This is a genomic window from Bacillus silvicola, assembly GCF_050524305.1.
Lineage (GTDB): Bacteria > Bacillota > Bacilli > Bacillales > Bacillaceae_G > Bacillus_A > Bacillus_A cereus_AT.
The window spans coordinates 590,515-640,000 of sequence record NZ_JBNGVC010000013.1 but is presented as its reverse complement, the minus strand read 5'-3'; the positions used below and the strand labels follow the sequence as shown (position 1 = coordinate 640,000).

The window sequence follows — 49,486 nt, the reverse complement described above, 5'->3', positions numbered from 1 at the left end:
CCGCATGGAAGGGCCATCGCTCAACGGATAAAAGCTACCCCGGGGATAACAGGCTTATCTCCCCCAAGAGTCCACATCGACGGGGAGGTTTGGCACCTCGATGTCGGCTCATCGCATCCTGGGGCTGTAGTCGGTCCCAAGGGTTGGGCTGTTCGCCCATTAAAGCGGTACGCGAGCTGGGTTCAGAACGTCGTGAGACAGTTCGGTCCCTATCCGTCGTGGGCGTAGGAAATTTGAGAGGAGCTGTCCTTAGTACGAGAGGACCGGGATGGACGCACCGCTGGTGTACCAGTTGTTCTGCCAAGGGCATAGCTGGGTAGCTATGTGCGGAAGGGATAAGTGCTGAAAGCATCTAAGCATGAAGCCCCCCTCAAGATGAGATTTCCCATAGCGTAAGCTAGTAAGATCCCTGAAAGATGATCAGGTTGATAGGTTCGAGGTGGAAGCATGGTGACATGTGGAGCTGACGAATACTAATAGATCGAGGACTTAACCATATAATATGTAGCAATGTTATCTAGTTTTGAGAGAACATAAAAAAACTTGTTGACTTTTAAAGTGGATAAGTTATAATAATGATTGTCTCAAAAGAATAATGTCTGGTAATGATGGCAGAGAGGTCACACCCGTTCCCATACCGAACACGGAAGTTAAGCTCTCTAGCGCCGATGGTAGTTGGGACCTTGTCCCTGTGAGAGTAGGACGTTGCCAGGCAATATTATTCCGCAGTAGCTCAGCGGTAGAGCTATCGGCTGTTAACCGATCGGTCGTAGGTTCGATTCCTACCTGCGGAGCCATTGGAGAGCTGTCCGAGTTGGCCGAAGGAGCACGATTGGAAATCGTGTATACGTCACAAGCGTATCAAGGGTTCGAATCCCTTGCTCTCCGCCATAAGGATTTATAATATTTGGCCCGTTGGTCAAGTGGTTAAGACACCGCCCTTTCACGGCGGTAACACGGGTTCGAATCCCGTACGGGTCACCACTTTGGAGGATTAGCTCAGCTGGGAGAGCACCTGCCTTACAAGCAGGGGGTCGGCGGTTCGATCCCGTCATCCTCCACCATATAAATTTTATATGAATAGTATTATCGCGGGGTGGAGCAGCACGGTAGCTCGTCGGGCTCATAACCCGAAGGTCGCAGGTTCAAATCCTGTCCCCGCAACCAAATGGTCCCGTGGTGTAGTGGTTAACATGCCTGCCTGTCACGCAGGAGATCGCCGGTTCGACCCCGGTCGGGACCGCCATTTTAATAAGGCTCGGTAGCTCAGTCGGTAGAGCAGAGGACTGAAAATCCTCGTGTCGGCGGTTCGATTCCGTCCCGAGCCACCATTTATCTTAATAAAATACGCCGGCTTAGCTCAATTGGTAGAGCAACTGACTTGTAATCAGTAGGTTGGGGGTTCAAGTCCTCTAGCCGGCACCATGTAAGTTTCGGAGGGGTAGCGAAGTGGCTAAACGCGGCGGACTGTAAATCCGCTCCTTCGGGTTCGGCAGTTCGAATCTGCCCCCCTCCACCATTTACATAGGGGCATAGTTTAAAGGTAGAACTGAGGTCTCCAAAACCTCCAGTGTGGGTTCGATTCCTACTGCCCCTGCCAAATATATTTACACAACATGGCGGTTGTGGCGAAGTGGTTAACGCACCGGATTGTGGCTCCGGCATTCGTGGGTTCGATTCCCATCAGTCGCCCCATTTTTATTTTAAAAATTACAAATAATCTAATTGATACTTACATATAATTAAGTAAGAAATCGATGGGCTATAGCCAAGCGGTAAGGCAACGGACTTTGACTCCGTCATGCGCTGGTTCGAATCCAGCTAGCCCAGCCATTTTTGCGGAAGTAGTTCAGTGGTAGAATACAACCTTGCCAAGGTTGGGGTCGCGGGTTCGAATCCCGTCTTCCGCTCCATTAAAATTTCATATGGCGGCATAGCCAAGTGGTAAGGCAGAGGTCTGCAAAACCTTTATCACCGGTTCAAATCCGGTTGCCGCCTTTATTATTGTGCCGATGTGGCGGAATTGGCAGACGCGCACGACTCAAAATCGTGTTCCTTCGGGAGTGTCGGTTCGACCCCGACCATCGGTATCATGTAAACGTTGATTTAAACGGTTCTTACGTTCAGTAAGAGCCGTTTTTTTGTGTTCTTAATGGTTTATTACATACGATTATCTCCTTGTTAAATAAGCGTACTGAATCATGTACCAAAGGGAGGTAAAAGGTTGTTATGAAAAGACGTAATAATGATTTAGATGTTAAAGAATTAGCGGTTATTCACGATTCTGTACAATTAGACGTACTCAACTTTAAAACCGCTCTACACTTATTCCTTAATGATTGTGAGTTGCGTAATTTACGTGACCATACTATTCGATATTATAGGAGTGAGTTGACCACGTTTTACAAACTTCTCATGGAGCAATCTGTCTCCACAAATCCAACTGAAATAACTAGTGAAATAATTAAGAAGAACGTCATTTTCTATATGAAAGAGGTTCTACAAAGAAAACCTATCACTATTAATACACGCTTACGAGCAATTAGGGCGTTTTTTAACTTTCTTCATACTGAAAAATACATTAAGTCGAATCCAATGAAAGGTGTTAAATTCTTACGTGTGAGGAGACAAGCCATTCCTACATTCAGTAAAGAACAAATAAAAGGTTTATTAAAACAACCTAATTTAACTACTTTTATAGGTTTTCGTGATTATACAGTGATGTTACTTCTATTAGAAACAGGTGTGCGAGCAAATGAACTTGTTGGAATAACTATTACTGATATTAAGTGGGAAGATTCGTTTGTTCATATTCGTAATACAAAGGGATATAAAGAACGGTTAGTGCCAGTTCAATCATATATGAAAGAGGTACTAAGGAAATATGTAACTATTCGTGGGTCTGTAGAAACAGATTCGTTGTTTATTTCAATTGATAATCGACCTATGACAAAAAGACAGTTACAAAATCGAATTAGAAAGTATGGAGAGATGGCGAAGATAAAGAGCGTTCGTTGTAGTCCTCATACATTTAGGCATACATTTGCCAAATTAAGCGTTCAAAATGGGGCAGGAATATTTGAACTGCAACAAATACTTGGACATACCACAATGGATATGGTTAGAACATATGTAAACTTGTTTAGCAATGATGTGAAGGAGAAACATAAAGAATTTTCTCCTTTAAAAATGCTTAATAAATATAAATAAAAGAAAAAAGCCACCTACTGCAATAGGTGACTAAAATTCAAAAAATCGACTCAAAACCAAATAACGGACAAGCCGTACATTTAGCACCTTAATTTTATCGAAAAAATTCGAGGAATGCAAGGTTTCTTTAGTAATGCCTTTTTAGGTGAAGTGTACGGTAGTTTCCGAACGTGGGAATGACCTAACACCACGATAAACACTTGAGCAGGTTTGCTAAGCCAATGTCATAAAATTAAGCGTATACTCTCAAAAGCGTTTCCTTGTTTACGTTGAGTATAGTCTAGGAGAGAACGTCCATAAACGGTTTGGTATAGGTTGCTTGGTGTACTACGGTACAGGTAGCAACGAATATGAAAGATAATATTAGGTTACGAATAATTAAGGATATGTCAGTAGTACAATTCCTTCCCTAAATCTTTCAGCATGTTGGACAAGCATAACATGTAAAAAGTTCGTTGTAGGTGAAAATCTAACGTTCAAACAAGGTGTTACTATACGGAAACCTTAACCCGATATACAATGTTGGAGTGACAATGAACGTCTGCTTTATATCGTATTAACTTTTTCGTTTTTACGATATAAGGTAGTCATTCTCTGCCCTAGCCGTTGTCCTTTCCACTCAACCAATGTTGAAGGGCGGATACCACATGTCAATAGAAAAATACGTAATTGCTTAAAAATAGTAACAAGAAAAATAAAAATCACAAAAAAGTTAAAAAGTCAACAAATAACGTAACGTATTTTTTGACAAGTGTAACAAAAAATGTTATACTTTAGTTAAGGGTTTGGGAGAACCTATGTATAGATATAAGGGGAATGAAGTATGAAAGAATTAATTAGAAAGTATCAAGAAACTGGAGAATCCACAGAGATTATAGATACATTAGTGAATTATGTGGATGAGGATTTAACGGCATTAAAATACAATGATAAAGCACCAGAAGTAAAAGAGGGTTTAAAATATGTGGCTTATCGTATTAAAGCGTTTATGATGAAAAGTTGTTTTGCGAGAAGAAATGCTAGAAATTTAACTGAAAGAAGCAATCAAGCAGAGGATTTTGAAGGGTTGCGGGAATTTTTAGATTGTTTATATGAAGCAGATTGGATTGAGTTAGATTGGAGAGCATTGCATAATTATGATTTTTCTTCAATTTACGTTAATGAAAGGGAAGTAAGAGATTATTTACTAGATTCACAATATGACTTCTTTAACCTTTTAAACCAATTTGAAGGATTAAGTCAAAATAGTGATGAGTTTAAAACAGATTTTAAACAAACTAAAGATAATTTATTACCATTGTTTGAAGAGGCATTTCTTTACGCAATTAAGAAAGTGGATTGTGAGAGAGAAACAAAAGAAATGGTTAAATATGTAAACAAAGCAATGTTGACGAAATTCATTGAATTACAAATGAAGAGAGATAATGTTAAGCGTATCCGTAAAGGAAATAAATCTACATATGTAAAAGCAGAAACAAAAGCAGAAGAAACAGATATTTGGATGATGATGTTTGGAAAAACATTGAAGCATGTTGGAGGATTGGAAGCGTTTAGTTTATGGCTTACACCAAAACAAACTAAATTTGTGCAAGATGTTTACAATATCATTGAAAGAGATTTAAAAGAAAATAACACAGGTGCTTTCAGATGGAAAGAAGACGGTACACCTGTTTTGAAGAAACGTCATATAGCGAAACAGATGACAATATTAACAAATCAAGAAATAACTGAAACAAACTTCAAACAAACATTAAAGCGTTGTGAGAAGAAAATCTTTGATAACTGGAAAGAAGTTATCTCAAATAGATTCTAAACCACTCATTTCAACTGTATGAGTGGTTTTTTATCTCTTCTAATTATTTCACCTCAAACACTATTAAAACCTCACAAGAGAAAATATGAAGGTTTCAGCGATATAATAATATTTATTCTTTAATAATTTCATATAACGTATTAAAAATGTTACACTTTTCCATATATTTATTTATGTATGAAGGCACTAAATTAACAATATTTTTTGCCTACGGATTAAAAAAATTCAATATATATGCAATCCCTTTTGCATATCATTTCCCCTTAAAAGGATTACCCTAAAATTAGTTGCAATGGACTGCTAACCGTTGTAACCTGCTAAGATTTTATCTTAGTGATAGTCAACTTGGGAAACAGTATTAGCCATGCTGTTTCCTATTTTTTTTGAATTAAAAGGAAGTGTTAAATAAAAATGGATGAAATCAATAATCAAGAACAGGTGCAAGATGTTAAGGAAACAGAAATTGAAGAAACTCAACAAAGTGAAGAAGTAGTTGAAGAAAAAACTTATTCGCAAGAAGAAGTAGATGTACTACAAGAAAAGATTGATGAGTTATCACAATACAAGCCAAAAGAATTAACAGATGATGAAATTAAAATTCAGCAAAAGTTAGAATCAATTTGGCAAAGAGAGGTTGCACAAACCTTAAAAGAAGAAGGCGTTGAAGTTTTCGCCGACTTCATTAACGTTTCTGTAGATGATACAGAAACATTAAATAATCAAATCATAAAGTTAAAAGAGATTGTTGGTCAACTAGAGTTGGCTAATGGTTATCAACCGACAAATCATAAGCAAGTAGATGGTTATTCAATTGCAAAAAAGAATAAAGATGTTAAAAGCATGATTGGTCAAAAATTAAATTTTTAATAAAAGAAAAGAGGAATTAGAATGTTAGATTCTAAAAAATTAACTACACAAGAAAATATTCATCTTACAGATGAAATCGCTTTAGTTTCTCCAAAAGCAACTCCATTAATGTCATTACTAATTAGCAAAGGTCAATTTGTTGATTCACTTGCTAAATTCCACACTTGGAGAGAAAGAGTATTAGACGCTACTGCTGATATCACAATCGCAGAGGGTGCAGATGCTACAGCATTCGTTGAATCAGTACGTGCTGAACTTAACAACGTACAAGAAATCTTCATGAAAGCGACACAAGTATCTGGTACTGCACAAGCAACAGGTAAAGTTGGAGATTTATTCAATCAAGAAATTCAAGACCGTTTAGTTGAATTAGCAATCGGTATTGAGAAAAAATTAATCGGTGGTACTAAAAACGATGGTACTTCTGGAAAACGTCAAATGGATGGTCTTTTAAAATTCGTTGATGCAGGTAACGTTGTAAACGGTGCTACATTAAACGTTGTAACTGAAAAAGAAATCAAATCATTAGCACGTAAATTATTTGAAGCAGGTAACGAAAACGGTGAGTTTTACGCATTAGTTGGTCAAGACATCAAAGACCAAATTGATGACCTTTACAAAGGTTCTTACAACTACAACCACGTTACAAATGACTTCGGTATCGTAGTTAATTCTATTGAAACTGCTTACGGTACAATGAACTTTGTATTAGACCGTTTCATGCCAGCAGATAAAATCGTGGCTTTCGATGTAAACGCTCTTAAAATTGCTTTCTTACGTCAACCAAAATTCGAAGAATTAGGTAAAACAGGCGATTCTATCAAAGGTCAAGTAGTAGCAGAAGCAACACTTGAAGTTGGTAGTAAGAAATCAGTTGCAGTTTACAACTTAAAAACTTCTTAATCAATAGATTAAGTGTAACAAATAATAGTATATGGTAGAGGGTTCGCCCTCTCCTATATTATTTTAAATCTTATTTAAAAATTTCAATGATGGAGGTAAATCAAAGTGAACACTAAAGATGAATATGTTTTAAAGCGTAGAAAGAAACGCATTAGATTAAGACAGATTGCAGAATACATTGGTTGCTCACAATCATTAATTAGTCAATATGAAACTGGTAATTGCGAAATGGATAGAGCAAAAATTGTTAAGTACAAAGAATTTATAGATAACTTCTAAAAAATACTTGACAATTGGATTTTATGTAACACATAAAATTGAGATGTGTAACAAAAAATATTATACTATATACAGGGTGAGGAAATCATCCAAATAAATAAAAAAAGATAAATTAAAGGAGTGAAATATGTGGAAGTAGTAGAAACTTAACTCTTTTACTCAATCAGCACGTGAGTAAAAGGGAATAAAGGAATAACATTTATAAAATTTGATAATTAAATATAAAGATAAAATTAAGGTTTTATCAAACATTAAAAACATAAATTAGTGCAAAAGTTTTAAGAGTGAAAGTTACACTTTCGCTAATTTATGAAGCAAGATTTAAAAAACAAATTTCCTCAATGGGTATTTGAGGAAAACGATTTTACAGTATGTATGAGTGATGATATTGATAGTTTGGCAGGTGCAACAATCCTCAAAAACGTCAAAGGTTGGGAAGTGGAACATTTCTATGACTTCCATAATCTTTACTCCACAAATAAGAAAGACCCACGCAAAGCAGTTGGTGTTGATATTGCCCTTGTAAATGGCAGAACATTCGACAACCACGTGACAATGCTTTCTTCAAGCAGTCAACCAAACATTATGAGTGCAAATCTAAACGTAATTGGAAGAATTTCAAGAGATAACTACACAGACAAATATGCAATGAGTACAACATTATTATTGTGGTCACTATACGACTTACCATTACCTTCAACAGAAGATGGAAAGTTAATGCTCATGTCAATTGATTCTAGTTTTTTAGGATACTACAAAGGATTTAAAAAGGTGCAATGTGAATGGCTAGAAAAAATGGGATTGGAAGAAATGATTTATTTACAAGAAAGACATAAATCAATGGATTTCGTAGAGGTCAAAAGAAGATATGATTCTTCTAAAAAAATATTCTTAAATGACAGCGGTTTCTTAAAAACCAAAATGGATTTAGATGGTATTAGTAAATTGTTAGAATTGGATATCCTTCTTCCAAATAAACAATTTGAAATTAGAAGAGAATTTACTCGCAAATCGTATGATTTAAACGGTGAAAGTAAATATAACAATGGTGTTATTGAAATCAATTACAATCCATTTTCATATGCTTTGACAGGCAAAAATGAATTAAATATGACGTTGATGTAATCAACAGTTAAATCAAAGAGAGGAAGATATATATGGACATGAACAAATATTTTTTCTGTTATTCAACTAACTTACATGAGTTTTTGAGATACGAGAAAGGAATTAAATATATTTGCACAGCATTCCACGATACAACTAATAAGCGTTTTTGGTTATTCGAACGTGATGAGCAGTTGCTAAACGCTTTAAATGAATACAATGAGCGTAGCGAAAAATTAGGTTTTAAAAACAAATAATATATAAATGTTAATTAAATTAAAGGGGTAATTAAAATGAAAATGACAACAGATAATTATATTCAAATTCCAAACGTGGCGTTTGGGTTTGGTACAGAGTACAAATTAAACGACGATGAGTTAAAGGTGTTTGCTTATCTTCAATTTGCAAAGCAAGTTGGAACGATGGTTGTAAGAACAAATATTGAAATCATCATTGAGGATTTAAATTGGGAAACAACAAGTGCAAGTCGTGATAAGAAAAAAGTGGCAAAAGCATTAAGCAATCTATCAGAAAAAGGATACATCACAATTACATTCAAAGATGGTGCAAAGAATGATGTTAAGAAAGAGAATTTTACGGTCACTATCAATGATGTAATGAAAAGTGTTGAAGTAAAAAGCGAAGTTGATTGGAAGCAGAAACCATTTACATTTAAAGGTTATACGGAAATTAAAGCAAGTGAATACAATCTAGCAGAAAAAAATGATTATCACTTAATAGTTATGGCTTACCATAATTGGAGAAATAACGCACAATTCGAATACGCTATTTGCGATAAAGAATGGTGTGAAGTATTGGAATTAGGTAATACAAGAACAAGAGAAATTATTAACGATTGTACATTTCTAACAAAGGTTTCTGGTAAGAAGTATCAAGATGAAAATGGGCAATGGAAACAAGAAACAAATCAATATGTAAAAAGTACGTCTGTTAAGACAGATTTAAAAGAAATTGAAGAAACAAATAAAAACTTATCTTTCCTTGAAAGAGAGAAAGAAAAGGTAACCGACTTATCGGTTAAATTTGATGATGTTGTTTTTGGAGAAATCTTTGACAAAACAGTCAAATTTGATTGGAAAGGTTACAGAGCATGGAAAGAAACTGAATGTGACGTTGTAAAACAAGCAGGCACTAAGAAATTCGAAATTCTTGAAAAGGCAGGTCAAGGTTGGATTAAAGAGAAACTTGAAACAGAATATCAAGATTATCTATCTAATCAAAAACAAGTAGAAGCACATTTTAAGTGTATGGAAGCACAGATGGAACAAGAAGAGTGTGTTGACATGGAAGAATGGCAAAAACATCAAGCAAAGAGGCGTGCAGAGAAAAAAGCGAAGGAACCAAAATGGGATTTCTTTGATGAATGTATGTAAGAAAGAGGTTTAAGTAAAATGACATTAAAGGAAGCATTAAAGAAAGTTACAAAAGAGAATCGAATGTATTTTAATTATAAATTCCCAGATACACGATTCAATCAAACTATTCAGCCAAAAAATGAAGAAGAATTTCTTATTTCAGTTGGTAGAAAAACTATGAATGGTTTTACAAATTGGGAAAAGACACCAGAGTATGCAAATTTGGTGGCACTATATTTACAATCTAAAATGATTGATGATATACATACTATTTACAAAGTTGTGAGAGAAAAAGCATTAACAGGTGATGAGAAACAGGTTAAGTTGCTATTAACTCTTAACAAAGAAATCAGCGGTATTATTAAAGCGAGTGCGGAATTATCTAAAGTAGATGAAGAACCAGAAGACGATGGGCTGATTGTATAATGGCAAGAAAACCTACTACAGCAGAAAAACTAAAATTAATTAATGAAGACCCTGTATTATGGCTACAAAATTTCGTCAAAATCACTACCAATACAGGTGATTACATACCATTTAAGGTTAATGACCAACAAAAACAATTCATTGAAGAAATGGAACGCTTTAACGTAATTGCAAAGGCAAGACAAATTGGATTTAGTACAATGTCACTGGCTTTATGTTTATGGATGGCAATGAACAGACCACGTACAAACTATATGATAGTTTCCTATAAACAGGAATCGTCAACATCATTATTTGACAAATTAAAAATGATGTACGATGACCTGCCACATGACAGATTTAAGTTTCCAAAAGACGTACAAAACAACAGGGGACAAATGAAATTTGATAATGGCTCATCTATTACGCTTGCAACAGCAGGAGGAAAAGATGTTGGTCGTGGTACAACATATGAATACATTCTTTTATCAGAGTTTGCATTCTATGAAAATCAAGATTCAATTTTATTATCAGCAGAACAATCACTGGCAAAGAGTAAAACATCAAAATTAGTAATTGAAACAACCTCAAACGGTTTCAACTCCTATCAAAAACTCTTCATGAACGCATATGAGGGAAAGTCAAAGTACAAACCATTTTTCTTCCCCTTTTATTCTTCTTCATACGCAAAACAATTCAAAGATGATTATGATGAAGCGGAAACATGGTACAAAACAAATAATAAAGGAAATCGCCTTACTAAAGAGGATTTAGAGCCAGAAGAAATTTATCTTCATGAGCAGGGTGCAACATTAAAACAATTGATGTGGCGTAGATGGAAACTACTTGATATGAGTTTACAACAATTCTATCAAGAATTTCCTGCAACACCTATGGAATCCTTTATTAGTAGTGGTTTCAGCGTATTTGACCAACAAATGATTGTTAATAGATTAAAATATGTTGCCAAACCTTTAGAATATAAAAACATTAAATCAGAAATTCCAGAAATACTTGCAAAATATGTTGGCAAATCGTTAATGATTTATGAATTACCGAAAAAAGGTGTCAAATATTATGCAGGCGTAGATACTGCAAGCGGTAGCGGAAATGATAATAGTACGCTGGCACTCCTAAATGAAGAAGGTGAACAGGTATTAAGTTTTTATGATAATAAAGTATCTGTTTGGGATTTTGCTAGGGTTATAGATTGTATTGGAAAATGGTATAACTATGCTTTTGTAACTGTTGAAAGAAACTCATTTGGAACTCCAATCTTAGAAAGATTGTGGAAGGAATATGAATATCTAAATTTATATAAGCAAAGAATTTTTGACCAACAACAAGGTAGAAAAATATCTAAAAAAGGTTTCCTAACAAATCAATTAAACAAAACGATTATGATTACAGATTTAAAAGAACAATTCGAGTGCGAAGTGATTCTGATTAACTGTGACAAGACATTGAAAGAAATGCAAATATTCGTTGAAGTGGATGGGAAACAAGGAAATAAAAAAGGTGCAAATAATCATGATGACCTAGTAATTGCAATTGGACTGGCAATTCAAGGTATCAAACAAAATAAATGGTATGTAGAAATCCCTCAATAAAGAGGGGTTTTTCATTATTAAAATAAGAAAGAGGAAAGAAAAAATGAATTTACAGGATTATATTAAAACAATCCATAATGGAAATCCATTTTGGTTTGTTGATGAGGTATCCCATTTTGAAAATCAAAAAAGAATTTTGGATACAATCGAAAAGAAAAAATATCTAGATGGTAGACATGCGATTTCAAATCGTGTCGTGGAAAATTACAATGGTAAAATATATGAACCACGTACAGTTGTATTACAATATGCAAAATTAATTGTGAACCTTGAAACAACTTACCTATTAAAAAAACCGCTAACTTTTACAGGTGAAGAAAATATTGTTGGCGACATGCAAAGAGTATACAAGAAAGGAAATTATGACAAGATTGATTTCGACCTGTTGAATAACTTAGTGAAGTATGGAAATGCATATGAGTATGTGTATATCAAAGATAATGGGAACGTGAGTAGTAAGGTAATCCCTACTGAATGTGGATACCCTATCTATAACGATGAGAACGACATGATTGCATTCGTTGAGTATTATACTTCATTAGAGAGTGATTTCTATGTTGTCTATACACCAGAGGAAGTAGTGAAGTATTCAACAATTGGAGGTGTTGAACTACTTGTTGTGGGTTCTTATAAAAATGTTAGCGGTCTGCCAATTCACTATAAAACAGATAATGAATTAAGCACGACATTTGGAAAGAGTGATTTAGATGACTTCATTAACATCATTGATTCAATGGAGGATTTGTTATCTAAGTTTAGCGATTCATTCTACAAACACCATAATCCAATTCCAGTTGTTATTGGACAACAATTAAAAGGAGAAGGATTAAACCCACATATTGTTGGTGGTGGAATAACTTTAGACAACGATGCAGATTTCAAGATGGTAAGTAACGGTGTCAATCATAAGGCATTCGAGGTCATCTTCAATACTCTTATGCAACAACTGATTAACATTGCCAGCGTTCCTGCTGTGGCATTGAATGCTTCTGATGTAAGTAATCTAAGTGAGATGAGTATGAGAATGCTGTATCAACTTGCTGATATGAAAGCAGGTATCAACGAACGGTACTTGAGAGAGGGACTAGAGCAACGCAATGACATGGTAGTGGGGCTGTTAGGTAAGCAAGGCAAGGCACACAATGAAGATGCTATTGAGTCATTAGACATGGTATTCCACTATGCAAGACCAGTCAATGAGACAGAGGTCATTGATAACTTAGTTAAGTTGTATCAAGTTGGTGCAATGAGTATCGAGTCATTAGTTGAGATTAGTCCATACGTTAGCAATGAACACCTAGAGTTGAAGCGTATACTTGAACGTGAGCAAGTGAATCAAGTGGATAAGCAAGTCAGTGAACAAGTGTAAACGAAGGTTGCAAATGAAGATGTTATGACTAATCAAGAGGATATAGTTAAGTAGTAAGCAGGTGTGATGGTTGTGAGGGATACAGAGTGGTGCAGTTGGTGGAAACCGCACTATAACAGTATTTTCTGATAAAGGTAATCGCTTTGACACCACACACTTTTAAGTTATACGCCTGTATATACAACCTAGCGGTGGCAAAAAACATAGAAAAATCTGGGGAGGAGTGTTGTCGAATGTGTGTTCGATTCACTCCTTTTTGTGTGGTTTTTAATGAGTAGATGAGTGAGTTTTGAATGAAATGGATACAAACGGAAATAAAACAAAACACGAACAATCAGACGTAATAGTCAATAAATGTTCGTGCGATAGGACTTCCTATAACCTTAATTATGTAAACTACCCTATAATTAGTATTATAGGGGTACTTATTTATTCGTGTATTGTTCATTTTTCGTCCTGTTGAGTGAGTAAAACGAACAAACCATTTACCCCATGTTAGCCCAATGCTCCTATAGCCAACCTCTCAACACACACCCTAAAAAATTTCAGAAAGGAGAATCCATGATGTTTGATTCTATCCTAAATTTACCTAGTCAATCTCTATTATATCTCGAAAACAAAATCAAATCAATGTACCCAACATTAAATCCAGTCAAACAACGTCCATTAATGACAACAGAACAATATGAAGCAATTTATCCATATGTTGCAGACATGTTGTATCAAGAATTGTCATTTACTCCATGTGATACAACTCTTGTTCATTTTGAAGATGATGAGAACATGGAATATGAAGTTAATGGAATCAAACTGAATGGATTCTACATTGCAGAACACTACAACGCTAAAACACATATATTCGTATTCACATATGAAGGAATCTGGCTTTATAACAATGAGCCATTAGAAATACCCACTCACATTCAAGAGTACATCAATCAATTAGTTTGCAACTCTCACGAATGTTTAATATATAACAAACCAATTACAAAGGAGAATATAGATATGGATAATATCGAAAGATTACAAATGGAAATAGGTGGTATTGAATTACCGTATGAAGAATTACTTGTGTACTTAGAAGAAGAAGGAATTAACGGTGATGCAACTTACAATGCGTCGTCAAAAGCCAATAAGAAAGCGATTTATGCGACTGCACTATCAATCTTAAATTCAATTGCAAACCAACCACATTTAATCAAAAATTACCGACAAGACGACATGACAATTGACAGTTTTGCTAAGTATTTGCAGTCACGAATTGACCAACTGGAAAAAACGATTCGTCAAATGCCAAATGAAGATTCTGCACCTAGCAATTTCTTCAATTTATTCCAATAAGAAAGGAGGATAACAATGGATAAGTTTAATATTTTTAAGACACAATACAATGACTTCAACAACATGTTGTCTTTAGCAGGTGAAGAAGTATTTGTGAATGGTGAAAAGAATCATGGAATCATTACAAATACAGACACTACAGAGTTTAATGATAAATATCTTTCAACTGATTTCCCTATGATGCGTGGCGATTACATCTATTACGATAGTATGTATTGGATGATTTGGAATCAAGTAACTGTACCACGAACAGAATCGTATAAAGGAATTATGAGACAGTGTGAGCATGATGTTATCTTTAACTTGTATTATGCAGATGTAACAAGCAAATATCTTTTAAAATGTCCTGCAATCATTCAACGTACAAGTGATTATACAACACATTATCAAAGTACAGTATCAATGGTTACAGTTGATTCAGAGATTCATATATTTGTAAGAGATACACCTAGCACAAGAAGAATTATTAAGGTTGTTGGTAAAGGTGATGGTCAAATTGTTTTAGGAGAGCGAAACTACGACATTATTGGTGTATCTATCGAAAAGAAAGGATACCTTAACATTACTTGTCGTTTAGGAAATAGAAATTCTGCATCTGACTACGTTAATAATATTTATTGGTCATCAAGCACAACAAAACCTTCTGATTGGGCAAGCCAAATTGATTATACTTTCTATCAACGTGGAAGCATTCCACCAGAGCCAAAAGGGACAATAACCGTTAAACATGTTAATGAATCAAACGTTGAAATTGCACCATCAGATTCATTAACTGGCAATGTAGGTTTAACATATACAACGTCAGCAAAAACAATAGATGGATATATATTAAAAACAACACCTGCAAATGCATCTGGAACATATATTGAAGGCAATATTGATGTTATATATGTTTATAAGGAAAATATTGCAAGCAATCTTCCAACAGGAGCAGAACCAACAGAAGTGACAGCAAAATCATATAATGATTCATCTTCTGGAAACGGTCTTTTAACATGGTCGGAAGAATTAAAGAAAACTAATTGGGATGGTTTTAGTGGTTATCGTATACAAGTTGGTATAGATAATTGGGGTGAAGATGTTATTGAAAAAACATACATTGAAGAAGATGAATCTTGCATTCTTGGTAAGGATAAATTTGGTGAGTGGTTTGTAATAATTGAATCTATCTATACAGACGGTACAACAACAGTTTATTTACAGCCAAAACGATACTCTGGCGACCAATTAAAAGCATTACCAGATGAACCTTCACCTTGGTAATAGAAATATGGGCATATCTTATGATGTGCTCTTTTTTTTCGTTCTATGACGTTTTGATTAATTCATGATGTTTCGTATGAAGTTGATTCTTAAAATCTAGTACAAGCGAATTTGAGAGGTCGTTTTTTTGAGTAATGAATCTTTTTGATTTTCGTTTTCGTGATTGGGTTTAATATATATAAAGTTAGCAAATAATCGAACAAACTAAAATGTAGCAACCATATGGTGTCTTCATGGTCCCAAAAGTACCTAATTGCAATTTGGATACTCTCTTGGACATTTTGGAGTGTTAAATGGATTTTTTTAAATGCAACGGGGTATCAGAAAGTGTCCTATTTTTGGACATAAACTGATATTAATTTATCAGAAAGTGTCCATTTTTAGGACATAAACTGACAAACCTATATCAAAAAGTGTCTCAAAAATGGACAAAAAGTGATAGGTATAGAAAATAGATAGTAAAAAGAATAGATAGTATAAAAGGAAGGTCGCTAACGCTCCCCTATCTTCTTTCGCTAACGCTCTTTGATTCGCCTTCGGCTCATTACCTCACTTCGTTCGGTGGGGCTTTGCCCCTTCTTTTACATAATAAAAAAATGTTTTAAATGAACTTTAAAAGATATTTTAAGCGAAATAAATTATTTAATTAAAGATTTTAAAGAAGTATGAAAATAAAAAAGGGTGGTTATCTATTTTATAACCACCCTTTTAATTCAACTTATTAACCACCAGTATGACCATCTGACATTTGTTTTACAATATTGGTAGTTTGATATGGCTCTTTAGAATCCAGTACGCCAAACGTTAATGTTAGTGCGGTCATAATCCCCATTAAACTAATTATTACTTTTTTCATTTTAATGCCCCCTTATCATGAATTTTTTCTCTTGCATTTGAACTTAGATAAAAATATTTACTTGCCTTTAAATGATTATCTTCATGATAAAATTTCACTGCTAATTTTTCATTATATTCATTAATGTATTCGTATAGGTTTTCTTTTTCGAAATAAAGCATTCCTGCTAATATTATTGATTCTAATTGTTCTCCAGTAACTTCATTGTTTATTGCTAGTAAGATGTTAAAGCGATGTTGATATTCTTCATTTTTTAATTCTAAACTAATTTCTAAACCTGTTTTTAAAAGTTCTAATGCTTTTTCTTTATTACCGATTTTTGCATGTTCACATGCTTCAATTAAAATTGCTCTATAGTTTGTCGGCATTTTTTCAGTTACTTCGGATAAATAGCGAATTGCCAATTCTGAAAGGTTTTGATTTGCATACATAAAACCTAAGTTGTGGCGGACATATAAGGTTGCTTGTTCTTCTTGTTGTTTTTGGAATATGTCCATTGCAGAGATAAGACATTCTTCTGCTAATTCATATTCTTTCAAATGTATACATGCTAATCCATAAAGGTTATTACAGTAACCAATATTTAATTCATAACCGTTGTATTTAGAAAAAATTTCTTTTGCCTTAGATACTTGTTTAAGTGCCAAAACATATTGTTGGTTATGACAACTAAATGTAGAAAGTTTAAAATAAAATTCTGCATGTTCAAGTTGGTCTGGAATTTGTTTTAATTTAATTTCGGCTTTTTCATAATGTTCTTTTGCTAAATTGTAATCTCCAGTTATGTTTGAGTGCATTGCTTTGAAAAAATGGTAATAATATAATAAAAATTCATCTGTTGGCATATCAAAAGATTCTATTTCTTTAAAACTATCTTTGCCAATACTTAAACTGTCCATCAAGTATTGATAACGGAAATTTAATAAGGTATGGTATAAAAGTACGTTTTTATCATCTTCTACACTAGAAATCTTTTCATCAATTTCCTTTTTTAGTTGCTTTGCATTTTCTAAATTTCTTTTACGAATTTCTATATACCAATTATCTAATAACTTTGTAATCTGCTCATTCCCCTTTGTTTGAACGTCCATGATATCCTCCTTCTTTCCTTATAGATTCTTATAAATAATGATAGCAAGAAAAGAATATAATAGATATTGTGTCTAATTGTTTTTCAATAAAAGATTGAAAATTCAGTTTTTTATAAAGGGATTTAAGGAAAAACATAAATTTATCTTAAATATTACATAATAGGAAGTTTATGTGTATGGTAAAATATGATATTTTTAGTAGTAAAGTGCGAAATTTATAAAAGGGAAGTGGGCGTAAGTATGGGGAAATTAGAACCATTTACAGGGGTGACGGTAACAGGACAGATACTAAAAGAAGGGTATACATTAAATTGGCGTAATCAAGAATTAATTGTTGGACAAAAAGTGAAAAGTGAATTGATAAATATTGACACTAGAAAATGGAAACAGAATATTTCAATGGTTGAAATTGTGAGTGAAGATAGTGTGAAAAACGTACAAAGTGCTGTAGTTCGAGGGGTTATTGGTAACATTGCATTAGGTGGTGCAGGAGCATTAGCAGGGGCTTTGTCTGCAAAAAATGATTCTACGTTTCATGTAATAGTTAAATATCATAATGGATATGTAGATTTAATAGAATGTGATATTAAATTATACACAAAACTTTTGCAACAAGTAGAAGAAAATAAACGGTCTGGGAACAGTGAATTTATTAATATGGAATATGGAGCAGAAGAGTATAAAAGGAGGAAAGAACAATTTGATAAAGGGCAAACCATGGATATGGTTGGCTGTGGCGTGATTTTAATTATAATTATTGTTATGGTTTTTGTTTTTATTGGTATTTTGGCAGATTAATAAAGATAATAAGAACGAAAATATAATAAATAATATATTCACTTATATAATAGGAAGAAACTCGTTTCGTGTCGAACTACTCAACTTGACTAACCCCTTTAAACGAAATATACTTATTTACAAGATAGTCGTATGTGGTAATTTGGTTTAAATTAAAATTGAACGTTCAAGAACGTATATATATCAACATTTTCGATGGTTTGAGGGAAGGATTAAATTCTATAACCGACTCAAAATCGTGTTCCTTCGGGAGTGTCGGTTCGACCCCGACCATCGGTATCATGAACGGCGTAATAAAAAGACTCTACACCAAATGTGTAGAGTCTTTTTATGTTTTCATCGCACTACAAAATAGGCACTAATAGTATGTACGAGCTAGTGTGTTGGTGAAATAGTTATAAATGAATAAGATAAGTATAAAATTTTTCTCTATCAAAGCCCATGTTATACAGTTGAAGCAGACTGTGAAACACTAAAGGGATAAAAATGAACATTCATTTTTATCTCTTTATATAATTCCATTTTATAGAGAATCTCTCCATCCTGGTGACATGAAGTTAAATCCGACACCACCAGTAGATATTAGCACATTATCAACTGTTAATTTTGTAATTTCTAAAAACCTCTTTTCAAACTCTTCTCTGTTGTACTTGTACATAGTTGAGTGGCACGACCACATTGGCGTTGAAGTACTCAACCAGTCCCCTAATCCCTTTAATTCAGGAAACGACTCAAATTGAATTGGTTCATCTAATTTCATGAATCTCACTTGATAGATAGTTGGGTTTAGTTTTTCTCCTATCCCTTTAAGACCATGTGCTTTTTTTTCATTTGAATGTGTCATAATAACTCTCCCCATCCCTCTTTCAAATTTTTGAATTCCTAAAAAAAATTTCCTATTTTAATTATACAGCAATAGGAAGTAATCAGGGGAAGTTATGGTAACTTTTCCCTTTTCCTTATTGTTTAGCGAGAAATAAAGTAATAAATGAAATATAATAAATTTAATCAAGGGAGAAATGAAAGTAAAAAGTATCAGTTATTTATTGTGATTCCATTTTGGCTCCGTTTCATTTTAATTTATCATGTTTAAAGAAGCTCAAAATTTTTAAAATGCTTTAAAATAAAGGATTTTAAGGGGAGCACTCTATATAACTATATAAATGTCACCTAAAAAGGCTCAAAATCGTGTTCCTTTGAGAGTGTCGGTTCGACCCCGACCAACGGGGTATCGACGATGTAAAAAGACTCTAACAGAAATGTTAGAGTCTTTTTTGTTAAATTATGCTATGTGATTATAAAATTCGTAATAAACTTAGGAATTCATGTATAATATAACTTGTCGAAAGAACAAAATGATAGTGATTTATATTATGTCTGTAATATGAATCAAAAATGAACTTTTTATATTTCTTTTAAAAATGTGTTGAATACACATTATATTTTATATTAATATTTTTATGTAGATTTAAAACGGGAAAGAGAGTGGAAAGTATGGGCCGTAAATGGAACAATATTAAAGATAAAAAAGCATCAAAAGATGCAAATACAAGCCGTATATACGCGAAATTTGGACGTGAAATTTATGTGGCAGCAAAACAAGGTGAGCCAGATCCAGAATCAAATCAAACACTAAGAGTCGTATTAGAGCGTGCGAAAACATACAACGTGCCAAGAACAATTATTGATCGTGCGATTGAAAAGGCAAAAGGCGGTTCAGAAGAAAATTATGACGAGCTTCGTTATGAAGGCTTTGGACCAAATGGATCTATGGTAATTGTAGATACACTGACAAATAACGTAAACCGTACTGCAGCAGATGTACGAGCTGCATTTAGCAAAAACAGTGGTAACATGGGCGTAAACGGTTCTGTAGCTTACATGTTTGATGCGACAGCTGTTATTGGTCTTGAAGGTAAAACATCAGATGAAGTTCTTGAAATTTTAATGGAAGCAGATGTAGATGCACGTGACATTCTAGAAGAAGAAGATTCTGTTATCGTTTATGCTGAACCTGATCAATTCCATTCAGTGCAATCTGCACTTAAAGATGCTGGTGTTGAAGAATTTACAGTTGCAGAATTAACAATGCTTGCACAAAATGATGTAGAACTTCCTGAAGATGCTCAAGCACAATTTGAAAAAATGGTTGATGCATTAGAAGATTTAGAAGATGTACAGCAAGTTTACCACAACGTAGACTTAGGAGAATAATAAGACAGAAGATCCTTTCGTTTAACGAATAGGGTCTTTTTTTTGTGAAGTTAATTAAGATGATGAATTATTAAAGGTGTATTGTTGTAGGTAGGGAATATGGTTATAGATTGTACATGAAATAATTGTATTTCTAGGAGGCATTTCTATGGAGCATAAAACACCAAAGCATATTGTTGCTGTATCAGGTTATTTAACAAATGAGAAGAATGAAGTACTTTTAACAAAGGTGCACTGGCGAGCTGATACGTGGGAAATGCCTGGAGGCCAGGTAGAAGAAGGAGAAGCCCTCGATCAAGCTGTTTGTAGAGAGATAATGGAGGAAACGGGCTTAACGGTGAAGCCAATTGGAATTACAGGAGTGTATTATAACGCTTCTATGCATATTTTAGCTGTTGTCTTTAAAGTAGCATATGTTAGTGGTGAAATAAAAATTCAACCTGAAGAAATAAAAGAAGCCAAATTTGTTGCTTTAAACGAAGAAAATATTGATGAGTATATAACGCGTCCGCATATGAAATCAAGGACACTCGATGCGATGAAAGCAACGCAGTTCATTCCATACGAAACATGGGAAGTGCAGCCATATAATCTTATAGGAAGATTGTAACGTTTAGGTTAGTTATTTGAGGACACCTCAAATTGCTAACCTTTTCTTTATGTATACTGTTTCAGAAAAAGGTCACAATAATAAAGTGTGGGCTATTAATGAGTGGGAGAAGTTGTATTGTCAGCCAATAGTGAGACAGTATGATAGCTAGTATTGATTTTAGGAACGTTTGTTCTGTATAATAGTGATATATCGTATATACTTAGATTGCTAGATGTTTAAAAGTATAAATTTATAAATGATATAATAAAAGAATAAAGTTAAATTAAGCTTTTTTATGAAGATAGTTATGGAGGTCTTAATTCTTTTTCTGTTACTAATTATTAAGGAGAGTCCTACTGCCTGCCTATAAATAATGTATATTCAACATTTCATATGAATAGTAGATAAAAAAGGACTGTGATACAATACATTTTTACACCTTACAATGTTGTAAGGTACGTGTAAGAGAAATCGATGGGATATTCTTTTACAACAATGTATTCTTAAGTTAAGAGTTATATATGCTGTGTGGAAAAGAGGTGTTCGAGATGAAAGAACGAGTATTATCTAGAGTGAACTATCATCAAAAAGTTGCATTAAATCCATTAACTAAATTTCTTTATAAAGCCATTATATTATTATTATTGTTAAGTTTTGCATTATTATTCGTTGGAAATGTAATGATTGAGCGAAGTGATATTAGTAAATTACATGTACCTGCTAATTTAGAGGTGCCAGAATCATTAACACACGCATTTATTGCGACAGAAGATAAAAGATTTTATCATCATAACGGTTTAGACTATATAGCGATTATCAGGGCGTCTATTGAGAATATAAAAGCTGGTGGTGTTGTGCAAGGAGGAAGCACGATTACACAGCAGTTATCTAAAAATGCTTTCTTATCTAATGAACGTACATTTTCTCGGAAGTGGAAAGAAATTTTTTATACGAAAAAGATTGAACGTACATTCACAAAGGATGAGATATTAAAATTGTATGTAAGTAATATTTACTACGGAGAAGGCGCATGGGGGATTGAAAAAGCAGCAAACCTTTACTTCGGTAAAAAAGTGAATCAATTAACACTGGCTGAAAGTGCAATGATGGCTGCTGTAGTAAAAGCACCGGCTTATTACTCACCTGCACAAAATTATGATAAAGCAGTTGAGAGACGGAATGTAGTTTTAAGGTTAATGGAGAAAGAAGGGTATATAAATCATGATGAATATGTGCAAGCAGTTAGCGAGAAACTAGTAATTCGTCATGATATAAAAATAGAGCAATCAATGTTAAATAGTGCGCGTAAAAAAGCAGTAAGTTAAGAGAAGTTCCTACAGAGGAGCTTCTTTTTTTGAATAAATTGTGACAAATTGTGACACAATATCGTCACAATTATTGTGTTTTTGTAATTTATGTGAGCGTGTTCATTGCGTGACGTATATAAGTGTTGATATTATGTGTATTGTGTACAATGCTGTATACAGAATATGAATTTAAAGAGGAATGTATATGAAATCAAATAAACTCATGGTTCTTGGTGTAGTTTTTTCTATCGCAGTATTGATTGTAATTGGAACAATTGCGTATAGCATCATAAATGACAAGAAAGATAAAGGGAATGAGATGTTTGCTTATTCTACGCAACAATCTCTAGGGAAAGATGATGCCCCAGTTAAGGTAGTTGAGTTTGGAGACTTTAAATGTCCAGCTTGTCGTACTTGGGATGTAACAGCATTACCACGATTAAAAGAAGAGTATATTGATAAAGGTAAAGTGCAGTTATATTTTATTAACTTCCCGTTTATCGGAAAAGACTCTGATTTAGGTGCAGCCGCTGGTGAAGCGATTTATAAACAAGATCAAGATTCATTCTGGATTTTCTATGATGAGATTTATCAAAATCAAAAGAAAGATACGGAAGAATGGATTACAGAAGAATTACTTCTTAATATTGTGAAAGAAAAGCTTCCGAAAATTAATGTAGAACAGTTTAAAAAAGATTTACACAGTAAAGAAATGAAAGACAAAGTACGTAAAGATTCAGATCGTGCTCAAAAATTAAAAGTTCAAGGTGCTCCTTCAGTATATGTAAATGGAAATCTTGCAAACCCTGATTTCGATAGTATGAAGAAGGCAATTGATAAAGAATTGAAAAAGTGATGAGTTATCTCATCACTTTTTCGACTTTTTTCGATAAAATTCTTGCTTCGTATTTTTTTACATGCTATACTACTTTACATAAGTTATTTTAATATCTTATATTTATTTCATATTTGCGGGTGTAGTTTAGTGGTAAAACAAGAGCCTTCCAAGCTCTGGTCGAGAGTTCGATTCTCTTCACCCGCTCCAAATTTTATTTAATGTTTTTCTAATAAATTGTGATCAACGCAGTGTTTCGTTTCTAAGATAAACGAGGCATTGCGTTTTTTAATGTTTGAAAAGCGTAATTGTATGCGAAAATAGAAGTAAAGAATAGTATTCCAAAAGTGAATTACTAACCAATATAGTCGTTACATAAGGGATGGATTCATCGGAGGAGGCGATAAAGAATGGATTTTGAACAATTAAAGCAAGAAGTAATTGCGTATAGTAAAACGATTGGTATAGATAAAATAGGGTTTGCTAGTGCATCACCATTTGAGGAATTAAAGCAACGATTAATCCAGCAGCAACAATTAAATTATCAGTCTGGATTCGAAGAGCCTGATATAGAGAAGAGAACGAATCCACAGCTTTTACTACCTGGTGCAAAATCAATCATTGCGATTGCTTTAGCGTACCCTTCAAAATTAAAAAATGCACCATTAAGTAAGCGTGGAGAGCGCCGAGGGATTTTTTGTCGTGCTTCGTGGGGACAAGATTATCATCTCGTTTTACGAGATCGTTTGCAAAAGTTAGAGGCGTATTTAATCGAGAAACTTCCGGATATAGAAGTGAAATCAATGGTCGATACAGGTGAACTAAGTGATCGAGCTGTATCAGAGCGTGCCGGTATTGGATGGAGTGGTAAGAACTGCGCTATTATTACGCCGGAATTTGGTTCGTATGTATACTTAGGAGAAATGATTACGAACATCCCATTCCCTCCGGATCAGCCAATAGAAGATCAATGTGGAAGTTGTACGAAATGTATTGATATTTGTCCTACAGGTGCTTTAGTACAGGGAGGACAGTTAGACTCGAAGAAATGTATCGCATTTTTAACACAGACAAAAGGGTTTCTGCCTGAAGAATATCGCGATAAAATAGGAAACCGTATATATGGATGTGATACATGTCAGACGGTTTGTCCAAAAAATAAAGGAATGGATTTCCACAATCATCCTGAAATGGAGCCTGACCCTGAGTTAGTTAAACCGTTATTAACACCACTTTTAACAATTAGTAATCGTGATTTTAAAGAGAAGTATGGAATTATGTCTGGTTCATGGAGAGGTAAAAAGCCATTGCAACGAAATGCTATTTTAGCACTTGCACATTTTAAAGAAACAGCAGCAATTCCTGATTTAATCGGTGTTATGAAAGATGACCCAAGGCCAGTACTTCGCGGAACAGCAGCATGGGCACTTGGGAAAATTGGCGGAGATGGAGTAGGCGAAGCAATTGAAAAAGCGATGGAACGTGAGAAAGATGAAGAGGCTCTTCATGAAATGAATCGTGGACTTGAATTGTTAGCGCAGAAAAAAGAGTAGATAATATTTCCCTTTTTCATATTGTAATATGGGAGGGAGACGAAATGATTGTAAAAGCGAATATTGAAAAGCAAGTACAACAGTTTTTAGCATATATCACAGAGAAACGAACTGATGTGGATGGTATTGCTGAAGATTTATTACGAATGGTACAGAGAAAGAAACAATTGTTTCAAAAACGTAGTGCAGATATAGTGAAAGCAACTGCGGATATTTCTTTCATTAGACAATTAAATAGTAGTGAGCATCAAGAAATTGATTATCAAGTACACTTGAAATATTTAATTAAGCATAAAGAATTATTTTATATCGAAGAGGAACAATTAAAACGGCGAGTTTGTTTAAAAAATAGTCGTATAATAGATGATTATGCTCTTGAGGTGTCAGAAGAAATAGGGATAGGTGAAAAGTTAGAACGAGAAGTCACGAAAGAAAAATACGGTTCATATCAATATAATCGTTTAGAGGCAGTGAAATATGCAGAGCGTTGGTGGGATGATCGCAATCCTGCATACCGTAATTTCCCTGATAATTGTACAAATTTCATTTCACAATGTCTGCACACTGGAGAAGTGCCAATGAACGGACATCCTAATATTCGTAAAGGGTGGTGGCAAAGGGGAAACCAATGGAGTTGGAGCTGGGCTGTAGCACACTCTTTTTATTGGTATTTGTCAGGTGCTACAACAGGGCTTCGGGCAGAAGCGGTAGAAAAGCCAGAAGACCTAATTCTTGGCGATGTAATTGCGTATGATTTTGAGGATGATGGTAGGTGGAATCATACGACAATTGTAGTAGCAAAAGACGCAGATGGTATGCCGCTTGTAAATGCACATTCAGCGAATAGCCGTCGGCGTTATTGGAATTATGAAGACTCTAGTAAATATACACCGCAAATGAAATATAAATTCTTTCATATCATTAATGGGTAGAGATTTTTCATTCAAGTGGTATAATACGTAGTAGACAAAAAATAGAGGTGAATATCGCGTGGGAGTACATGTTGTTTTATATCAACCAGAAATTCCAGCAAATACAGGAAATATTGCACGTACTTGTGCAGCAACTGGAACAGAATTACATTTGATTAGACCGCTTGGATTTTCAACGGATGACAAAATGTTAAAGCGTGCAGGATTAGATTATTGGCAGCACGTAAAAGTTACGTATTATGATTCAATCGAAGAATTTTATGAGAAAAATAAAGATGGTGAATTCTTCTATTTAACAAAGTATGGCGAGAAAGCTCATACAGCATTTGATTATAGCAAACGTGAGAAGGATTACTATTTCGTGTTTGGAAGAGAAACAAATGGATTACCAGCTAATGTAATTGAAGAAAACTTCGATCATTGTTTACGTATTCCAATGACGGATAAAGTACGTTCATTAAATTTATCTAATACAGCAGCAATTTTAATTTATGAAGCGTTCCGTCAACAAAATTATCCAGGATTAGATTTAGAAATCGTTTATTAAAAGTCGCCATTTGGCGACTTTTTTATTTTTTTTAGAAAATATGTAATCATACATTTTAAAAAAGGTACATATTCATATAGAATGAGGTATATGAATAAAAATAGATAAGACGGGTTGAGATAAATATGAAGGAACAATATAATAATCAAAATACCTTTTTAAGTATGATAGATATGGATTTAGTAAGACAGGGACTGCTACATGCTATTCAAGATTTAGTTTTTATTGTGAAAGTTATTGATGATGAAACTTTTAAATATATTTATGTAAATAAAATAGGGATGGATCATGCCAGGCTAGGAACAGAATGTTATGGGAAAACTTTTGCAGAAGTATTACCAGAAGATACGGCAAGGGTATTACAAAGGCAATATGCAAAAGTAATGAGAGAAGCGAGAGCAAATACATTTTGTGATGTAATTAGTTTGCCAACTGGTAATATACATTATGAATCTTTACTTAATCCAGTATGTGATGTAAATGGAATATGTCAGTTTATTATTTGTATTACTAGGGATATTACAGCACAGGTTAAGGAAAAAGTGGAAATAGAAGAAAAACAAATGTTATTTAAGTCATTATTAGAATATAATAATGACTCCATTGTATCTGTAAATTCTATTGGTAGAATTACATATGCAAATCCAGCAACATATGAAATATTTGGATATCGATATGAAGAACTAAGTAATCAATTTGTTTTTCAGTTTATAAATAAGGAATATGAACAAGCTTTTCAAACTATATTTAAGGAGGCTTTACAGGGAAGAGCAAAACAAATTGTTGCAAAGAAATATATTCATAAAGAAGGATATGAACTTTATATTTCCGTTAGGACAATCCCCATTATTGTGAATAGTGAAATCGTCGGGGTGTACATAGTTACGAGGGATGTTACAAGGCAAGTATTAAATGAGATGAAAACAGAATATTTGGCTTACTTCGATCAGTTAACGGGGTTAATGAATAGAATATCATGTACAAATAAACTAAATGAATTTTTAGCTGAGAATAAAAAATTCGCATTGGTTTTTATAGATTTGGATGAATTTCACCTTATTAATGATACATTTGGTCATAAAGAAGGAGATCAAGTCTTAAAAAAAGTTACTGAATGCTTACGGGACGTAAAAATAGAAGATATGCATTTATTTAGAGAACATGATGATCAATTTGTTATGTTAATAGAAAATATAACGAGAGAATGCGTAGAGGAAGTTGCACAAACAATACTAAAAAAAATTAGTGGGCATTTTGTACTAGAAGAAGAGGATGTTTATTTGAGTGCATCAATTGGGATTGTAATGGCCCCAGAAGATGGAATGGATGAAAAAATACTTTTCCAAAGAGTCGACTCAGCTTTGGAAAAAGCCAAGGAAAAAGGAAAAGGGTATTATCATTTCTATTGTAGTGGATTAGATTGTGAACGTGAACAAAGGTTTATAATAGAAAATCAGTTACATCGTGCTATAGAGAAAGATGAATTTTTCCTATATTATCAACCTCAAATTAATATTGAAACGGGAAAGATATCCAGTATGGAAGCATTAATAAGGTGGGAGAATAAGGAGCTAGGATTGGTCTCGCCAAATCAATTTATCCCACTTGCTGAAAGAACAGGATTTATTATTAAACTTGATGAATGGGTAGTACATCAAGTGTGTAAACAAATACGTGAATGGTTAAATAAAGGATATGAAGTTGTACCAATTGCAGTTAATATTTCAGCTAGACATTTTCGTTCTATTACATTGATAGAGATGATTACACGCGCTTTAAACAAGTACAATGTACCCCCTCATTTATTAGCAATAGAAGTTACAGAAGGGGCTCTTATACATAAAGATGTATCGAAAAGAGTGCTATTGCAGTTAAAAGAACAAAATTTAAAGATTCATTTAGATGACTTTGGAACGGGATATTCATCTTTAAGTTATTTAAAAACATATCCGATTGATACGTTAAAAATTGATCGTTCTTTTATGGAAGGTATACATATAGATGAAAGAGATACGAATATTACGGCTGCAATTATTCATTTAGCACATACTCTAGGATTAAATGTAATTGCAGAAGGAGTAGAAAAAGCGGAACAAATACAATTTTTAAAGGAAAAGAATGTGAAACTCGTACAAGGTTATTTTTATAATCGTCCTTTATCGATATGCGATGTGGAAAATATTTATTTTAAATAGTTTATAAAAACAAGAAAAAAAGTGATGTGCTAAAAAGCACATCACTTTTTATGTGTACCTGGTTTATCGTTATAACCAGATGTGAAAATAGCTGTAAGAAATGTGAGTGATACACCTAAAATTAATAATAACTTCATACTAATTTCCTCCTTACTTTTTCGGTTTACGAATCCTATTTGTGAATCGAAATGTATGTAAGGTTCCTAGAAGAAAAGAATTTATTTACAATGAATAGTAGCATGAAAACGTTAATACCCTTATTATACAGAATTTTCTTTGAATTTTGGAGAGAATTTTATAGAGCTATTATATATTTCGTTTTGATTTAAAGAATGTTTAAGGACATCCTAGCATACCTTTTATAATAATCCGATTGAACAAGGAGATGGGGGAGGAGCTATAATGGATATTCTAAAAAAGATTGAACAGCATCGAGCAGCAGAAGAACGTTTACAATGGGAAGGTACGTTTGCGGAGTATTTGGAGCTTGTGAAAGAAAGACCATGGGTGGCTCAAACAGCACACTCTCGCATTTACAATATGATAAAAGATGCCGGAATTGAAGAAGTTGATGGTAGAAGGAAATATAATTTCTTTAGTAATCAGCTGTTTGGATTAGAGGATGCATTAGAACGCCTTGTAGAAGAATATTTTCATCCATCTGCAAAACGATTAGATGTTAGAAAACGTATTTTATTATTAATGGGTCCTGTTAGTGGTGGTAAATCAACTTTAGTTACGATGTTGAAACGAGGATTAGAAACATATTCACGTACAGATCGTGGAGCTATTTTTGCGATTAAAGGCTGCCCAATGCATGAAGATCCATTGCATTTAATTCCGCACCATTTACGTGATGACTTCTTTGATGAGTATGGAGTAAGAATTGAAGGGAATTTATCACCATTAAATGTGATGCGTTTAGAGCAAGAATATGGATCAAGAATTGAGGATGTAGTTGTAGAGCGTATTTTCTTCTCTGAAGATCGCCGTACAGGGATTGGTACATTTAGTCCGTCAGATCCAAAATCACAAGATATTGCCGATTTAACAGGTAGTCTAGATTTTTCAACAATTGCAGAATATGGTTCAGAATCAGATCCACGTGCGTATCGATTTGATGGAGAATTAAATAAGGCGAACCGCGGTATGATGGAATTCCAAGAGATGTTAAAATGTGATGAGAAATTTTTATGGCATTTATTATCGCTTACACAAGAAGGGAATTTCAAAGCAGGAAGATTTGCGCTTATTTCAGCAGATGAATTAATTGTAGCTCATACGAATGAAACAGAGTATCGCTCATTTATAGCGAATAAGAAAAATGAAGCATTGCATTCAAGGATTATTGTAATGCCAGTACCATACAATTTACGAGTTAGTGAAGAAGAACATATTTATGAGAAAATGATTCGTGAAAGTGACGTGTCCAATGTTCATATTGCACCGCATACACTTCGTGTTGCAGCAATGTTCACTATTTTAACTCGTTTAAAAGATCCGAAGCGTCCGGATATTGATTTAATTAAGAAGATGCGTTTATATGATGGAGAAACGGTAGAAGGTTATAATGCGATTGATGTAGAAGAATTGCAACGCGAATATCAAGATGAAGGTATGAAGGGTATTGATCCTCGTTATGTTATTAACCGAATCTCTTCTACAATTATTCGAAAAGAGGTACCATCTATTAACGCACTAGATGTACTTAGATCGTTAAAAGATGGATTGGATCAGCATCCATCGATTAGTAATGAAGACCGAGAGCGTTATATGAATTTCATCTCATTAGCGAGAAAAGAGTACGATGAAATTGCTAAGAAAGAAGTACAAAAAGCGTTTGTTTATTCATACGAGGAATCAGCTAAGACACTCATGGATAACTACTTAGATAACGTTGAAGCGTATTGTAATAAATCAAAATTACGTGATCCGTTAACGGGAGAGGAAATGAGCCCGGATGAAAAACTTATGCGTTCGATTGAAGAGCAAATTGGAATTTCAGAAAATGCTAAGAAAGCATTCCGTGAAGAAATTTTAATTCGAATTTCTGCTTATGCCCGTAAAGGAAAGCGCTTTGATTATAATTCACATGAACGTCTTCGTGAAGCGATTCAGAAAAAACTATTTGCTGATTTAAAAGATATAGTGAAAATTACAACATCAACGAAAACGCCAGACGAAAATCAGCTTAAGAAAATCAATGATGTTGTTGCACGCTTAATTGATGAGCATGGATATAATTCTTCATCTGCGAATGAATTATTACGCTATGTAGGTAGTTTGTTAAATCGATAGTTTGATAACAAAACGCTGTCTCTTGTTCTTGGGACGGCGTTTTGTTATCTATTGATACTTGTAAAAAGTGTCATAGCTTGTCCAAATATAATAAATTAAGATGCGATTTTATGAATTTATTGTCAATTATTTTTACAATATGCATATGATAGAGTAACCAACCATTCATACGAAAAAAGCCAACACAATACAATATGTTGCAATACGAAAATGTGTGCAACAGTGCATTGTGTTTCTTTCTTATCAACGGCTGAATGTTTCTTTCTATTATGTGAGTGGCAAAATTTTGTTTAGGGTGCTCGGAGTATTGTATGAAAAACGCTATATATGTTTATGGGATGATTTTCAATGGGCAGTTACCTTTCAAATATTCTAGTTTGGCATATTACAGAACAAAATTTATAGATTGCTGTTCATAGAGGAAGACAATTACAGTAAGGAGGGAAAGGAATGGGCGAAGAAAACCAACCAAATTATACAATTTCACAGGAAAACTGGTCCCTCCATCGCAAAGGATATGACGACCAACAACGCCATCAAGAAAAAGTGCAGGAGGCAATTAAGAATAATTTACCCGATCTTGTAACAGAAGAAAGTATTGTTATGTCTAATGGCAAGGATGTTGTGAAAATACCGATTCGTTCTTTAGATGAATATAAGATTAGATATAATTATGATAAAAATAAACATGTCGGGCAAGGAAACGGTGACAGCAAAGTTGGTGATGTCGTTGCGAGAGATGGATCAGGTGGTCAAAAACAAAAAGGCCCAGGAAAAGGGCAAGGTGCAGGAGATGCAGCTGGGGAAGATTATTATGAAGCAGAAGTCTCAATTTTAGAATTGGAGCAAGCGTTTTTCAAAGAATTAGAGTTACCTAATTTAAAGAGAAAAGAAATGGATGAAAATCGGATTGAACATATTGAATTTAATGACATTAGAAAAACAGGATTGTGGGGAAATATTGATAAGAAACGAACGATGATATCAGCGTATAAACGAAATGCGATGCGTGGTAAAGCATCCTTCCATCCAATTCACCAAGAAGATTTAAAGTTCCGTACTTGGAATGAAGTGTTAAAGCCAGATTCAAAGGCTGTTGTATTAGCGATGATGGATACGAGTGGATCGATGGGAATATGGGAGAAGTATATGGCACGTAGCTTCTTTTTCTGGATGACGAGATTTTTACGTACAAAATATGAAACAGTTGATATTGAATTTATTGCTCATCATACAGAAGCGAAAGTCGTTACAGAAGAAGAGTTTTTCTCAAAAGGAGAAAGTGGGGGAACAATATGTTCTTCTGTATACAAAAAAGCACTTGAGTTAATCGATAATAAATATTCGCCAGACCGCTATAATATTTATCCATTCCACTTTTCAGATGGTGATAATTTAACTTCGGATAATGCGAGATGTGTAAAGCTTGTGGAAGAGTTGATGAAAAAATGTAATATGTTTGGATATGGGGAAGTGAATCAGTACAACCGCCATAGTACGCTAATGTCAGCTTATAAAAATATTAAAGATGAGAATTTCAGATATTATATTTTAAAGCAAAAAGCAGATGTATTCCATGCGATGAAAAGCTTCTTTAAAGAAGAATCGGGTGAAAAGATGGCATAATCCCTTTTAAAGGGATTATTTTTTTGTGAAGTTTTTGCGAAATATTTATATTGTTAGTTGACAATGAAAATGAAAATCATTATCATTTATTCGAGAAATGATTACATTTTGATTTATATATTTTGGAGGAGATGTAAAGTTGAAAAAAAATAAAAGAAAACGTATAAATGCAATGATTATAGCGGCGGCGTTATCACTCCCGTTTGCTGTGTATTCAACACCTGCTTTAGCAGCAGTAGCAATTGAGGCGAATAAAGCTGGACATGCTTTAGAAGATGGTACATATGATGCTGTTATTAAAGCGTATAAAGATAAAACAAATGAAGAGTCCATGGCAGCTGTTTATATAAAGGATCCGAATTTAACAATTGAGAATGGAAAGAAAATTATAACGGCAACGTTAAGTGATAGTGATTTCTTTCAATACTTGAAAACAGAGGATATTCATACTCCTGGTGTGTTTCATGATGTGAAAGTAATATCTGAGGATAAAAAGAAAAATGGGACGAAAGTGATTCAATTTGAAGTTGGAGAATTAGGGAAAAGATACAATATGCAGATGCACATTTATATTCCGACAATGGCCTATGATAATAAGTATCAAGTGCAGTTTGAAGTAAATACATTAAATTTAGAAAACAATGTTCCAGAAGAACAAAAGGAAAATAAAGAGGATAAAGTGGAACAACAAGATGAAGGTGCGAATGTAATATTAGATAAGCAATTACAAATGCATATTAATAAATATAATTTAAATAGAGAGAATCTAAATACTCCAATAACTAAGGAAGATTTATTAAAAGTTAAATCTTTAATAGTTGTTGAGGCAAAAAATAAAGGAATACAAGACGTAAGCGGTCTAGAATATATGACGAACTTAGAAAACTTAACGTTGGAAGAAGTTAAGTTAGAAAATACACAGTTTATCTCGAAGTTGAGACAATTAAAATCATTAAGTATAACCTATGGTGAAATTGAAGATATTGGACCTTTGGATGAGTTAGAGCATATTGAGAATTTAAGTTTAAGAAACAATAAAATTTCAGATTTAAGCCCATTGAGCCAAATGAAGAAGATTAAAATGTTAGATTTAAATAGTAATTATATAAAAGATATAACACCACTGTTTACAGTAACTTCTTTAAGGACTCTAACTTTGGCAAATAATCAAATTAGTAATGCTAATCTTGCTGGGATTGAGCAATTGAAAAATGTAAAAAATTTATCTTTAAGTAACAATGGACTTACTAATATCGAGCATATTACCTCAATGAAAAAGTTAGTGGAGTTAGACCTTTCTAAAAATGAATTAAAAAACATCGAACCTTTATTAAGATTATCTACTGTACAATCACTTAATTTAGAGGAAAACTATATTTCAGATATAACGCCACTTAGTCAATTAACAGGTTTATATGATTTAAAGCTGGGCTCGAATGAAATTCGTGATGTTAGACCTGTTCAAGAATTAGGAAAAAGAATGTACATCGATATTCAAAGACAAAAAATCTTTTTAGATGAAGCAAGTGTAGATGAGGAAATAAAAATTCCAATATACAATCTTAAAGGAGAACCACTTCAAAATATTAATTTGAAAAATGAGGGTGCTACTCTGAATAACGGATTTATAAAATGGAATAGTCCTGGAGAAAAAATATATGAATTTAAACTAGATACGAATTCTGCTGAAAGTAAAATAAGATTTAATGGGATGGTTATACAGAATATAGTTGAAAAACAAAAAGACAGTAAAAATGTAATTCTTGATAAAACTCTACAACAACATATTAATAAAGAAAATTTAGGTAGAGAGAATCTCAATGCCCCTATAACAAAAGAAGATTTATTACAGATTAAAGAATTAGAGATACTTAAAGAAAAAGGAAAAGAGATAAAAGATGTAACAGGTTTAGAGTACATGACGAACTTAGAAAACCTCACTTTAGAAGGAGTAGGCTTGAAAAATATTGAGTTTATCTCAAACTTAAAACAATTGAACGCTATGAATGTATCTCATAATCAAATTGAAGATATAACACCGTTATCTTCATTGAAAAATCTACAGTGGTTAAATCTTGCAGACAATCGTATAAAAGATGTATCGGTTCTTGGCTCAATGTTAGACTTACTTAGTTTAAAATTAGCTGGAAATGAGATTCGTGATATAAGGCCGTTAATACAATTAGGTCAGTGGTTTACAATTGATGTCGGAAGACAAAATATCGTTTTAAATGATGCAAAAGTAAATGAAGAAATTCAAGTTCCTGTATATGATTTAGAAGGAGAAATCATTGAAAATATAAAACTGACAAGTGAGGGTGGAACGCTTAATAACGGAGTAATAAAATGGAGTACTCCAGGCGAAAAGGTATATAAATTTGAATTAGATTCTGATGAAATTAGTATAAGATTTAACGGAACAGTTATCCAGAATATAGTTGAAAAAGAAGAAGTTGAAGAACCCAAAGAAGAAGTGAAAGAACCAACAAAAGAAGTTGAAGAATCAAAAGAAGAAGTGAAAGAGCCAACAAAAGAAGTTGAAGAAACGGAAGAAGAAGTAAAAGAGCCAACAAAAGAAGTTGAAGAAACGAAGGAAGAAGTAAAAGAACCAACAAAAGAAATTGAAGGATCAAAAGAAGAAGTAAAAGAACCAACAAAAGAAATTGAAGGATCAAAAGAAGAAGTAAAAGAACCAGCAACAGAAGTTGAAGGGCAAAAAGAAGAAGTGAAAGAACCAGCAACAGAAGTTGAAGGGCAAAAAGAAGAAGTGAAAGAACCAGCAACAGAAGTTGAAGGGCAAAAAGAAGAAGTAAAAGAAACACCAAAAGAAGTTGAAGAAACGAAAGAAGAAGTAAAAGAACCAACAACAGAAGTTGAAGAAGCGAAAAAAGAAGTGAAAGAACCAGCAACAAAAGTTGAAGGGCTGAAAGAAGAAGTGAAAGAATCAGCAACAGAAGTTGAAGGGCCGAAAGAAGAGGTAAAAGAATCAGCAACTGGTTTGGATCAAGAGACAAAAGAGGATAATCAAGTTGGGCCAGTGACAATCGTAGGACAAGAGAGTGCGAAAGAAAAAGATTCAAATAAACAACATGCTAATAAGCAAGAGGAAAATAAGAAGTCTTTAGCAGCAACTGGTGGTCAAGCTAACACATCGACTTTATTTTCTGGATTAGCACTTGTTCTTTCAGCACTAAGTATGTTTGTATTTAGAAAGAGATTATTTAAGAAATAAAAAACGTTTTATCTTATTATTATATAAAATGATTATATGAGTTTCTGAGAAGACCTTGTCATAGCAATTTCATGTTGAAATATGCTTATGATAAGGTCTTTTTGAATAGGGGAAGGATATTGATACGAGGATGTTTCGATCGCTTAAATAATGGAGCGATTGTAGCAAAAATTGTAAGTCCTTTTCGTTCACTATATGTTCAAAATGTATGAAGAAATAATATGAAATATTGCATTTTATATTATTTTATCTGGATAATATGTTAAGTTCGTGAATGGAATATTTACATAGGGGGAAATGATATGAACAAGAAATCAAAGATCAATAAAGTCATGCTTAGTATTAGTACAATGGCTCTATCGTTAGGTGCAATTCAAACTCATGTGTCAGCGGAAGAAAAAGTTCCATATAATGTATTGCATTCGAAACCAGTTGGAATTGAAAAACCGGTAGATGAGATTGGACACAATTCTAAGGTTGATGAAACATTATCTTTTCAAGAACGTTTAAAAGTAGGAGACTTTTCACAGCGACCAGCAGCTATTATGAAGAGTTCAGAAGTAAAGCAAGTTAAAGAAAGCTATTCGATGGCTGATTTAAACAAAATGAATGATCAAGAATTAATTGAAACGTTAGGAAGTATTAAGTGGAATCAAATTACAGACTTGTTCCAGTTTAATGAAGACGCGAAAACTTTTTATCAGGACAAAGGAAAAATGCAAGTAATTATAGACGAATTAGCTCATAGAGGTAGTACATTTACGAAAGATGACTCGAAAGGGATTCAAACGTTTACTGAAGTATTACGTTCGGCGTTTTACCTTGCATTTTATAATAAAGAATTAAGCGCTTTAAATGAAAGAAGCTTCCAGGACAAATGTTTACCAGCGTTAAAAGCTATTGCAAAAAATCCAAACTTTAAGCTTGGAACAAATGAGCAAGATACAGTCGTATCTGCATACGGTAAATTAATTAGTAATGCATCAAGTGATGTTGAACCGGTGCAATACGCATCGAATATTTTAAAACAATATAATGATAATTTTAATACATATGTAGACGATCGTATGAAAGGACAAGCTGTGTACGATATGATGCAAGGCATTGATTATGATATACAGTCTTACTTAAATGAGGCTCGTAAAGAAGCGAATGAAACGATGTGGTATGGAAAAGTAGATGGGTTTATTAATGAAATAAATCGTATTGCTCTTCTAAATGAAGTAACGCCAGAAAATAAATGGCTCGTTAATAATGGAATTTATTTTGCTAGCCGTTTAGGAAAGTTTCATAGCAATCCAAATAAAGGATTAGAGGTTGTTACACAAGCAATGCATATGTATCCACGTTTAAGCGAACCGTATTTTGTTGCGGTAGAACAAATTACAACAAACTATAATGGGAAAGATTATAGCGGGAATACGGTAGATTTAGAGAAGATACGTAAAGAAGGCAAAGAGCAATACTTACCAAAAACGTATACATTCGACGATGGATCTATTGTGTTTAAAACTGGGGATAAAGTGTCAGAAGAAAAAATTAAGAGATTATATTGGGCTGCGAAGGAAGTAAAAGCGCAATATCACCGCGTAATCGGAAATGACAAAGCTTTAGAACAAGGTAATGCAGACGACGTATTAACGATAGTAATCTATAATACTCCAGATGAATATCAGTTAAATAGACAATTGTATGGATATGAAACAAACAACGGTGGAATTTATATTGAAGAGACAGGTACATTCTTTACATATGAGCGTACGCCAGAGCAAAGTATTTATAGTTTAGAAGAGTTATTCCGTCATGAGTTCACTCATTATCTTCAAGGGAGATATGAAGTTCCCGGTTTATTTGGAAGAGGAGATATGTATCAAAATGAAAGATTAACTTGGTTCCAAGAAGGGAATGCAGAATTTTTCGCAGGATCTACTCGTACAAATAATGTAGTACCGAGAAAGAGCATCATTAGCGGATTATCATCTGATCCTGCAAGCCGTTATACAGCAGAGCGTACACTATTTGCTAAATATGGTTCTTGGGATTTCTATAACTACTCGTTCGCATTGCAGTCTTACTTATATACGCATCAGTTTGAAACATTTGATAAAATTCAAGATTTAATTCGCGCGAATGACGTGACAAGTTATGATGCATATCGTGAAAATCTAAGTAAAGACTCTAAGCTAAATAAAGAGTATCAAGAGTATATGCAGCAGCTAATTGATAATCAAGATAAGTATAATGTACCGGAAGTAGCAGATGATTATTTAGCTGAACATGCACCAAAATCGTTAACAGAAGTGAAGAAAGAAATTAGTGAGACGTTGTCTATGAAAGATGCAAAAATGACAAAACATGAGTCTCAATTCTTTAATACATTTACATTAGAAGGTACGTTTACAGGTGATGTAACAAAAGATGAATCAGAAGACTGGAACGCAATGGGTAAAAGAGTAAATGAAGCTTTAGAACAATTGGCGCAAAAAGAATGGAGCGGCTACAAAACGGTTACAGCATATTTCGTCAATTACCGTGTGAATAATTCCAATCAATTTGAATATGATGTAGTCTTCCATGGTATCGCAAAAGATGACGGAGAGAATAAAGCTCCGACAGTTCATATAAACGGTCCTTATAATGGGCTTGTAAAAGAAGGAATTCAATTCAAAAGTGATGGATCAAACGACGAAGATGGAAAAATCGTTTCTTATTCATGGGAGTTTGGAGACGGAAGAACAAGTACGGAAGTTAATCCAGTACATGCATATGAAAAAGAAGGAACTTATAAAGTAGCGTTAAGAGTAAAAGATGATAAAGGAAAAGAGAGTAGAAGTGAAACAACTGTTACGGTTAAAGATGGAAGTTTAACAGAATCTGAACCAAATAATCGTCCAGAGGAAGCAAATCGTATCGGACTAAACACTACTATAAAAGGTAGCCTTATCGGCGGGGATCACACCGATGTTTATACATTTAATGTAGCATCAGCGAAAGATATCGATATTTCTGTTTTAAATGAGTATGGAATTGGGATGACGTGGGTACTTCACCATGAATCAGATATGCAAAATTATGCTGCTTACGGTCAAGCTAATGGAAATCATATAGAAGCAAAATTAAATGCAAAACCAGGTAAGTATTACTTGTATGTATATAAATATGATAATGGCGATGGAACGTACTCATTATCACTAAAATAAGTACTCTTCCAATGTATGTTTAACTTTACTTTTTGTGGAAAATAGTATATTATATAGATATACAATATATCGGTTATTTACTAGGAGGAGCCTGTCACAATGGGTTTCTCCTGTTCTTTTTTAGAGACCTGTCTTACAGGTTTTTCTTTAAAAATTAAATAACTGAAAATTAAGATTAATAATCTTTGAAAGAGGTGAGGCATACACATAACAAAAAAGGGATTGTTTAAGAAAGGGGGATAAAAATGATGTTGTTCGGTTATCCACTTGAAACAATTTATTTATACGGATTTATAATTGCAACTATACTTACTGTTATTTATATCTTTTTTGGAGATATTTTTGAATCAATATTTAGTGTTGGGGGCGGATCTGTATCCGTTGTAACGTTGCTACTTAGTTTTTTCGCCATGTTATGTGGACTTAGTTATATAGGAGAATATTTATACTCCTATAACAGTCTCGTTATTTTCGGGGCCTCATTTGCTATATCTTTTATCGGTGTTTTCATAATGAAAATACTAATTTTAAAACCAATTGCAGAAGCAGAACAAAATACTGTCCAACGCATGGATGAATTTATAGGATGCAAGGGAGAAGTCATTACTACAATCCCTAGAGAAGGATTTGGAGAAGTGTTAATCTCCTCTCAATTTGGAAGTAATGCAATACCAGCGAAAACAATTGGAAAGAAAGATATTTCACAAGGAACCGAGGTCATTATTGAGGGAGTTCAAGATGGTGTTTTACTTGTACAAAACATCGCTTATTCTTTAAAAAAACCAAAATTATAAGGGGGAATTTACATGACGATTCCATTAATTATCGGTGGAGTTTTACTCGCAATTTTAATTCTACTTATTTTAGTATTCATTACGAAGTATCGAACAGTTGGCCCGGATGAAGCATTAATTGTGACAGGGAACTGGCTTGGTGGTGGAAAGAATGTTGTTACTACTGATGACGGAAAGAAGATTAAGATTATCCGCGGTGGTGGTACTTTCGTAGTTCCAATTATGCAAAGAGGAGAGCCTCTTAGCTTATTAAACTACAAATTAGAAGTTGGAACACGTGATACGTATACGAAACAAGGTGTACCGATTACAGTAAACGGTGTTTCTATTATTAAAGTAGGATCGACAATTGAAGAAGTATCTACAGCAGCTGAACAATATTTAGGAAAAGAAACGGAAGAGTTAAAAATAGAAGCAAAAGAAGTGTTAGAAGGGCATCTACGTGCTATTTTATCTTCTATGACAGTAGAAGATGCTTATAGTAATAGAGAGCAATTCGCACAAAAGGTACATGAAGTAGCTTCTACTGATTTGAAGAAGATGGGTCTTCGCATCGTCTCCTTTACAATTAAAGAAATAATGGATAAAAATGGATACTTAGATGCGCTTGGTCAGCCACAAATTGCAATGGTTAAGCGTGATGCAACAGTTGCGAATGCAGAGCGTGAAAAAGAGGCACGAATTGAAAAAGCTCGTGCTGAGAAAGAAGCAAAAGAAGCAGAATATCAACGTGATGCACAAATCGCTGAAGCTGAAAAACATAAGGAATTAAAAGTACAATCCTATAAGAGGGACCAAGAACAAGCTCGTGCAGATGCGGACCTTTCTTACGAATTACAACAGGCGAAAGCGCAACAAGGTGTTACAGAAGAGCAAATGCGAGTTAAAATCATTGAGCGTGAGAAACAAATTGAATTAGAAGAAAAAGAGATTGCGCGTCGTGAAAAGCAATATGATGCAGAAGTGAAGAAAAAGGCAGATGCAGATCGCTATGCTGTTGAACAATCAGCAGAGGCTGAAAAAGTAAAACAAATGAAAAAGGCAGATGCAGATCAATATAAAATTGAAGCAGAAGCAAGAGCGCGTGCAGAAGAGGTACGTGTGGAAGGTTTAGCGAAAGCAGAAATTGAAAAAGCGCAAGGTCAAGCGAAAGCGGAAGTACAAAAGGCACAAGGTACAGCGGAAGCAGATGTTATCAGGTTAAAAGGTTTAGCAGAAGCAGAAGCGAAACAAAAAATTGCAGAGGCATTTGAATTATATGGTCAAGCGGCAATTATGGATATGGTTCTTAAAATGCTTCCAAGTTACGCGAAAGAAATTGCAAGTCCACTTAGCAATATTGATAAAATTACAGTTGTTGATACAGGCGGCGGTGGTAAGAATAGCGGTGCCGGGAAGGTTGCAGGATATGCGACTGATTTAATGGCAACAATGCAAGAAACATTAAAAGCTTCTTCTGGTATTGACTTAAAAGAACTATTAGAAGGATTTGCAGGGAAAGGTGCCGTGCAACAACTATCAAATGATAAACCTGTAGTATCAGTAGTAGAAGATGAGAAAAAAGCGGTAGAAAAAGATAAAGAATAGTAAGACGGAAAGAACCTCTAGTAAATGGCAGTAGAACTACAAGAAATGATTGATAAATTTAAAGTGTAATAACAATTATTAAGAAACGAGGTAGTAATTTTACTTCGTTTCTTTTTTTATGCAGATAAAGATAAAGAAATATATAGTAACCGTGTTATGATTAAACGTGATAATAAAAAAACTGTATTTTCTTTAAATTCTATCTTTATTCATGTTAGGGGAATGGTTTTGACATTTAAAAAATTAAAGCTACAACCGAGAATTACATTAACTATTAGTACACTTATTCTTGTTGTACTGCTGTTAACAAGTTATTTATTTTACTATATATTATCTGAAACGGTAGAGGAACAAATTGGAAAAAGGGCGTTGCATGTTGCAAAAACAGTTGCTGCTATACCGGAAATCGGGGAAGCTTTTCAAAAAGAAAATCCAGCTTCTATTATTCAGCCAATTGCAGAAAAAATTCGAATCGAAACAGATGCCGACTTTATTGTAGTTGGAAATAAAGATGGTATTCGTTACGCACATCCTATGCGGGATAAAATAGGAGAGAGAATGGTTGGTGGAGATAACAAAGGGGTTCTATTAGAGGGGAAGTCTTACGTTTCGGAAGCAACGGGATCATTAGGGCCTTCATTACGAGGAAAAGCCCCAATTCGTAATCAGGATAATGAAATTATTGGCGTAGTTTCTGTTGGATTTTCAATGGATGATATTCATGGAGCGATAGAAGTATATGGAAAGCGTGTGTTTTGGATTACAATAATAGGTCTGTTAATTGGGATAATTGGCTCTATATATTTAGCAAGAAGTATAAAACGAATGATGTTTGGAATGGAGCCAGAGGAAATTTCATCTTTATATGAGGAGCATAGTACAGTTATTCAATCCGTACGTGAAGGGATTGTAGTAATCGATAAAAATGGAATGGTTAGTTTAGTAAATCAAGCAGCACATGACATTCTTTCTTTAGATAAACAACAAAATATAATGGGAGAATTTATTTTAAATGTTATTCCTAACTCATCGATACTGGATGTACTTCAAACTGGCGAAGAACAATTTGATCGTCAATTAAATATAAAGGGACAGGATGTTATTGCCAATCGCCTACCTATTAAAGTTAATAATAAAGTAACTGGTGTAGTATCCAGCTTGCGCTTGAAATCTGAGATGGATCAATTAACAGCGGAATTATCTCAAACACGGCAGTATACAGAGGCATTACGGGCGCAAACGCACGAATATAACAATTTATTGTATACGCTTTCGGGTCTTATTCAATTAGAGTCTTATGAAGATGCTTTAGAGCTTATTCATAAGGAAACGGCAGTATATCAAGAGTTCGTTCAATTTATTATGAAAAGAATTCGAAATCCGTGGTTAGGTGGGATTTTAATTGGATTTTATAATAGGGCACGAGAGTTGAAGATTGATTTTACGCTAGATCGAGAAAGTAGTTTAGAAAATTTAAGTCCACATATTGAGAGTAATTACGTTGTTTCTATTTTAGGGAATTTGATCACGAATGCATTTGAAGCAATTGAAAGAAATCAAGATTATGATAAGAAAGTAAGAATGTTTGTAACAGACATTGGGGAAGAAATATTAATTGAAGTAGAAGATTCAGGACAAGGTGTTCATGATGAAATAATTACAAGCATATTCTATAAAGGTTTTTCGACGAAAGTGGGCGGAAAACGTGGATATGGATTAGCAAAAGTGAAAGAGTTAGTAGAAGATTTAAATGGGAGTATTGCGATTGAAAAAGGGGATTTAGGTGGTGCTTTATTTATCATTGCATTACCGAAAGAGAGAGGCGAATTGTAATGAATGAGGGGATTGAAGTATTGATTGTAGAAGATGATATTCGGATTGCGGAAATTCATCGTCGCTTTACTGAAAAAATTGAGGGATTTAAAGTAATTGGAACAGCAACGACTGGAGAACAGGCGAAGGAATGGTTAGAATTTGTAAAGCCGCAGCTCGTTTTATTAGATGTATATTTACCTGATATGCAAGGGACTGAACTCGTCACATATATTAGGCATAATTTGCATGATACAGACATTATTATGATTACAGCTGCGTCAGAAACAGATGTCGTACGTCATGCTTTACGAGGAGGAGTAACAGATTATATCGTAAAGCCACTTATGTTTGATCGATTTAAAACAAGTTTAGAAAATTATCAAAAGAAGATTATGCAGTTAAAGAGAAATGACCAATTATCACCAGAACAAATTGAACATCTCTGGTCCCAAAGAGGGGTGAAGGGCAACTCAATCGAATACGCCCCAAAAGGAATAGATCCTTTAACTTTAGCAAAAATAAAAAAGCATATGTTAACAGTTAATGAAGAAGGTATTACCGCAGAAGTGTTAAGTTCAATGGTCGGAGTGAGCCGATCAACAGCGAGGCGATATTTAGAGTATTTAATATCTGGAAAGAAAGTACATGCAGAGCTTATATATGGAAGTGTAGGGAGACCGGAGAGAAGGTATTTTCTTGTTTCTTCATAACAAAAAAACAGTAGAGGATTTTATTTTCTCTACTGTTTTTTACGTCTTATATTGGAATAATCCCAATTACAATTCCGGTAATTAGCATTACCATTGTCGTTCCAACAGCCCAAAGTAAAGTAAAGCGTTGATGTTCACCAAAATCAACTTTTGCCATACCAACTAATAAATAAGTAGAAGCAACGAGTGGGCTTAGCAAGTGAACAGGTTGCCCGAGTAATGAAGCGCGTCCCATTTCAGCTGCACTAATTCCGTAAGCAGCGGCAGCTTTTGTTAAAATAGGTAGTACACCGAAGTAAAAAGCATCATTGGACATGAAAAATGTGAACGGCATACTGAGAAGAGCTGTAATAATTGGTAGTTGTGGTCCAAGAGCATCTGGTATAAGAGTCACTACACTTTGAGCCATTGCATCTACCATTTTTGTCCCTGATAAAATACCAGTGAAAATTCCAGCGGCAAATACGAGAGAAACAACCGCTAATACGTTTCCAGCGTGAGAAGCAATACGTTCTTTTTGTTGTTCCAAGTTTGGATAATTAATCATAACCGCAATAGCAAAAGCGACTGTAAATAAAACAGGTAACGGCATAACTTCTAGTATGAGACAGACGAGTAGGGAAACAGTTAATAAAAAGTTAATCCATAGCAGTTTCGGGCGTTTATGTATTTCTGCTTCGACTGTCGCAGCTTGCTCATCCATTGTTTTCATGTGTTTTAAATATTGTACATCCATAATTCCTAAACGTTTTCTTTCTTTTTTTCCAAGATAGTAGGCAACGAAAACTACCCAAATTGCACCAGCAATCATTCCTGGTATAAGTGGTGTGAAGAGCTCTGATGCATCAAGTCCAAGAGCACTCATAACCCGAGCAGTTGGTCCACCCCAAGGTGTAAGATTTGTAACACCTGCCCCTAACATAACAACCCCAGCTAATATAAGCGGATTCATCCCAAGACGTTTATATAGTGGATACATTGCGGAAACTGTAATCATATACGTTGTTGTTCCGTCACCATCTAATGAAACGATAATAGTAAGAATAGCTGTACCAACAACAATTTTTAAAGGATCTCCTTTTACAAATTTTAAAATTTTACTAATGACAGGATCGAATAAACCGCTATCAATCATAATTCCGAAATATAAAATGGCGAACATAAGCATAATACCAGTAGGTGCTAGCTTTTGAATTCCTTCTAACATCATAGGGCCCATATTGGCATAAAAGCCACCAATTAATGCGAATATAATTGGAACTAGTATTAATGCTACTAGTGCAGACATACGTTTCGTCATAATCAAAAACATAAAGACAAATACCATTGTAAATCCGAGTAATGCTAACATGTAATCTCCCCCTCTAAAAAATGATTGCGCTTTCAGAATAAAATAAAAATTCAGATAAAAGGTTTTTTATTTATAATAAAAGGTTCAATTTGAATGGTAAATAATTTGAAAAATAACATCATTAGAAGCATAATCTTTATTTTGATCATTTTGTTCACAGGGTAATTTTGAATTTTTAAAAAGATAAATGCCTTCGTACAAGAATGGTAGAATAAGATGGAAATAGCGAAGCGTGAAGTAGGGAGTAGATTTTGCATGCAAACAAGAATAGAAGAAATTTATAGTTCGTGTAAAGGAAAAGTAGAAGAGATTTTTATTAATGAATCCTCTTACGTATATGAATGGGAAAAGTTAATGATGATCCGAAAAAATGACGGTGAGATTGAAAAAGTCGCAGTAGGGATCAGTGGGAATATAAGATTAGTAAATGTAGAAGTTGGACAAAACATTGATACGGATACATTATTAGTTAAGTTAGAAGATGATTTATTAATTACTGGTTGTGAATGATGAGAGATGTGTAGAAGTAACTGCACATCTCTTTTTTGTTCCATATATTACAAAAAGAACATTGTTTTTTCACAAATCTCACACAGTTTCTTGATATTCTTCTAGTTGAGTATAAATGTAACGAAGAGATTTTTTAGAATAATGTATTCTCGTTGAGGGGGATTATATTTTTTAGGGAGGAAATAGGGATGAGAGTAAAGTATGCTGCACTTGCTATATGTTTATGCTTCGTGTTTACAGTAGTAGGGTGTGGAAAAAAGGAAATAGAAGCTGTTGCAGTTGATGAGAAAAATGATAAGTGTGATATTTGTCAAATAGGGGTAATGGATAATCAATTCGCAACAGAAATTATTTTGGAGAATGGAAAGGCGTTAAAGTTTGATGATATCGGTTGTATGTATAAATGGATGGAGATCAATTCAGGTGAAAAGACGAAAGAAAAATTTGTTCGAGATTATGATTCGAAAGATTGGGTTTCGTTAGAAGATGCTACTTACGTATATGATAAAACAATAACGACACCGATGGCTTATAATGTCATTTCATTTAAAAATAAAAAAAATGCAGAGAGTTTTGTATCTAACTATAAGGGGAAAGTTCTTTCATATAAAGAGCTATCAGAGCATAAATGGGAAATGAATAAAGAGATGATGGGGAAATCGAAAACAGGGAATCACGGTGGGCATCATTAATAATAAAAAAAGACAACTATATAGTTGTCTTTTTCTATTATTGCTCAGGTGCAAATATAGAAAAGGTGTAAAATTTTTAGAAGAACGGTTACAATGGAATGTAGTAACCTAAAGCAATCATTTATCCCTCTATTAGTGGGCAGTAAGACCCTGTCTCAAAATGCTGCGAAAGCAAAGGAGTTAGGTGGGGATCAACTGCCCGTAAAAGCCCGATTGGTGTGGGCTAATAATCAGTGGGGGATGAACAAAACCCCCACTGATTAAAGTTTCACTTTATGTACTTTTTAGAAATGTATACAAATGCGGTAAAAACGTGCTAAACTAATTGCTTCATAATGTTAATGATGAGGCCATCAGGCGTATCATTCCAATAGGTTGAGAAACATAGTATAAGTTTAAGATAATCCGATTAAAGAAGGAATCTAAAGGGCTTATGGATAAATGTACTCAAGAAGAGTTATTGTATGTGATGGAGGAATGGTTAAGAAAACATTATCTTTCATAGGAGCTGTAGTTGTGAGAAAACAAAAAATTTTATTATGTATGTTATTAGGACTTTTAATGACGGTAGTGGCTTGCGATAAGCAAGAAGAACCAGAATCGAAACCGGTTCATGTGAAAAACGAAAAGAAAAAGGAAAAGCATAAAGAACAAGAAGAAGTTAAAGAAGAAAAAAGTATAAATTTAATGGACAAACAGTTGTTACTTTCAGCGACTCTTGGAGACACAGAGACAGCTATGAAGTTGATTCAGGATGGAGCGAATATAAACGTAGAAGGTGACAACGGAGAAACGCCTGTCCTTGCAGCAACGTATCAAAATCATGTAGAGACAGTTAAAGCATTAATTGGTGCAGGTGCTAATATTGAAAGTAAAGATGAGAAACAAAGTAATCCATTTCTTTATGCAAGTAGAGAAGGATATACAGACATTGTAAAGCTACTAATTAATGCAGGGGTTAATACAAAAGAGACTACTAAATCAGGCGGAACAGCACTCATTTCAGCATCTGAACGTGGCCATGTAGAGGTCGTAAAAGAATTATTAGAGCATACAGATATTGATGTGAATTATAGAAATGCTCGTGGTGGAACAGCTTTAGTAGAAGCAATCGTATTAGGAAATGGTAGTGAAAATCATAAGAAAGTAATTCAAATGCTTATTGACCACGGGGCAGATGTAAATATGGCCAATAAGGAAAATATTACGCCGCTGCAATGTGCTGAAAAAAGAGGTTTTAAAGATATTGCGAATATGTTGAGGATGGCTGGAGCGAATGAAGTAGTACAGCCGCAACCACAACTGGTGGAATAACAAGCTGAAAAAATAAAAAGTACGAAATAATCCCATTTAGATAGACAGAATGAAGAAATCAGTTAGTATGATGGATTCAGTAATGTGTATTTGAATGGGATTTTTGTTTTGAAAAAATTATTTAAAAAGAGGAATAGATAAGGAATTCTTATGTACGTATTCTATAAAGCTTTGCTAGATGGTATTTATATACATAGTAACTAAGGAGGCTACAAATGAAATTTTCAGAACTTGAGTTAATGGCAATTCAAGCAGAGGTTTTATTTGTTCATAATCAAGTAGGAAGAATAAAGTGTGTAAATGAAAATGGAGATCTGAAAGCACCACGTTTTTTTCTTAGCAGAACTCGTGAAGGGAATATAACGAGATATCATTATAACCTGGATAGTGAAATGATAAGTAAGATTGAGAAATTAATTCGAGAACACTCAAATCACATAGAGATAGCGAAGGTCATTAAAGTATTAAATGAAGAGAGAACGGTGGAGAATATTTGGATGGGTCCTGCTTTCATGTTCCCTAATAATTTACATAAGCCAACTAGAACAATACAAATAATAGAGAAGAATAAAGAGCTTTTGCGAGAAAATTTTCCTAATTTAATAGAGCAGATGGAATGGAGGCAACCTTATTTTGCAATTGTAAAAAATGAAAAGGTAGTTTCTATATGTTGCAGTGCAAGAAGTACTCCCGCAGCTGCTGAGGCAAGTGTGGAAACTTTAAAAGAGTTCCAAGGAAATGGATACGGTGCTGATGTTGTTACAGCTTGGGCAATATCAATACAAGAGGAAAACCGCATTCCGCTTTATAGTACTTCTTGGGATAACTGTGCCTCGCAAGCAGTGGCGAGAAAACTAAAACTCATTAACTATGGAATGAATTTGCATATCGATTGAATTTTAAACATTGCTGTGTTCTGTTGAAGTTTATTCGTATATTTAGATTATTGTAAAAGGAATATGTTGAATATTAACATTCGGTTAACACCTAATTAACAATTTATCAAAACTGACTTAATAAATGCGTAATATAGTAAAGGTAACAAAATAACTAGGGTAGAGAACATTTGAGAACACCCGCTTACATATAACGTGCCACTTTCTTAAGTGTGCTCTATTCCCTAGAGTTCAAATAAGGAGAAAGGTGTTCTATGTAAGTAGGTGTTTTTAGTTTGGATAAAAATAGAAAAGCTAGGTGGAATCAATGTTTAAAGAACCTTATATTGCGATGATAAAGGATTGGAAAGGGTATAAAACATACAAAAAATTACCGAAAACAGTTTTTCTTATGACTGGTTCAATGCTGGAGTTACCAGAGCGTGTATATGAATTACAGAAACATGGACATGATGTATTTCTTCATTGTGATTTTATACAAGGATTAAATACGAACACAGAGGAAGCACTTTTATATATTCAAGATGTTATCGGAGCACAAGGTATTATTTCGACAAAGGGATCGACAATTCGAAATGCCAATAAAATTGGATTGAAAACGATTCAACGTATTTTTATCGTTGATACTTTATCTCTTACAAAATCAATTGAAAATTGTAAAACGACTAAACCGAATGCAGTAGAGATTATGCCTGGTATTATGCCTTCTATCATTAAACAGCTAGCAGAGGAAATAGAATTTCCTATTATTGCAGGCGGACTAATTCAAACGAGAGAAGACGCGGAAATTGCAATTCGTGCAGGAGCAAGTGCAATTTCAACGAGTCATTATGAAGTGTGGATACAAGAAGAAAAAAGGAGTGCAACCTTGTGATTGAATTGAAAAATGTTTCAAAGGTATATAAAAATGCGGAAGAGACAGCGGTTAAAGGTGTATCGGTTCAAATTAAGAGGGGAGAATTTTTTGTTTTAGTTGGCCCTTCGGGATGTGGAAAAAGTAC

40 protein-coding genes, 16 tRNA genes and 2 rRNA genes (2 of these 58 running past the window's edge) are annotated in these 49,486 nt (G+C 34.0%); 54 read left to right on the top strand and 4 right to left on the bottom strand.

What is annotated here, in order from left to right; all coding sequences use genetic code 11:
- The 30 genes from ACP6L7_RS25450 to ACP6L7_RS25305 form a co-directional block, all read left to right on the top strand.
- A 23S ribosomal RNA gene (locus tag ACP6L7_RS25450) occupies positions 1-497 on the top strand (it extends 2,425 nt beyond the left edge of the window).
- Between the two features lie 101 nt (positions 498-598).
- Positions 599-714 (top strand): 5S ribosomal RNA (rrf, locus tag ACP6L7_RS25445).
- 8 nt (positions 715-722) lie between these two features.
- Positions 723-797, top strand: a tRNA-Asn gene (locus tag ACP6L7_RS25440).
- Between the two features lie 2 nt (positions 798-799).
- Positions 800-891: transfer RNA gene (locus tag ACP6L7_RS25435), tRNA-Ser, on the top strand.
- An 18-nt stretch (positions 892-909) separates the two neighbouring features.
- Positions 910-984, top strand: a tRNA-Glu gene (locus ACP6L7_RS25430).
- A gap of 4 nt (positions 985-988) precedes the next feature.
- A tRNA-Val gene (locus ACP6L7_RS25425) sits at positions 989-1,064 on the top strand.
- 26 nt (positions 1,065-1,090) lie between these two features.
- Positions 1,091-1,167: transfer RNA gene (locus ACP6L7_RS25420), tRNA-Met, on the top strand.
- Positions 1,168-1,170: 3 nt separating this feature from the next.
- Positions 1,171-1,246: transfer RNA gene (locus ACP6L7_RS25415), tRNA-Asp, on the top strand.
- A gap of 9 nt (positions 1,247-1,255) precedes the next feature.
- Positions 1,256-1,331 (top strand) — tRNA-Phe (locus ACP6L7_RS25410).
- A gap of 18 nt (positions 1,332-1,349) precedes the next feature.
- Positions 1,350-1,425: transfer RNA gene (locus ACP6L7_RS25405), tRNA-Thr, on the top strand.
- 10 nt (positions 1,426-1,435) lie between these two features.
- Positions 1,436-1,519: transfer RNA gene (locus ACP6L7_RS25400), tRNA-Tyr, on the top strand.
- A gap of 7 nt (positions 1,520-1,526) precedes the next feature.
- Positions 1,527-1,600 (top strand) — tRNA-Trp (locus tag ACP6L7_RS25395).
- Between the two features lie 19 nt (positions 1,601-1,619).
- Positions 1,620-1,695: transfer RNA gene (locus ACP6L7_RS25390), tRNA-His, on the top strand.
- A gap of 63 nt (positions 1,696-1,758) precedes the next feature.
- Positions 1,759-1,833: transfer RNA gene (locus ACP6L7_RS25385), tRNA-Gln, on the top strand.
- A gap of 5 nt (positions 1,834-1,838) precedes the next feature.
- Positions 1,839-1,913, top strand: a tRNA-Gly gene (locus ACP6L7_RS25380).
- Between the two features lie 14 nt (positions 1,914-1,927).
- Positions 1,928-1,998: transfer RNA gene (locus ACP6L7_RS25375), tRNA-Cys, on the top strand.
- Positions 1,999-2,008: 10 nt separating this feature from the next.
- Positions 2,009-2,090: transfer RNA gene (locus tag ACP6L7_RS25370), tRNA-Leu, on the top strand.
- 139 nt (positions 2,091-2,229) lie between these two features.
- The gene (locus tag ACP6L7_RS25365) at positions 2,230-3,210 is read left to right on the top strand and encodes a tyrosine-type recombinase/integrase (protein WP_430529478.1); all 981 of its coding nucleotides are present in this window, start codon (positions 2,230-2,232) and stop codon (positions 3,208-3,210) included.
- Positions 3,211-4,033: 823 nt separating this feature from the next.
- Positions 4,034-5,023, top strand: a complete 990-nt coding sequence (locus ACP6L7_RS25360) for a hypothetical protein (protein WP_430529477.1) — start codon at positions 4,034-4,036, stop codon at positions 5,021-5,023.
- A 411-nt stretch (positions 5,024-5,434) separates the two neighbouring features.
- On the top strand, positions 5,435-5,890 hold the full coding sequence (locus tag ACP6L7_RS25355) for a xanthine phosphoribosyltransferase (protein WP_430529476.1): 456 nt from the start codon (positions 5,435-5,437) through the stop codon (positions 5,888-5,890).
- Between the two features lie 21 nt (positions 5,891-5,911).
- A complete protein-coding gene (locus tag ACP6L7_RS25350) occupies positions 5,912-6,793 on the top strand; it encodes an SU10 major capsid protein (RefSeq protein ID WP_430529475.1) in 882 nt (293 codons plus the stop codon).
- A 105-nt stretch (positions 6,794-6,898) separates the two neighbouring features.
- Positions 6,899-7,072 carry a helix-turn-helix domain-containing protein gene (locus tag ACP6L7_RS25345; protein ID WP_430529474.1) on the top strand — a complete coding sequence of 58 codons (174 nt, stop codon included), beginning with the start codon at positions 6,899-6,901 and terminating at the stop codon, positions 7,070-7,072.
- Between the two features lie 309 nt (positions 7,073-7,381).
- On the top strand, positions 7,382-8,197 hold the full coding sequence (locus ACP6L7_RS25340) for a hypothetical protein (RefSeq protein WP_098835906.1): 816 nt from the start codon (positions 7,382-7,384) through the stop codon (positions 8,195-8,197).
- A 32-nt stretch (positions 8,198-8,229) separates the two neighbouring features.
- Positions 8,230-8,433, top strand: a complete 204-nt coding sequence (locus tag ACP6L7_RS25335) for a hypothetical protein (protein WP_098163828.1) — start codon at positions 8,230-8,232, stop codon at positions 8,431-8,433.
- 36 nt (positions 8,434-8,469) lie between these two features.
- A complete protein-coding gene (locus tag ACP6L7_RS25330) occupies positions 8,470-9,570 on the top strand; it encodes a hypothetical protein (protein WP_430529473.1) in 1,101 nt (366 codons plus the stop codon).
- Positions 9,571-9,588: 18 nt separating this feature from the next.
- Positions 9,589-9,978: a hypothetical protein gene (locus ACP6L7_RS25325; RefSeq protein WP_430529472.1), complete on the top strand. Its 390-nt coding sequence runs from the start codon at positions 9,589-9,591 to the stop codon at positions 9,976-9,978.
- On the top strand, positions 9,978-11,567 hold the full coding sequence (locus tag ACP6L7_RS25320; RefSeq protein ID WP_430529471.1) for a terminase large subunit domain-containing protein: 1,590 nt from the start codon (positions 9,978-9,980) through the stop codon (positions 11,565-11,567). Before ACP6L7_RS25325 ends, ACP6L7_RS25320 begins: the two co-directional genes overlap by 1 nt.
- Before the next feature lie 43 nt (positions 11,568-11,610).
- On the top strand, positions 11,611-12,936 hold the full coding sequence (locus tag ACP6L7_RS25315) for a phage portal protein (protein ID WP_430529470.1): 1,326 nt from the start codon (positions 11,611-11,613) through the stop codon (positions 12,934-12,936).
- 564 nt (positions 12,937-13,500) lie between these two features.
- Entirely contained in the window at positions 13,501-14,277 is a 777-nt protein-coding gene (locus ACP6L7_RS25310) for a glutathionylspermidine synthase (protein WP_430529469.1), read from the top strand.
- Positions 14,278-14,292: 15 nt separating this feature from the next.
- On the top strand, positions 14,293-15,540 hold the full coding sequence (locus ACP6L7_RS25305) for a MucBP domain-containing protein (protein ID WP_430529468.1): 1,248 nt from the start codon (positions 14,293-14,295) through the stop codon (positions 15,538-15,540).
- A 721-nt stretch (positions 15,541-16,261) separates the two neighbouring features.
- Here the strand turns inward: ACP6L7_RS25305 and ACP6L7_RS25300 are convergent.
- The gene (locus ACP6L7_RS25300; protein WP_430529467.1) at positions 16,262-16,396 is read right to left on the bottom strand and encodes a hypothetical protein; all 135 of its coding nucleotides are present in this window, start codon (positions 16,394-16,396) and stop codon (positions 16,262-16,264) included.
- On the bottom strand, positions 16,393-17,487 hold the full coding sequence (locus ACP6L7_RS25295) for a response regulator aspartate phosphatase (RefSeq protein WP_430529466.1): 1,095 nt from the start codon (positions 17,485-17,487) through the stop codon (positions 16,393-16,395). The genes ACP6L7_RS25300 and ACP6L7_RS25295 overlap by 4 nt, the downstream gene beginning before the upstream one ends.
- A 240-nt stretch (positions 17,488-17,727) precedes the next feature.
- Here ACP6L7_RS25295 and ACP6L7_RS25290 point away from each other — a divergent pair, with 240 nt between their 5' ends.
- Complete coding sequence (locus ACP6L7_RS25290; protein ID WP_430529465.1) at positions 17,728-18,285, top strand: hypothetical protein; 558 nt, start codon at positions 17,728-17,730, stop codon at positions 18,283-18,285.
- A 523-nt stretch (positions 18,286-18,808) separates the two neighbouring features.
- On the opposite strand, the gene ACP6L7_RS25285 is transcribed toward ACP6L7_RS25290, so the two are convergent.
- A complete protein-coding gene (locus ACP6L7_RS25285; RefSeq protein ID WP_097832528.1) occupies positions 18,809-19,129 on the bottom strand; it encodes a DUF3884 family protein in 321 nt (106 codons plus the stop codon).
- A gap of 650 nt (positions 19,130-19,779) precedes the next feature.
- Here ACP6L7_RS25285 and ACP6L7_RS25280 point away from each other — a divergent pair.
- From ACP6L7_RS25280 to ACP6L7_RS25200, 17 genes are all read left to right on the top strand, one after another.
- On the top strand, positions 19,780-20,499 hold the full coding sequence (locus ACP6L7_RS25280; RefSeq protein ID WP_071743856.1) for a YebC/PmpR family DNA-binding transcriptional regulator: 720 nt from the start codon (positions 19,780-19,782) through the stop codon (positions 20,497-20,499).
- A 148-nt stretch (positions 20,500-20,647) separates the two neighbouring features.
- A complete protein-coding gene (locus ACP6L7_RS25275) occupies positions 20,648-21,109 on the top strand; it encodes an NUDIX hydrolase (RefSeq protein ID WP_097832527.1) in 462 nt (153 codons plus the stop codon).
- Positions 21,110-21,639: 530 nt separating this feature from the next.
- On the top strand, positions 21,640-22,416 hold the full coding sequence (locus ACP6L7_RS25270; protein ID WP_097832526.1) for a transglycosylase domain-containing protein: 777 nt from the start codon (positions 21,640-21,642) through the stop codon (positions 22,414-22,416).
- A gap of 187 nt (positions 22,417-22,603) precedes the next feature.
- Positions 22,604-23,254 (top strand): DsbA family protein, encoded by a 651-nt coding sequence (locus ACP6L7_RS25265; RefSeq protein ID WP_071743853.1) that lies wholly within the window; start codon positions 22,604-22,606, stop codon positions 23,252-23,254.
- A 115-nt stretch (positions 23,255-23,369) separates the two neighbouring features.
- Positions 23,370-23,443 (top strand) — tRNA-Gly (locus ACP6L7_RS25260).
- Positions 23,444-23,643: 200 nt separating this feature from the next.
- On the top strand, positions 23,644-24,786 hold the full coding sequence (queG, locus tag ACP6L7_RS25255; protein ID WP_097832525.1) for a tRNA epoxyqueuosine(34) reductase QueG: 1,143 nt from the start codon (positions 23,644-23,646) through the stop codon (positions 24,784-24,786).
- A gap of 44 nt (positions 24,787-24,830) precedes the next feature.
- Positions 24,831-25,718, top strand: a complete 888-nt coding sequence (locus ACP6L7_RS25250; RefSeq protein ID WP_097832524.1) for an amidase domain-containing protein — start codon at positions 24,831-24,833, stop codon at positions 25,716-25,718.
- Positions 25,719-25,776: 58 nt separating this feature from the next.
- Positions 25,777-26,265, top strand: coding sequence for a tRNA (uridine(34)/cytosine(34)/5-carboxymethylaminomethyluridine(34)-2'-O)-methyltransferase TrmL (trmL, locus tag ACP6L7_RS25245; RefSeq protein WP_000538149.1), 489 nt, complete (start codon positions 25,777-25,779; stop codon positions 26,263-26,265).
- Positions 26,266-26,390: 125 nt separating this feature from the next.
- Positions 26,391-28,460 carry a sensor domain-containing protein gene (locus ACP6L7_RS25240; protein ID WP_097832523.1) on the top strand — a complete coding sequence of 690 codons (2,070 nt, stop codon included), beginning with the start codon at positions 26,391-26,393 and terminating at the stop codon, positions 28,458-28,460.
- A 402-nt stretch (positions 28,461-28,862) separates the two neighbouring features.
- Positions 28,863-30,758 carry a PrkA family serine protein kinase gene (locus tag ACP6L7_RS25235; protein ID WP_000353273.1) on the top strand — a complete coding sequence of 632 codons (1,896 nt, stop codon included), beginning with the start codon at positions 28,863-28,865 and terminating at the stop codon, positions 30,756-30,758.
- Positions 30,759-31,208: 450 nt separating this feature from the next.
- A complete protein-coding gene (gene yhbH / locus ACP6L7_RS25230) occupies positions 31,209-32,384 on the top strand; it encodes a sporulation protein YhbH (RefSeq protein WP_016089393.1) in 1,176 nt (391 codons plus the stop codon).
- 139 nt (positions 32,385-32,523) lie between these two features.
- Positions 32,524-35,616, top strand: a complete 3,093-nt coding sequence (locus ACP6L7_RS25225) for an NEAT domain-containing protein (RefSeq protein WP_264448594.1) — start codon at positions 32,524-32,526, stop codon at positions 35,614-35,616.
- Between the two features lie 302 nt (positions 35,617-35,918).
- Entirely contained in the window at positions 35,919-38,816 is a 2,898-nt protein-coding gene (colA, locus tag ACP6L7_RS25220) for a collagenase ColA (RefSeq protein ID WP_430529464.1), read from the top strand.
- 245 nt (positions 38,817-39,061) lie between these two features.
- A complete protein-coding gene (locus tag ACP6L7_RS25215; RefSeq protein ID WP_097832252.1) occupies positions 39,062-39,610 on the top strand; it encodes an NfeD family protein in 549 nt (182 codons plus the stop codon).
- A gap of 12 nt (positions 39,611-39,622) precedes the next feature.
- The gene (gene floT, locus ACP6L7_RS25210; RefSeq protein ID WP_097832253.1) at positions 39,623-41,197 is read left to right on the top strand and encodes a flotillin lipid rafts scaffold protein FloT; all 1,575 of its coding nucleotides are present in this window, start codon (positions 39,623-39,625) and stop codon (positions 41,195-41,197) included.
- Between the two features lie 222 nt (positions 41,198-41,419).
- Positions 41,420-43,030 (top strand): ATP-binding protein, encoded by a 1,611-nt coding sequence (locus ACP6L7_RS25205; RefSeq protein WP_071772137.1) that lies wholly within the window; start codon positions 41,420-41,422, stop codon positions 43,028-43,030.
- Entirely contained in the window at positions 43,030-43,722 is a 693-nt protein-coding gene (locus tag ACP6L7_RS25200) for a response regulator (RefSeq protein ID WP_097832254.1), read from the top strand. The genes ACP6L7_RS25205 and ACP6L7_RS25200 overlap by 1 nt, the downstream gene beginning before the upstream one ends.
- Before the next feature lie 46 nt (positions 43,723-43,768).
- On the opposite strand, the gene ACP6L7_RS25195 is transcribed toward ACP6L7_RS25200, so the two are convergent.
- Positions 43,769-45,073 (bottom strand): CitMHS family transporter, encoded by a 1,305-nt coding sequence (locus tag ACP6L7_RS25195; protein WP_097832255.1) that lies wholly within the window; start codon positions 45,071-45,073, stop codon positions 43,769-43,771.
- Between the two features lie 255 nt (positions 45,074-45,328).
- Between ACP6L7_RS25195 and ACP6L7_RS25190 the strand changes: the two genes are divergently transcribed.
- The 6 genes from ACP6L7_RS25190 to ACP6L7_RS25165 all read left to right on the top strand — a co-directional run.
- Positions 45,329-45,583, top strand: a complete 255-nt coding sequence (locus ACP6L7_RS25190) for a hypothetical protein (RefSeq protein WP_097832256.1) — start codon at positions 45,329-45,331, stop codon at positions 45,581-45,583.
- Between the two features lie 188 nt (positions 45,584-45,771).
- Positions 45,772-46,275, top strand: coding sequence for a nitrous oxide reductase accessory protein NosL (locus tag ACP6L7_RS25185; RefSeq protein WP_097832257.1), 504 nt, complete (start codon positions 45,772-45,774; stop codon positions 46,273-46,275).
- A gap of 441 nt (positions 46,276-46,716) precedes the next feature.
- Complete coding sequence (locus ACP6L7_RS25180; protein WP_141533468.1) at positions 46,717-47,589, top strand: ankyrin repeat domain-containing protein; 873 nt, start codon at positions 46,717-46,719, stop codon at positions 47,587-47,589.
- 215 nt (positions 47,590-47,804) lie between these two features.
- Positions 47,805-48,485: a GNAT family N-acetyltransferase gene (locus tag ACP6L7_RS25175; protein WP_097832258.1), complete on the top strand. Its 681-nt coding sequence runs from the start codon at positions 47,805-47,807 to the stop codon at positions 48,483-48,485.
- Between the two features lie 307 nt (positions 48,486-48,792).
- Positions 48,793-49,359, top strand: coding sequence for a glycerol-3-phosphate responsive antiterminator (locus ACP6L7_RS25170; protein WP_097832259.1), 567 nt, complete (start codon positions 48,793-48,795; stop codon positions 49,357-49,359).
- Positions 49,356-49,486 carry the 5' portion of an ABC transporter ATP-binding protein gene (locus ACP6L7_RS25165; protein WP_141533467.1) on the top strand. Its footprint extends 964 nt past the window's final position, so 131 of the gene's 1,095 nt are visible here — the first part of the coding sequence; it begins with the start codon at positions 49,356-49,358; its stop codon lies off the right edge, out of view. Before ACP6L7_RS25170 ends, ACP6L7_RS25165 begins: the two co-directional genes overlap by 4 nt.

Bases quoted from the DNA above. Each gene is read 5' to 3' on its own strand.
- ACP6L7_RS25365 (WP_430529478.1), top strand. From the start codon at position 2,230: ATGAAAAGACGTAATAATGATTTAGATGTTAAAGAATTAGCGGTTATT.
- ACP6L7_RS25360 (WP_430529477.1), top strand. From the start codon at position 4,034: ATGAAAGAATTAATTAGAAAGTATCAAGAAACTGGAGAATCCACAGAG.
- ACP6L7_RS25355 (WP_430529476.1), top strand. From the start codon at position 5,435: ATGGATGAAATCAATAATCAAGAACAGGTGCAAGATGTTAAGGAAACA.
- ACP6L7_RS25350 (WP_430529475.1), top strand. From the start codon at position 5,912: ATGTTAGATTCTAAAAAATTAACTACACAAGAAAATATTCATCTTACA.
- ACP6L7_RS25340 (WP_098835906.1), top strand. From the start codon at position 7,382: ATGAAGCAAGATTTAAAAAACAAATTTCCTCAATGGGTATTTGAGGAA.
- ACP6L7_RS25335 (WP_098163828.1), top strand. From the start codon at position 8,230: ATGGACATGAACAAATATTTTTTCTGTTATTCAACTAACTTACATGAG.
- ACP6L7_RS25330 (WP_430529473.1), top strand. From the start codon at position 8,470: ATGAAAATGACAACAGATAATTATATTCAAATTCCAAACGTGGCGTTT.
- ACP6L7_RS25325 (WP_430529472.1), top strand. From the start codon at position 9,589: ATGACATTAAAGGAAGCATTAAAGAAAGTTACAAAAGAGAATCGAATG.
- ACP6L7_RS25320 (WP_430529471.1), top strand. From the start codon at position 9,978: ATGGCAAGAAAACCTACTACAGCAGAAAAACTAAAATTAATTAATGAA.
- ACP6L7_RS25315 (WP_430529470.1), top strand. From the start codon at position 11,611: ATGAATTTACAGGATTATATTAAAACAATCCATAATGGAAATCCATTT.
- ACP6L7_RS25310 (WP_430529469.1), top strand. From the start codon at position 13,501: ATGTTTGATTCTATCCTAAATTTACCTAGTCAATCTCTATTATATCTC.
- ACP6L7_RS25305 (WP_430529468.1), top strand. From the start codon at position 14,293: ATGGATAAGTTTAATATTTTTAAGACACAATACAATGACTTCAACAAC.
- ACP6L7_RS25300 (WP_430529467.1), bottom strand. From the start codon at position 16,396: ATGAAAAAAGTAATAATTAGTTTAATGGGGATTATGACCGCACTAACA.
- ACP6L7_RS25295 (WP_430529466.1), bottom strand. From the start codon at position 17,487: ATGGACGTTCAAACAAAGGGGAATGAGCAGATTACAAAGTTATTAGAT.
- ACP6L7_RS25290 (WP_430529465.1), top strand. From the start codon at position 17,728: ATGGGGAAATTAGAACCATTTACAGGGGTGACGGTAACAGGACAGATA.
- ACP6L7_RS25285 (WP_097832528.1), bottom strand. From the start codon at position 19,129: ATGACACATTCAAATGAAAAAAAAGCACATGGTCTTAAAGGGATAGGA.
- ACP6L7_RS25280 (WP_071743856.1), top strand. From the start codon at position 19,780: ATGGGCCGTAAATGGAACAATATTAAAGATAAAAAAGCATCAAAAGAT.
- ACP6L7_RS25275 (WP_097832527.1), top strand. From the start codon at position 20,648: ATGGAGCATAAAACACCAAAGCATATTGTTGCTGTATCAGGTTATTTA.
- ACP6L7_RS25270 (WP_097832526.1), top strand. From the start codon at position 21,640: ATGAAAGAACGAGTATTATCTAGAGTGAACTATCATCAAAAAGTTGCA.
- ACP6L7_RS25265 (WP_071743853.1), top strand. From the start codon at position 22,604: ATGAAATCAAATAAACTCATGGTTCTTGGTGTAGTTTTTTCTATCGCA.
- queG (WP_097832525.1), top strand. From the start codon at position 23,644: ATGGATTTTGAACAATTAAAGCAAGAAGTAATTGCGTATAGTAAAACG.
- ACP6L7_RS25250 (WP_097832524.1), top strand. From the start codon at position 24,831: ATGATTGTAAAAGCGAATATTGAAAAGCAAGTACAACAGTTTTTAGCA.
- ACP6L7_RS25240 (WP_097832523.1), top strand. From the start codon at position 26,391: ATGAAGGAACAATATAATAATCAAAATACCTTTTTAAGTATGATAGAT.
- ACP6L7_RS25235 (WP_000353273.1), top strand. From the start codon at position 28,863: ATGGATATTCTAAAAAAGATTGAACAGCATCGAGCAGCAGAAGAACGT.
- yhbH (WP_016089393.1), top strand. From the start codon at position 31,209: ATGGGCGAAGAAAACCAACCAAATTATACAATTTCACAGGAAAACTGG.
- colA (WP_430529464.1), top strand. From the start codon at position 35,919: ATGAACAAGAAATCAAAGATCAATAAAGTCATGCTTAGTATTAGTACA.
- ACP6L7_RS25215 (WP_097832252.1), top strand. From the start codon at position 39,062: ATGATGTTGTTCGGTTATCCACTTGAAACAATTTATTTATACGGATTT.
- floT (WP_097832253.1), top strand. From the start codon at position 39,623: ATGACGATTCCATTAATTATCGGTGGAGTTTTACTCGCAATTTTAATT.
- ACP6L7_RS25205 (WP_071772137.1), top strand. From the start codon at position 41,420: ATGGTTTTGACATTTAAAAAATTAAAGCTACAACCGAGAATTACATTA.
- ACP6L7_RS25200 (WP_097832254.1), top strand. From the start codon at position 43,030: ATGAATGAGGGGATTGAAGTATTGATTGTAGAAGATGATATTCGGATT.
- ACP6L7_RS25195 (WP_097832255.1), bottom strand. From the start codon at position 45,073: ATGTTAGCATTACTCGGATTTACAATGGTATTTGTCTTTATGTTTTTG.
- ACP6L7_RS25190 (WP_097832256.1), top strand. From the start codon at position 45,329: ATGCAAACAAGAATAGAAGAAATTTATAGTTCGTGTAAAGGAAAAGTA.
- ACP6L7_RS25185 (WP_097832257.1), top strand. From the start codon at position 45,772: ATGAGAGTAAAGTATGCTGCACTTGCTATATGTTTATGCTTCGTGTTT.
- ACP6L7_RS25180 (WP_141533468.1), top strand. From the start codon at position 46,717: ATGTACTCAAGAAGAGTTATTGTATGTGATGGAGGAATGGTTAAGAAA.
- ACP6L7_RS25175 (WP_097832258.1), top strand. From the start codon at position 47,805: ATGAAATTTTCAGAACTTGAGTTAATGGCAATTCAAGCAGAGGTTTTA.
- ACP6L7_RS25170 (WP_097832259.1), top strand. From the start codon at position 48,793: ATGTTTAAAGAACCTTATATTGCGATGATAAAGGATTGGAAAGGGTAT.